The organism is Roseateles sp. GW821-FHT02E12 (assembly GCF_059421665.1).
This window is the reverse complement of sequence record NZ_JBWKVK010000004.1, coordinates 958043-1007842: the sequence shown is the minus strand read 5'-3', so window position 1 is coordinate 1007842 and position 49800 is coordinate 958043. Positions and strand designations below refer to the sequence as shown.

At 66.8% G+C, this 49800-nt stretch carries 41 protein-coding genes and 7 tRNA genes (1 of these 48 running past the window's edge); 36 read left to right on the top strand and 12 right to left on the bottom strand.

Features of this window, described 5'->3' with window-relative positions; translation table 11 throughout:
- Positions 1-4337 (bottom strand): beta strand repeat-containing protein (locus tag AC07V5_RS27400; protein ID WP_495118783.1); only part of this gene is annotated, 4337 nt, incomplete at its 3' end.
- A gap of 409 nt (positions 4338-4746) precedes the next feature.
- Positions 4747-5409: a GntR family transcriptional regulator gene (locus AC07V5_RS27395; protein WP_495118782.1), complete on the bottom strand. Its 663-nt coding sequence runs from the start codon at positions 5407-5409 to the stop codon at positions 4747-4749.
- A gap of 95 nt (positions 5410-5504) precedes the next feature.
- Here AC07V5_RS27395 and scpA point away from each other — a divergent pair, with 95 nt between their 5' ends.
- Genes scpA through AC07V5_RS27345 form a run of 10 tightly spaced genes read left to right on the top strand, consistent with a single transcriptional unit; the run spans position 5505 to position 16144 of the window.
- Positions 5505-7679, top strand: coding sequence for a methylmalonyl-CoA mutase (scpA, locus tag AC07V5_RS27390; RefSeq protein ID WP_495118781.1), 2175 nt, complete (start codon positions 5505-5507; stop codon positions 7677-7679).
- Positions 7679-8104 (top strand): GNAT family N-acetyltransferase, encoded by a 426-nt coding sequence (locus AC07V5_RS27385; protein ID WP_495118780.1) that lies wholly within the window; start codon positions 7679-7681, stop codon positions 8102-8104. Before scpA ends, AC07V5_RS27385 begins: the two co-directional genes overlap by 1 nt.
- A complete protein-coding gene (gene meaB / locus AC07V5_RS27380) occupies positions 8101-9063 on the top strand; it encodes a methylmalonyl Co-A mutase-associated GTPase MeaB (RefSeq protein WP_495118779.1) in 963 nt (320 codons plus the stop codon). The genes AC07V5_RS27385 and meaB overlap by 4 nt, the downstream gene beginning before the upstream one ends.
- Positions 9060-9455, top strand: coding sequence for a VOC family protein (locus AC07V5_RS27375; protein WP_495118778.1), 396 nt, complete (start codon positions 9060-9062; stop codon positions 9453-9455). Before meaB ends, AC07V5_RS27375 begins: the two co-directional genes overlap by 4 nt.
- 5 nt (positions 9456-9460) lie before the next feature.
- On the top strand, positions 9461-10993 hold the full coding sequence (locus tag AC07V5_RS27370) for an acyl-CoA carboxylase subunit beta (RefSeq protein WP_495118777.1): 1533 nt from the start codon (positions 9461-9463) through the stop codon (positions 10991-10993).
- The gene (locus AC07V5_RS27365) at positions 10990-12132 is read left to right on the top strand and encodes a hypothetical protein (protein WP_495118776.1); all 1143 of its coding nucleotides are present in this window, start codon (positions 10990-10992) and stop codon (positions 12130-12132) included. Before AC07V5_RS27370 ends, AC07V5_RS27365 begins: the two co-directional genes overlap by 4 nt.
- Positions 12129-12419 carry a helix-hairpin-helix domain-containing protein gene (locus tag AC07V5_RS27360; protein ID WP_495118775.1) on the top strand — a complete coding sequence of 97 codons (291 nt, stop codon included), beginning with the start codon at positions 12129-12131 and terminating at the stop codon, positions 12417-12419. The genes AC07V5_RS27365 and AC07V5_RS27360 overlap by 4 nt, the downstream gene beginning before the upstream one ends.
- Before the next feature lie 11 nt (positions 12420-12430).
- Positions 12431-14476, top strand: coding sequence for an acetyl-CoA carboxylase biotin carboxylase subunit (locus AC07V5_RS27355; RefSeq protein WP_495118774.1), 2046 nt, complete (start codon positions 12431-12433; stop codon positions 14474-14476).
- Complete coding sequence (locus tag AC07V5_RS27350) at positions 14469-15665, top strand: FAD-dependent oxidoreductase (RefSeq protein WP_495118773.1); 1197 nt, start codon at positions 14469-14471, stop codon at positions 15663-15665. The genes AC07V5_RS27355 and AC07V5_RS27350 overlap by 8 nt, the downstream gene beginning before the upstream one ends.
- An 8-nt stretch (positions 15666-15673) precedes the next feature.
- Complete coding sequence (locus AC07V5_RS27345; RefSeq protein ID WP_495118772.1) at positions 15674-16144, top strand: VOC family protein; 471 nt, start codon at positions 15674-15676, stop codon at positions 16142-16144.
- Here AC07V5_RS27345 and AC07V5_RS27340 read toward each other — a convergent pair.
- Entirely contained in the window at positions 16125-16892 is a 768-nt protein-coding gene (locus tag AC07V5_RS27340; protein ID WP_495118771.1) for a substrate-binding periplasmic protein, read from the bottom strand. The two genes, AC07V5_RS27345 and AC07V5_RS27340, sit on opposite strands and share 20 nt — an antisense overlap.
- A 306-nt stretch (positions 16893-17198) precedes the next feature.
- Here AC07V5_RS27340 and AC07V5_RS27335 point away from each other — a divergent pair, with 306 nt between their 5' ends.
- The 24 genes from AC07V5_RS27335 (at position 17199) to AC07V5_RS27220 (ending at position 38843) form a co-directional block, all read left to right on the top strand.
- Complete coding sequence (locus AC07V5_RS27335) at positions 17199-18536, top strand: hypothetical protein (protein WP_495118770.1); 1338 nt, start codon at positions 17199-17201, stop codon at positions 18534-18536.
- 81 nt (positions 18537-18617) lie between these two features.
- Entirely contained in the window at positions 18618-19511 is an 894-nt protein-coding gene (locus AC07V5_RS27330) for a LysR family transcriptional regulator (protein ID WP_495118769.1), read from the top strand.
- Entirely contained in the window at positions 19508-20920 is a 1413-nt protein-coding gene (leuC, locus tag AC07V5_RS27325) for a 3-isopropylmalate dehydratase large subunit (RefSeq protein ID WP_495118768.1), read from the top strand. Before AC07V5_RS27330 ends, leuC begins: the two co-directional genes overlap by 4 nt.
- Positions 20921-20922: 2 nt before the next feature.
- Complete coding sequence (leuD, locus tag AC07V5_RS27320; RefSeq protein WP_495118767.1) at positions 20923-21570, top strand: 3-isopropylmalate dehydratase small subunit; 648 nt, start codon at positions 20923-20925, stop codon at positions 21568-21570.
- A 2-nt stretch (positions 21571-21572) separates the two neighbouring features.
- Positions 21573-22667, top strand: coding sequence for a 3-isopropylmalate dehydrogenase (gene leuB / locus AC07V5_RS27315; protein WP_495118766.1), 1095 nt, complete (start codon positions 21573-21575; stop codon positions 22665-22667).
- An 85-nt stretch (positions 22668-22752) separates the two neighbouring features.
- Positions 22753-23865: an aspartate-semialdehyde dehydrogenase gene (gene asd, locus AC07V5_RS27310; RefSeq protein ID WP_495118765.1), complete on the top strand. Its 1113-nt coding sequence runs from the start codon at positions 22753-22755 to the stop codon at positions 23863-23865.
- A 276-nt stretch (positions 23866-24141) separates the two neighbouring features.
- Complete coding sequence (locus AC07V5_RS27305; RefSeq protein ID WP_495118764.1) at positions 24142-26658, top strand: FimV/HubP family polar landmark protein; 2517 nt, start codon at positions 24142-24144, stop codon at positions 26656-26658.
- Between the two features lie 54 nt (positions 26659-26712).
- A complete protein-coding gene (truA, locus tag AC07V5_RS27300) occupies positions 26713-27495 on the top strand; it encodes a tRNA pseudouridine(38-40) synthase TruA (RefSeq protein ID WP_495118763.1) in 783 nt (260 codons plus the stop codon).
- Positions 27492-28130: a phosphoribosylanthranilate isomerase gene (locus AC07V5_RS27295; protein WP_495118762.1), complete on the top strand. Its 639-nt coding sequence runs from the start codon at positions 27492-27494 to the stop codon at positions 28128-28130. The genes truA and AC07V5_RS27295 overlap by 4 nt, the downstream gene beginning before the upstream one ends.
- An 11-nt stretch (positions 28131-28141) precedes the next feature.
- Entirely contained in the window at positions 28142-29404 is a 1263-nt protein-coding gene (trpB, locus tag AC07V5_RS27290) for a tryptophan synthase subunit beta (protein WP_495118761.1), read from the top strand.
- A complete protein-coding gene (gene trpA / locus AC07V5_RS27285; protein WP_495118760.1) occupies positions 29401-30210 on the top strand; it encodes a tryptophan synthase subunit alpha in 810 nt (269 codons plus the stop codon). Before trpB ends, trpA begins: the two co-directional genes overlap by 4 nt.
- A 3-nt stretch (positions 30211-30213) precedes the next feature.
- A complete protein-coding gene (gene accD / locus AC07V5_RS27280) occupies positions 30214-31086 on the top strand; it encodes an acetyl-CoA carboxylase, carboxyltransferase subunit beta (protein ID WP_495118759.1) in 873 nt (290 codons plus the stop codon).
- Positions 31087-31147: 61 nt separating this feature from the next.
- Positions 31148-32458, top strand: coding sequence for a bifunctional tetrahydrofolate synthase/dihydrofolate synthase (folC, locus tag AC07V5_RS27275; protein ID WP_495118758.1), 1311 nt, complete (start codon positions 31148-31150; stop codon positions 32456-32458).
- A 15-nt stretch (positions 32459-32473) separates the two neighbouring features.
- Positions 32474-33238, top strand: a complete 765-nt coding sequence (locus AC07V5_RS27270; RefSeq protein WP_495118757.1) for an SPOR domain-containing protein — start codon at positions 32474-32476, stop codon at positions 33236-33238.
- 7 nt (positions 33239-33245) lie between these two features.
- Complete coding sequence (locus tag AC07V5_RS27265; RefSeq protein WP_495118756.1) at positions 33246-33788, top strand: CvpA family protein; 543 nt, start codon at positions 33246-33248, stop codon at positions 33786-33788.
- A 10-nt stretch (positions 33789-33798) separates the two neighbouring features.
- Entirely contained in the window at positions 33799-35310 is a 1512-nt protein-coding gene (purF, locus tag AC07V5_RS27260; RefSeq protein WP_495118755.1) for an amidophosphoribosyltransferase, read from the top strand.
- Between the two features lie 5 nt (positions 35311-35315).
- Complete coding sequence (locus tag AC07V5_RS27255) at positions 35316-36542, top strand: O-succinylhomoserine sulfhydrylase (RefSeq protein ID WP_495118754.1); 1227 nt, start codon at positions 35316-35318, stop codon at positions 36540-36542.
- Positions 36539-37942 (top strand): glutamate--tRNA ligase, encoded by a 1404-nt coding sequence (gene gltX / locus AC07V5_RS27250; protein ID WP_495118753.1) that lies wholly within the window; start codon positions 36539-36541, stop codon positions 37940-37942. The genes AC07V5_RS27255 and gltX overlap by 4 nt, the downstream gene beginning before the upstream one ends.
- 102 nt (positions 37943-38044) lie before the next feature.
- Positions 38045-38120 (top strand) — tRNA-Ala (locus AC07V5_RS27245).
- A gap of 51 nt (positions 38121-38171) precedes the next feature.
- A tRNA-Glu gene (locus AC07V5_RS27240) sits at positions 38172-38247 on the top strand.
- A 52-nt stretch (positions 38248-38299) separates the two neighbouring features.
- Positions 38300-38376 (top strand) — tRNA-Asp (locus AC07V5_RS27235).
- A 77-nt stretch (positions 38377-38453) separates the two neighbouring features.
- Positions 38454-38529: transfer RNA gene (locus AC07V5_RS27230), tRNA-Ala, on the top strand.
- 51 nt (positions 38530-38580) lie between these two features.
- Positions 38581-38656: transfer RNA gene (locus AC07V5_RS27225), tRNA-Glu, on the top strand.
- A gap of 110 nt (positions 38657-38766) precedes the next feature.
- Positions 38767-38843: transfer RNA gene (locus AC07V5_RS27220), tRNA-Asp, on the top strand.
- A gap of 69 nt (positions 38844-38912) precedes the next feature.
- On the opposite strand, the gene AC07V5_RS27215 is transcribed toward AC07V5_RS27220, so the two are convergent.
- From AC07V5_RS27215 to AC07V5_RS27205, 3 genes are all read right to left on the bottom strand, one after another.
- Positions 38913-39164, bottom strand: coding sequence for a hypothetical protein (locus AC07V5_RS27215; RefSeq protein WP_495118752.1), 252 nt, complete (start codon positions 39162-39164; stop codon positions 38913-38915).
- Positions 39165-39337: 173 nt separating this feature from the next.
- Positions 39338-39427: transfer RNA gene (locus AC07V5_RS27210), tRNA-Ser, on the bottom strand.
- Positions 39428-39459: 32 nt separating this feature from the next.
- A complete protein-coding gene (locus AC07V5_RS27205; protein WP_495118751.1) occupies positions 39460-39855 on the bottom strand; it encodes a DUF4902 domain-containing protein in 396 nt (131 codons plus the stop codon).
- A gap of 77 nt (positions 39856-39932) precedes the next feature.
- On the opposite strand from AC07V5_RS27205, the gene AC07V5_RS27200 reads away from it, so the two are divergent.
- Positions 39933-40649 carry an autoinducer binding domain-containing protein gene (locus AC07V5_RS27200; protein ID WP_495118750.1) on the top strand — a complete coding sequence of 239 codons (717 nt, stop codon included), beginning with the start codon at positions 39933-39935 and terminating at the stop codon, positions 40647-40649.
- Positions 40650-40934: 285 nt separating this feature from the next.
- Here the strand turns inward: AC07V5_RS27200 and AC07V5_RS27195 are convergent, their stop codons facing one another.
- Both AC07V5_RS27195 and AC07V5_RS27190 read right to left on the bottom strand, forming a co-directional pair.
- Complete coding sequence (locus tag AC07V5_RS27195) at positions 40935-41846, bottom strand: SPFH domain-containing protein (protein WP_495118749.1); 912 nt, start codon at positions 41844-41846, stop codon at positions 40935-40937.
- A 36-nt stretch (positions 41847-41882) separates the two neighbouring features.
- The gene (locus tag AC07V5_RS27190) at positions 41883-42311 is read right to left on the bottom strand and encodes an NfeD family protein (protein ID WP_495118748.1); all 429 of its coding nucleotides are present in this window, start codon (positions 42309-42311) and stop codon (positions 41883-41885) included.
- 130 nt (positions 42312-42441) lie between these two features.
- Here AC07V5_RS27190 and AC07V5_RS27185 point away from each other — a divergent pair, with 130 nt between their 5' ends.
- Positions 42442-44709: an Orn/Lys/Arg family decarboxylase gene (locus tag AC07V5_RS27185; RefSeq protein WP_495118747.1), complete on the top strand. Its 2268-nt coding sequence runs from the start codon at positions 42442-42444 to the stop codon at positions 44707-44709.
- Positions 44710-44715: 6 nt separating this feature from the next.
- On the opposite strand, the gene AC07V5_RS27180 is transcribed toward AC07V5_RS27185, so the two are convergent.
- The 4 genes from AC07V5_RS27180 to AC07V5_RS27165 form a co-directional block, all read right to left on the bottom strand.
- Positions 44716-47040, bottom strand: a complete 2325-nt coding sequence (locus AC07V5_RS27180; RefSeq protein ID WP_495118746.1) for a glycoside hydrolase family 88 protein — start codon at positions 47038-47040, stop codon at positions 44716-44718.
- Positions 47041-47122: 82 nt separating this feature from the next.
- Positions 47123-47941, bottom strand: coding sequence for a helix-turn-helix domain-containing protein (locus tag AC07V5_RS27175; RefSeq protein ID WP_495118745.1), 819 nt, complete (start codon positions 47939-47941; stop codon positions 47123-47125).
- Complete coding sequence (locus tag AC07V5_RS27170; RefSeq protein ID WP_495118744.1) at positions 47938-49272, bottom strand: DUF1501 domain-containing protein; 1335 nt, start codon at positions 49270-49272, stop codon at positions 47938-47940. The genes AC07V5_RS27175 and AC07V5_RS27170 overlap by 4 nt, the downstream gene beginning before the upstream one ends.
- A gap of 13 nt (positions 49273-49285) precedes the next feature.
- Positions 49286-49800, bottom strand: the 3' portion of a protein-coding gene (locus AC07V5_RS27165) for a DUF1800 domain-containing protein (protein WP_495118743.1). 1633 nt of this gene lie beyond the right edge of the window; 515 of the gene's 2148 nt are visible here — the last part of the coding sequence; the start codon falls outside the window, past its right edge; it ends in the stop codon at positions 49286-49288.

Genomic DNA, 49800 nt, shown 5'->3' with positions numbered 1-49800 from the left:
ATCTGGGCGGTGGACAGGCTGCCGACCTCGTCGGAGGTCAGCGACTGCACCTGGTCGGAACTCAGGCCACGCAGGGCGGCCGTGGTGACGGCGCGCAGGTCGGCCGTCTCCATCTTGGACAGCTGATCGGTCGTCAGCGCGCCGAACTGGCCGGAGGACAGCGTGGCGAACTGGGCCGAGCCCATCGCGTTGAGGTTGTCGGTGGTGAGGCTGCTGAGCTGCGTGCTCGTCAGCGCCTGGACTTGCGTCGTGGACAGACGGGCGATCTGGTCCGTCGTCAGCACGTTGAGGTCGTCCGTCGTGAGACCGATGACCTGCGGGTTGGTGGTCAGCGAGTTCAGCTGGGCGCTGGTGAGGGCGCGCAGCTGGTCGCTCGTCAGGCCGTCGATCTGCGTGCTGGTCAGCGCCCGCAGCGCCGCGGTGGTGAGCGACTTCATGTCGCCCGCCTCGATGGAGGAGAGCTGGTCCGTGCTCAAGGCCGCGAGTTGGGCAGAGCTCAGCACGGCCACTTGCGCGGTGGTCAGGGCCACCATGTCGGCCGTCGTCAGGCCTTGCACCTGCACGCTGGTGAGTGCAGCGATCTGGCCGGTGGACAGGCTGCCGACCTCGTCGGAGGTGAGGGTTCCGATCTGGTCGGATGTCAGGCCACGCAGCGCCGCGGTCGTGACCGAGCGCAGGTCGGCGGTCTCCAGCTTGGACAGCTGATCCGAGGTCAGCGAGCCGAACTGGGTAGACGACAGCGTCGCGAACTGGGCGGTGCCCAGCGCGTTGAGGTTGTCGGTGGCCAGGTGGCTGAGCTGATCCGTCGTCAGCGATTGGACCTGGCTGGTCGAGAGCTTGTTGAACTGGTCGGAAGCGAGGCTGTTGAGGTCGTCCGTGTTCAGCGTGCTGACCTGGCCGGTGGTCAGGGCGTTGATCTGGGTGGAGGTCAGTGCGCGCAGCTGGTCGCTGGTGAGACCGTCCAGCTGGGTGCTGGTGAGGCCGCGAATGGCCGCGGTGCCGATGAAGCGGATGTCGCCGGTCTCGATGGCGGCGAGCTGGTCGGTGTTGAAGGAGCCGACCTGGCCCGAGCTGAGCACGGCCACCTGGGCCGTGGTGAGGGCCACCATGTCGCCGGTCGTCAGGCCTTGCAGCTGGCCGGTGGACAGTGCGCCGATCTGGGCGGTGGACAGGCTGCCGACTTCGTCGGAGGTCAGCGACTGCACCTGGTCAGACGACAGGCCACGCAGCGCGGCGGTCGTGACCGAGCGCAGGTCGGCCGTCTCCATCTTGGACAGCTGGTCGGTTGTCAGCGCGCTGAACTGGCCGGAGGACAGCGTGGCGAACTGGGCCGAGCCCAGGGCGTTCAGGCTGTCGGTGCCGAGGTGGCTCAGCTGCGTCGTGGTGAGCGACTGCACCTGGGCGGTGGTGAGCTTGTTGAGCTGGTCGGAGGCGAAGCTGTTCAGGTCATCCGTGTTCAGCGTGCTGACCTGGGCGGTGGTCAGGGCGGTGACCTGGGCGGAGGTCAGGGCGCGCAGCTGGTCACTCGTCAGGCCATCCAGCTGGGTGCTGGTGAGGCCGCGCACGGCCGCGGTGCTGATGAGGCGGATGTCGCCGGTCTCGATGGCGGCAAGCTGGTCGGTGTTGAAGGCGCCAACCTGGGCAGAGCTCAGCGTGCTGATCTGCGCGGTGGACAGGGCCACCATGTCGCCGGTCGTGAAGCCCTGGACCTGGGACGTGGAGAGCGCGCCGATCTGGGCGGTCGTCAGCGAGCCGACTTCGTCGGAGCTCAGAGTCTGGATTTGGTCGGACGTGAGGCCACGCAGGGCCGCCGTCGTCACCGAGCGCAGGTCGGCCGTCTCCAGCTTGGACAGCTGGTCCGAGGTCAGCGATGCGAACTGGCCGGAGGACAGCGTGGCGAACTGGCTGGAGCCCATCGCGTTCAGGCTGTCCGTCGTCAGGTGGCTCAACTGATCCGTCGTCAGCGACTGCACCTGGGCGGTCGTGAGCTTGTTGAACTGGTCGGACGTGAGGCTGTTGAGATCGTCCGTGTTCAGCGTGCGGATCTGGTCCGTCGTGAGCGCGTTGATCTGGCTGGAGGTGAGGGCGCGCAGCTGGTCGCTGGTCAGGCTGTCCAGCTGGGTGCTGGTGAGGCCGCGCAGCGCCGCCGTCGCCAGCGACTTGATGTCGCCGGCATCGATGGCCGCGAGCTGGTCGGTGTTCAGCGCGGTGACCTGGGCGGCGTTCAGCGTGCCGATCTGGGCCGTGCCCAGCGCGACGATGTCGGCCGTGGTCAGGCCTTGCATCTGGCCGGTGGTGAGGGCGGCGATCTGGGCCGTCGACAGCGAGCTGACGGCGTCGGAGCTGAGGGACTGGATCTGGTCGGAGGACAGGCCGCGCAGCGCGCCCGTCGTGACCGCGCGCAGGTCGGCCGTCTCCAGCTTGGACAGCTGGTCACTGGTCAGCGCACCGAACTGCGTGGAGGACAGCGTGGCGAACTGGGACGAACCCATCGCGTTGAGGCTGTCGGTCGTCAGGTTGCTCAGCTGGCCGGTCGTCAGCGCCAGCACCTGGGCGGTGGACAGCTTGTTGAACTGGTCCGACGCGAGGCTGTTGAGGTCGTCCGTGTTGAGCGTGCGGATCTGGTCCGTGCTCAGCGCGTTGATCTGGCCAGAAGACAGGGCGCGCAGTTGGTCGCTGGTGAAGCCGTCCAGCTGGGTGCTGGTCAGCGCGCGCAGCGCCGTCGTGCTCAGCGAACGGATGTCGCCGGTCTCGATGGCGGCGAGCTGGTCGGTGCCCAGCCCGGCCACCTGGGCCGAACTCAGCGAGGCGACCTGGCCGGTGGACAGGGCCACCATGTCGGCCGTCGTCAGGCCCTTGACCTGGACGGTGCTGAGCGTGGCGATCTGTGCCGTGGTGAGGCTGCCGACTTCATCGGAGCTCAGCGATTGGATCTGGTCGGACGACAGGCCGCGCAGCGCGCCGGTCGTGACCGAACGCAGGTCGGCCGTCTCCAGCTTGGACAGCTGATCCGAGGTCAGCGCACCGAACTGGGTGGACGACAACGTCGCGAACTGGGCCGAGCCCATCGCGTTGAGGTTGTCGGTCGTGAGGCTGCCGAGCTGGGACGTCGTCAGCGCCTGGACCTGGCCGGTGGAGAGCTTGTTGAACTGGTCGGACGAGAGGCTGTTGAGGTCGTCCGTGTTCAGTGTGCTGACCTGGGCGGTGGTCAACGCATTGATCTGGCCGGAAGACAGGGCGCGCAACTGGTCGCTGGTGAGGCCGTCCAACTGGGTGCTGGTCAGGGTCCTCAGCGCCGTCGTGGACAGCACCTTCATGTCGGCCGCTTCAATGGCGGCGAGCTGGTCGGTGGACAGGGTGGCGACCTGGGCGGAGCTGAGCACCGCGACCTGGGCCGTGCCCAAGGCCACCATGTCGCCGGTGGTCAGGCCTTGGACCTGCACGCTGGACAGCGCGGCGATCTGGGCGGTGGACAGGCTGCCGACCTCGTCGGAGGTGAGGGTGCCGATCTGGTCAGACGTCAGGCCGCGCAATGCGGCGGTGGTGACGGCGCGCAGGTCGGCCGTCTCCAGCCTGGACAGCTGATCCGAAGTGAGCGAGCCGAACTGGGCCGAGGACAGCGTGGCGAACTGGGCCGTGCCCAAGGCGTTGAGGCTGTCGGTGCCCAGGTTGCTGAGCTGGTCGGTGCTCAGCGACTGGATTTGCCCGGTGGTGAGCTTGTTGAACTGGTCGGACGTGAGGCTGTTGAGGTCGTCCGTGTTCAGCGTGCTGACCTGGCCCGTGGTCATCGCGGTGATCTGCGAAGAGGTCAGCGCACGCAGCTGATCGCTCGTCAGGCCGTCCAGCTGGGTGCTGGTCAGGGCGCGCAGTGCTGCAGTGGTCAGGAACTTGATGTCCGCCGCTTCCAGCGCGGCGAGCTGGTCGGTCGAGAAGCTCTTGGCCTGGCCGGAGTTCAGCGCGCCGACCTGGGCGGAGGTCAGGGCCACCATGTCGGCGTTGTTCAACCCGCGCAGCTGCGTGGTGTTCAGCTGGCCGATCTGGGCCGTGCTGAAGGCCTGCACCTGCTCCGTCGTCAGGAAGCTGATCTGGTCGGAGTTGAAGCCGCCGAGCGAGGCGGTCGAGATGGCTCGCAGGTCTTCGGTCTGGAAGGCCCGGAGCTGGTCGCTGCTCAACACCGAAAGGCCACCGGAGGTGATCACGGCGGCCTGGGTGGTGGTGAGGGCAATCAGCTGGTCGGTGCTGAAGGCGACCCAATCCTCGGTCGTGAAGTCCCGAATCGTCTGCGTTGTGAGACCGGGAATCCGCGAAACCGGAATGAAGGGGACGATGCTTGCCATGGCTTTTTACCTGCTGTGCTGATGGCCAGCGTCTCGTGGGAGGCGATGGCCGTGCGTCGAATGAGTGCCCTCGACGCTGGGCGCAATCTGGTTGTTCTGGTGCGCTGCCGAACGACCCTTGGCAGCCCCCGAAGCACTCTTGATCCGGGTAAACCCGCCTTCGCCCCAGGCGCAGACGTATCCCTAGATTTCAAGTGCTTCGATCGGTTATCGGGACCCTTGGGCTTGACTTGAGGAACAAAGTCTCAAATCGGCCCGCGGAGCTCGAAATCGGGCCTGCCGCTCCCGGTCCGAACATTCAGACAGGGGGTGGTTTACCCAGTAATCGCTATGCTAGTAAGCACTTAGCGAATTCACGAGCCGATAAGGGCGGGCTTTCGGTGGCAGTTCACGGCTGCCCCGTTTGCCTTCACGGAGCTGTCTGCGTCGCGCTCAATCCGTTACAAAAATGGGCTGACACCAGCGCCCGACAGGCCGTCGCATCCCGCGACAGCAGCGCCTTGACGATGGCGCGGTGTTCCTCCAGCGATTCCGCCAGCCGTCCCTCCCGGAACAGCGAATGGTGGCGGTTGAGCTTCATCAGCCGGCGCAGGTCGCCCACGATCTGCAGCCGCCAGCGGTTGCCGTCGATCTCCAGCACGCGCAGGTGGAAGCGCTCGTTGGCGGCGAAGAAGGCGTCGCGCGACGGTGTGGGTTCCTGGAGGGCTTCCTCCAGCGCCCGGTGCAGTTCGCCCAGTTCGTTCAGCTCGGCGTCGGTCGCTCGGGTGGCGACTTCAGCGGCGGCGTCACTTTCTAGAAGGGACAGCAGTTGATAGGCTTCCCGCACATCCCGCTCGCTCATCTCGGTTACGTAGGCGCCGCGCCGCAACTTCATCGTCACCAGGCCTTCGGAGGCCAGCACCTTCAGCGCCTCGCGCATGGGGGTGCGGCTGATGCCCAGCTCGGCGCAGAGCTTGAGTTCATCGATCCAGGAGCCCGGCTCAAGCTCCCGCGCCAGGATTTGCTGGCGCAGCCGGTCCGCGACCTGTTCGTACAGGGCCGAGGAGGCGAGCGGGGCGGTCTGATCGGGCATTGGGGCGGCGGGTGTCAGGCCAGTGTAGCGATTTTGAATTCATAATTATGAATGACGTGACGACTATGATGTCGCGCAGTTACAGGAGAGTTTCGATGTCGGACGCCAGCCGCGCCGGGGACGCCCCGGAGTTCAAGACCGCCACGCTGGAGCAGTGGACCAAGGCCGCCGCCAAGTCCGCCCCAGGCGGCGATGTGGCGGCGCTTAACTGGGTCACGCCCGAGGGGCTGACGGTCAAGCCGCTCTACACCGCGGCCGACGTGGCCGACCTGCCGCACGCCGACACGCTGCCAGGCTTCGAGCCCTTCCTGCGGGGGCCGCAGGCCACGATGTACGCCGCGCGGCCCTGGACCATCCGCCAGTACGCCGGCTTCTCGACCGCTGAAGAGAGCAATGCTTTCTACCGAAAGGCACTCGCCGCCGGCGGCCAGGGCGTGTCGGTGGCTTTCGACCTAGCCACCCACCGCGGCTATGACAGCGACCACCCCCGTGTGACCGGCGACGTCGGCAAGGCCGGCGTGGCCATCGACTCGGTGGAGGACATGAAGATCCTGTTCGACGGCATCCCGCTGGACAAGGTGTCCGTCTCGATGACCATGAACGGCGCCGTGCTGCCGGTGCTGGCCGGCTACGTGGTGGCGGCGGAAGAGCAGGGCGTGTCGCAGGACAAGCTGGCCGGGACCATCCAGAACGACATCCTCAAGGAGTTCATGGTCCGCAACACCTACATCTACCCGCCCGAGCCTTCGATCCGCATCGTCGGCGACATCATCGAATACACGGCGCGGGAGATGCCCAAGTTCAATTCCATCAGCATCTCCGGCTATCACATGCAGGAGGCGGGCGCCAACCAGGCGCTGGAGCTGGCCTTCACGCTGGCTGACGGCCAGGAGTATGTGAAGACGGCCATGGCCAAGGGCCTGAGCGTCGACGACTTCGCCCCGCGGCTGAGCTTCTTCTGGGCCATCGGGATGAACTTCTATCTCGAGATCGCCAAGATGCGCGCGGCCCGCCTCTTGTGGACCCGCATCATGAAGAGCTTCGGTGCGACCAGCCCGAAGAGCCTGATGCTGCGCACCCACTGCCAGACCTCGGGATGGAGCCTGACCGCCCAGGACCCGTACAACAACGTGGTGCGCACCACCATCGAAGCCATGGCCGCCGTTTTCGGCGGCACGCAGAGCCTGCACACCAACTCGCTGGACGAAGCCATCGCCCTGCCCACGGAGTTCAGCAGCCGCATTGCGCGCAACACCCAGCTCATCATCCAGGAAGAGACCCACATCACCAGCGTCGTCGACCCCTGGGCCGGCAGCTACATGATGGAGAAGCTCACCCAGGACATGGCCGACAAGGCCTGGGAAATCATCGAAGAGGTGAATGCCCAGGGCGGCATGATCAAGTCGGTGGACTCGGGCTGGGCCAAACTGAAGATCGAGGCCAGTGCGGCCGAAAAGCAGGCGCGCATCGACTCCGGCCAGGACGTCATCGTTGGCGTCAACAAATACAAGCTGGCCAAGGAAGATCCCATCGACATCCTCGACGTCGACAACGTCAAGGTGCGCGACGGCCAAATCGCGCGCCTCCAAGCCATCAAGGCCACGCGCGACACCGCCGCCGTGCAGGCCGCGCTGGCCGCGCTGACGCAGGCCGCCGAGAGCGGCGAAGGCAATCTGCTGGACCTGAGCATCAAGGCCGTGCGCCTGCGCGCGACGGTGGGTGAGGTGTCCGACGCGTTGGAAGCCGTCTTTGGCCGCCATCGCGCCGACACCCACAAGGTCAGCGGCGTCTACGCGGCGGCCTATGACTCGGCCGAAGGCTGGGCCAAGCTGCAAGGCGAGATTGCTGCCTTCGGCGACGACCAAGGCCGCCGCCCGCGCGTGATGATCGCCAAGCTCGGCCAGGACGGCCACGACCGCGGCGCCAAGGTCGTCGCGACGGCCTTTGCCGATCTCGGCTTCGACGTCGACATCGGCCCGCTGTTCCAGACCCCCGAGGAATGCGCCCGCCAGGCCATCGAGAACGACGTGCACGCGGTGGGCATCTCCACGCTGGCCGCGGGCCACAAGACCTTGGTGCCGGCCATCATTGCCGAGCTGAAGAAGCAGGGCGCCGACGACATCATCGTTTTCGTCGGCGGCGTGATCCCGGCGCAGGACTACGACATGCTGTACGCGGCGGGCGTGAAGGGCATCTACGGCCCGGGCACGCCCATCCCGGCGAGTGCCAAGGACGTGCTGGAGCAGATCCGCCTGCAGGTGGCCGCCTGATGACGCCCACGCTGGCGCCTGTCGTTGACGCCGACTTCGAGGCCATGCTGGCCCTGCGAATCGAGGCGCTGCGCGACAGCCTGGAGCGGCTGGGCCGCTTCAACCCCGAGGTGGCGCGGGCGCGGCTGAAGAGCCAGTTCCGGCCGGAGTGGATGCAGCACCTCGTCGTGGACGGCGAGCGCGTCGGCTACTTCACCGTCGAGCCGCGCGAGAGCGAACTGCGCCTGCATCACCTCTATCTGCGGCCCGCAGCCCAAGGGCAGGGCGTCGGCGCCTGGGTGCTCGATCAGATCAAGTCGCAAGGCCTGCCCATCACGCTGGCCGCGCTGCGCGAGAGCCGCGCCAACGACTTCTATCGCCGCCACGGCTTCAAGGTGGTCGAGGAGCAGGATTTCGACATCGAATACCGCTGGGAGGCTGCTTGAGTCTTGCAGCGCTCCTCCAGGCCGGCGACCGCCGCGCACTCGCCAAGGCCATCACGCTGATCGAGTCCACCCGGGCCGATCACCGCGAGCAGGCCGACGCACTGCTGACCGGGCTGATGCCGGCCACCGGCAGCGCGCTGCGCCTGGGCATCTCCGGCGTGCCGGGCGTGGGCAAGAGCACCTTCATCGAAGCCTTTGGCATGTTCCTGCTGGAACGCGGCCACCGTGTGGCGGTGCTGACCGTGGACCCATCCAGCACCGTATCCGGCGGCGCCATCCTGGGCGACAAGACGCGCATGGAGCGGCTCTCCATGGACCTGCGCGCCTTCATCCGCCCCAGCCCCAGCAGCGGCACGCTCGGCGGCGTGGCCGAGAAGACGCGCGAGGCCATGCTCCTGTGCGAGGCCGCGGGCTATGACGTCGTCATCGTCGAGACCGTCGGTGTGGGCCAGAGCGAGACGGCGGTGGCTGGCATGACCGACCTCTACCTGCTGCTGCAGCTGCCCAATGCGGGCGACGACCTGCAGGCGATCAAGAAGGGCGTCATGGAGCTGGCCGACCTCGTCGTCATCAACAAGGCCGACCTGGACGACGTGGCCGCCACGCGCGCCCAGGCGCAGATCACATCCGCGCTGCGCCTGCTGCCCACGCATGCCCACGCCACGCAGCGCGTCATGAAGGTCAGCGCGCTGAAGGCCGATGGCATCGCGCCCGTGTGGGACGCGCTGACGGCGCTGCGCACGGCGAGTGAAGCCAGCGGTGCTTGGGCTGCCAAGCGCCGCGAGCAGTCGCTGGCCTGGATGTGGGCGCGCATCCAGTCGGGGCTGAAGCAGGCCTTCGTTGCGCATCCCGGCGTGAAGAGCCAAATCGATGCGACAACGGCGGCAGTTCGTGAAGGCCGCACGCCGGCATCCACCGCTGCGCGCCAGTTGCTGGCCACTTTTCGGAGCCCCACATGATCACCGGACTGCATCACATCAACCTGCGCGCGCCGGCCGAGCTGCTCGCCACACTGCGCGACTTCTACCGCGACGTGCTTGGCCTCGATCAAGGGCCGCGCCCCGACTTCGATACCCATGGCTACTGGCTCTATGCCAACGGCCATCCGGTGGTTCATCTGTCCACGCAGCGGGCGAACGAGGCGGTGCGCGGCCCCGTCAACCCGGCTGCGCCGACGACCTTCGACCACACGGCTTTCTACGGCACCGACCCCGTGGCAACAGCTGTCCATCTGCGCGCACTGGGCGTGCCCTTCCACGAGTCCCGCTCACCCGTGACCGGCCAGCACCAGTTCTTCTTCCAAGACCCCGCCGGCAACGGCGTGGAGATCAATTTCCCGTTTGAGGGCTGAAACCCATGCAAGACATCCTGCAAGCACTCGAAGCCAAGCGCGCCCGTGCGCGGCTCGGCGGTGGTGAGAAGCGCATTGCCGCCCAGCACGCCAAGGGCAAGCTGACCGCGCGCGAACGGCTGGAGCTGCTGTTCGACGAAGGCAGCTTCGAGGAATGGGACATGTTCGTCGAGCACCGCTGCGTGGACTTCGGCATGCAGGACAACAAGATCCCGGGCGACGGCGTCGTGACCGGCTACGGCATGATCAACGGCCGCCTGGCCTTTGCCTTCAGCCAGGACTTCACCGTCTTCGGCGGCGCGCTGTCCGAAGCCCATGCCGAGAAGATCTGCAAGGTGATGGACCAGGCCATGAAGGTCGGCGCCCCGGTCATCGGCCTGAACGACTCGGGAGGCGCGCGCATCCAGGAAGGCGTCGCATCGCTGGGCGGTTATGCCGACGTCTTCCAGCGCAACGTGATGGCCTCCGGCGTCGTGCCGCAGATCAGCATGATCATGGGCCCCTGTGCCGGTGGCGCCGTGTATTCCCCGGCGATGACCGACTTCATCTTCATGGTGAAGGACAGCTCATACATGTTCGTCACCGGCCCTGAGGTCGTGAAGACCGTGACGCACGAGGAAGTGACGGCCGAGGAACTGGGCGGCGCGACCACGCACAACAGCCGCAGCGGCGTGGCCGACCTGTCGTTCGAGAACGACGTGGAAGCGCTGCTGATGCTGCGCCGCTTCTTCAACTACCTGCCGCTGTCCAACCGCGAGAAGGCGCCTTGCCGCCCCAGTGGCGACCCCGCCAACCGGCTGGACCTGTCGCTGGACACGCTGGTGCCCGAGAACCCCAACAAGCCCTACGACATCAAGGAACTGATCCTCAAGGTCGTCGACGACGGCGACTTCTTCGAGCTGCAGCCCGACTACGCCAAGAACATCGTCACCGGCTTCGGCCGCATGGAAGGCCAGACGGTGGGCATCGTCGCCAACCAGCCGCTGGTGCTGGCCGGCTGCCTGGACATCAAGAGCAGCATCAAGGCCGCGCGCTTCGTGCGCTTCTGCGATGCCTTCAACATCCCCGTCATCACCTTCGTCGACGTCCCCGGCTTCATGCCCGGCACCTCGCAGGAGTACGGCGGCATCATCAAGCACGGCGCCAAGCTGCTCTACGCCTACGCCGAATGCACGGTGCCCAAGATCACCGTCATCACCCGCAAGGCCTACGGCGGCGCGTACGACGTGATGGCCTCCAAGCATCTGCGCGGCGACGTCAACTTCGCCTGGCCCAACGCCGAGATCGCGGTGATGGGCGCCAAGGGCGCGGTGGAGATCATCTTCCGCGAGGACAAGGGCGACCCGGCCAAGCTGGCCGCCCGCGAGGCCGAATACAAGGCCCGCTTCGCCAACCCCTTCATCGCCGGCAGCCGCGGCTTCATCGACGACGTCATCCAGCCGCACGAGACGCGCAAGCGCATCTGCCGCAGCCTGTCGATGCTGAAGGACAAGAAGCTGGAGAACCCGTGGCGCAAGCACGGGAACATTCCGCTGTGAAGCACGCCTGGTTTTTGGCGCTGGCGCTGTTGGCCTCGCACGCGCTGGCTGCGCAGCACAAGGACGCAGCCAGCGGCTGCGCGGTGTCGGCTCCGGCCTATCTGGCCAGTAGCGACTATGTGTTCAGCTACCAGGGTGCTTGCCGCGACGGCCTCGCCGAAGGCCAGGGCAAGGCCATCTGGACGCTGCGCAATTCGCCCCAGCATCGCGAGGAATGGGCAGGGCGTTTCAGCGCCGGTGTCTACCTGCCCGAGCCCTCGCAAGGCCTCAAGGCGCGCGCCCTGCGAGGTGACAACGTGCTGTTTGATCTTGGCCCCCTGCCCAAGCTGGAGGGCATGAGCCCGCGCCTGGCTGTGGAGGCCACCAGCGAGCTGGCCAAGTATCCCGACCCCTGCAAGCCCGACACCCTCTTCGTGCTGCAGGCCGACGGCCCGGCGTTGGTGTCGGACGACGTCGCCAAGCAGATGCTGCGCTCTGCGCTGGACAAGCTCAAGCTCCGCTGCGGCGACGACCGCCTGCGCGAGCGCGGCCGGCCTGGTGGCGAGCGCAGCCATGTGCGCATCCGGATGGCGCCGCAGGCTGATCTGGAGGTGGATCAATACGGCAACCCCAAGGGCATCGTGGCCGAGGCCTCGCTGCCGCTGGACGCGGGCAAGGATTTCACCCAGTACAGCAACAGCGCTGCCAGCCAGCAGCGCCAGCGCCAAGCGCGTGAAGAGAGGGACGCTCAGAAACAGGCCAATGCACAGCGCCTGCAGGCCTTTGCCAAGCCGCTGGGTGCGGGCATCTGGGTCGGCCTGAATGCGCTGGCGCAGAACCCCTTCCGCTACCAGGATCAGGTCGTGCTGACGGCCGTGAAGCTCAACGATGTGGTTGCGCCGACGCGTGCCCGCGTAACGGCTGTTGGCGGTGGCTACCAGAGCAGCTTTGCCCTGATCGAAGGCGAAGGGCTTGCCAAGTGGGAGCCCGGTGCCCGCGTCCTCGCCGTCAAGGTTCTGGGGCGCTTGCCCAACACCGATGCCGATCTGCCCGCCGGCTTGCATCTGCAGCTGGTGGGCCAGTTGACCTGTTCGCAGGGGGACTGCGGTGATCGCCTGTCCCTGCCCAACCCGCTGCGTGACGGCGAGGCGCTGCCATGAGCAAGGCCAGTTGCGCCGCCGAGGCGTTCAAGCTCACGGACATCCCCAACATCGGCAAGGCGATGGAAGCCGACCTGATCGGCCTGGGGCTGCCCACGCCCGCGCACGTGAAGGCCATGGACCCGTTCAAGACCTATGACCGCCTGCGCGACGCCCAGGGCCGGCTGCACGACCCCTGCGTGCTGGACACCTTCATGGCCGCCCACGATTTCATGAACGGCGGGCCTGCCCAGCCGTGGTGGAACTTCACCGAGCAGCGCAAGAAGCTGCTGGGCAAGACGAAATAACGAGGTACTGCATGTTCACCAAGATCCTCATTGCGAACCGCGGCGAGATTGCGTGCCGGGTTATCGCGACCGCCAAGAAGATGGGCATCGCCACCGTCGCCGTCTACTCAGAGGCCGACAAAGACGCGCGCCACGTGGAGCTGGCCGACGAAGCCGTGCTGCTCGGCCCGGCCCCGTCGCGCGAGAGCTATCTCGTCGCCGACAAGATCATTGCCGCCGCCAAAGACACGGGGGCGCAGGCCATCCACCCCGGCTACGGCTTCCTGTCCGAGAACGAGGAGTTCGCGCGCCGCGTCGAGGAGGAAGGCCTGGTCTTCATCGGCCCCAAGCACGGCTCCATCGCGGCGATGGGCGACAAGATCGCGTCCAAGAAGCTGGCCACGGCGGCGGGCGTCAACACCATCCCGGGCCACAACGAGCCCATCCTGTCGGCTGAAGAAGCCGTCGGCATCGCGGCCAAGATCGGCTACCCGGTCATGATCAAGGCCAGCGCTGGCGGTGGTGGCAAGGGCTTGCGTGTGGCCTTCAACGACAAGGAGGCCTTCGAAGGCTTCACGTCGTGCCGCAACGAGGCGCGAAACAGTTTTGGTGACGATCGCGTCTTCATCGAGAAGTTTGTCGAGGAGCCGCGCCACATCGAGATCCAGGTGCTGGGTGATTCACAGGGCAGCGTCGTCTACCTGTGGGAGCGCGAGTGCTCCATCCAGCGTCGCCACCAGAAGGTCATCGAGGAGGCGCCGTCGCCCTTCATCAGCGAGGCCACGCGCCGTGCGATGGGCGAGCAGGCGGTGGCGCTGGCCAAGGCGGTGAACTACCAGAGCGCCGGCACGGTGGAGTTCGTCGTCGGCAAGGACCAGAGCTTCTACTTCCTGGAGATGAACACGCGGCTGCAGGTGGAGCACCCGGTCACCGAATGCATCACGGGACTGGACCTGGTGGAGCAGATGATCCGCGTTGCTGCCGGCGAGCCGTTGACCTTCACGCAAGCCGAGATCAAGCGCGAGGGCTGGGCCATCGAGTGCCGCATCAACGCGGAAGACCCGTTCCGTAACTTTCTGCCCAGTACCGGCCGCCTGGTGCGCTACCAGCCGCCCGAAACGACGATGGCGCAGGCCGAGCCGCAGCGCTTCGGCGTGCGCGTGGACACCGGCGTCTACGAGGGCGGCGAGATCCCGATGTTCTACGACTCGATGATCGCCAAGCTCATCGTGCACGGCCGTGACCGGGCCGACGCCATCGCCAAGATGCGCGAAGCGCTGAACGGCTTCGTCATCCGCGGCGTGTCCAGCAACATCCCCTTCCAGGCCGCGCTGCTCGGGCATGCGGACTTCGCCACCGGCAACTTCAACACCGGCTTCATCGCCCAGCATTACGCCGGCGGCTTCAGGGCCGAGGACGTGCCGCACGACGACCCGCTCTTCCTGGTGGCGCTCGCCGGCTTCATCCGCCGCAAGGCGCGCGAGCGCGAGGCCGGCATCAGCGGGCAACTGCGCGGCCACGAGGTGCAGATCGAGCACGACTACGTGGCTGTCGTGAACCTGGGGGGTGGCCGCAGCGAGCGCCACGCGCTGCACATCAGCGAGTTCGCTGGTGCGTTGGGCGAGGCGCGCGTGCAGGTGGGCGACAAGGATTACCGCATCGTCTCCAGCTCGCGGCTGAACGACGTGCGCATCAGCGGCACCGTCAACGGCCTGGCCTTCACCGCCCAGGCCGAGCGCGGCACGGCCAAGAACCCGCTGGCCTACCGCATCCAGCACGGTGGCCGCTCCGTCGAGCTGACCGTGCTGAGCCCGCGTGCGGCCGAACTGCAGGCGCTGATGCCCTACAAGGCGCCACCAGACACGTCCAAGTTCCTGCTGTCGCCAATGCCGGGCCTGCTCGTGCACCTGGCCGCCCAGGTGGGCCAGACCGTGCAGGCGGGCGAGAGGCTCGCGGTCATCGAGGCGATGAAGATGGAGAACATCCTGACTGCCGTGCAGGATGTGCAGGTTGCCGAGATCCTGGCCAAGCCGGGCGAAAGCCTGTCGGTGGACCAGCCCATCCTGCGCTTTGCCTGATTCCGTCGCCATCGTCGGCGCGGGCGTGGCCGGCGCAGCGGCGGCCATCCGCCTGGCGGAGCGCGGTGTCGCCGTCGACCTGTACGAGGCCGTGCCCGAGCCGCAGCCCATTGGCGCCGGCCTGCTGCTGCAGCCTACGGGTCAGCGCGTGCTGGCGGCGATGGGCCTGCTGGACGAAGCGCTGGCGCTGGGCACACGCGTGGACCGGCTGTTCGGGGACACGCCCGCGGGCCGTGCGGTGCTGGACATGAGCTACCGGCGCTTTCATCCCGAGGCTTGCGGCCTGGGCATCCAGCGGGGCGCGTTGATGGGCATGTTGTGGCGGCGCGTGCGCGAACTCGGCGTCCGCTGGCATTGCGGTGTTGCGGCCGAGGGCTTCGAGCAGGATGAGGCCGGCGTCACGCTGCGCATGTCCGGCGGCGCCACGGCTCGGCATGCCGCGCTGATCCTCGCCAACGGCAGCTTCTCCAGGCTGCGCGAGGGCATGAAGGTCCAGCAGCATGCGCGCCCCTTTCCCTGGGGCGCCGTGTGGACCGTGCTGCCGGCGCCGCCGGGCTTTCCGCAGATCGAGCTGCGCCAGCGCTTCCGCTCGGCCTCGCAGATGCTGGGCCTGATGCCGGTTGGCAAGGCGCATGCCGACGACGGCGAGCGCGGCATCAATCTGTTCTGGAGCCTGCCGGTGGCTGAGCTCGAAGGCTGGCAGCAGCGCCTCGGGCTGGACAAGCTCAAGCAGCAGATGACCACGCTCTTTCCCGACGTCGCGCCGCTGCTCGACGGCCTGCGCGACTCGGCCCAATTGCGCGAGGCCCGCTACGCCGACGTCCACATGGCGCGCTGGCACGATGGCCGCGTGCTGGCCATCGGTGACTGTGCCCACGGCATGAGCCCGCAGCTGGGGCAGGGAGCCAACATGGCGCTGATCGACGCGCATGAACTCTCGGCCGAAGTCGGCGGTAGCTGGCCCGGCGTGTTCGAGCGCTACAGCCGGCGCCGCCGTGCCCACCTGCGCTTCTACGGCCAGGCCAGCAAGGGCCTCACGCCGATGTTCCAGTCTCACGCCGTCGTCGCGCCCTGGCTGCGCGACCGCTTCTTCGGCTGGGGTGGGCGGCTGCCCTACATCCATCAACAATCCATCGCCACGCTGGCCGGCGTCAAGACTGGCTGGCTGTGGGGGCGGCTCAAACTCTGATGACCCTCATGAGCAACACCACGCGACCCTTCAAAGTCCTCGGCCTGCAGCAGATCGCCATCGGCGGCCTCGACAAGTCCAAGCTGCGCCACCTGTGGGTGGACCTGCTGGGCGTGCCGGTGACCGGCAACTTCCGCAGCGAGCGCGAGAACGTCGACGAGGACATCTGCACGCTGGGGCAGGGCGCCCACGCGGTGGAGGTGGACCTGATGCAGCCGCTGGACCCCGAGAAGAAGCCGGCCGTGCATGCCACGCCGCTGAACCACGTCGGCCTGTGGGTGGACGACCTGCCGGCGGCCGTGCAGTGGCTGGAGGCTCAGGGCCTGCGTTTCGCGCCGGGCGGCATCCGCCGTGGCGCGGCGGGCCATGACATCTGCTTCGTGCACCCCAAGGGCAACGACCAGTTCCCGTTCGGCGGTGAGGGCGTGCTGATCGAACTCGTGCAGGCACCGCCCGAGGTCATCGCGGCGCTGAACTGAGTCTGCCGTCGAGGCCGTAGCGGCGCTGCAGCGCCGTGAGCGCGGCCTGCTCGTCGCGCAGGAAGCGATTGAACTGGCTGACCAGCCCGGCGTGGCGGATGCTCGAGAGGCGGTAGTGAGGGTTGTAGGCCGTTGGCGCCAGCACCCGGGAGGGTTCGAGGGCCGCGGGCTGGCCCAGTTGCTCGAGCTGGTAGAGCGCCACCGGCAGCGCAACCTGCACCCCATCGACGCGGCCGGCCAGAGCCATGCGGATCAGGCGTGACGGGTCGCCGGCTTCGGTCACGCGCAGGCTGCCGTCCTGGATTTGCGGCAGAAAGCGCTTGGGTGTGAAGCCGCGCACGATGCCCAGATTGCGCACCGGTTCGTCACGTTTGCCGGCCGGCACCATGACGACATCCTGGAAGGGCACGGCCGGCTCGGAATAAGCCAGTGGCAGGCCGCGCTTGGCCTCGGTCTCCCAGCTTGGGTTGTCGGGAAAGACGCCATCAAGCCGGCCGGCGACATGCTCGGCGGTCAGCCGCTTGGTGGGCAGGGGGATGTAGTCGAAGCGGTGTCCGTGGCGGCGGGCAAACAGGTCCAGCATCTCGCGCACATAGCCTCGGTATTCGCCATTGCCCGCCGTGCGCATGATGGGGGCGTAATCGACATCCTCGACGCCGATGACGAAATGGTCGGCTCGAGCGAGGCTGGCGGCCAGCAGCGGCAGCGCCGCGAGGCAGGTGAAGAAGCTGGCCTGGAGTCGTCGCATGAAGCCTGTGGGTCTGCGGAGGCCCGGCATCCTCGCACAGGCCTGGGCGCGGCAAGCCGAGCTTGCCTGCCGGCGAAGCGGTTCGCAGGCTGCGAAGCGGCGATTCCCGAATCACCGCTTCTGCGCCGTCGTACTCGCCCGTAACCTGCGTGCAGCAAAACTTGCATGTGTCGCGCTGGGCTGACCGGCCCGTGGCACACCGGGAGGCGAGGGGGCCACAAGCCGTTTCGCGGGTTCGGTGCAAGGCTTTGCCCAGCACGGGCCAGAATGCGCGGCTTCTCCATGCCACTGCTGCCGCTGCCGCCGATGCGCCTCCCCACCGCCCTGCTTGCCCTGCTGCTGCCCACCTTGGCGCAGGCCTGGGGCAACCACACACCCATGTGCTACCGCGCCTTCGAGCGCATGCCCGAGGTTGCGAGCGCCGCGCCGGTGAAGGCCGAGCCGCTGGTCGACTTCCTGCGCGAACAGGAGGTTGCCATCGCGCGTGCTCTCGACGCGCAAGAGGCCTGGGCCCGTGAGCATCTGAAGAACCACGCACCCCGCCCGGATTTGCTGCGCTTCGTGCCCGACGCCAAACGCAGCGACGCCGACCGCCGCACCGCTTTCCTGCGCGCGCTGCGCCTCTCGCCGCAATCCAAGCTGGCGCTGTATCTGCAGGTGGACCCGCGCGATGCGGAATCGACGCGGCCGCCCATCGAAGCCGCCCTCGTCACCGCTGTGAAGCCCGGCGCGGGTGCCACGCAGCGCTTCGTGGCGCTGCAGCCCGGCGAGGCTGTTGCGCCGCTGGCCGTGCTGGCCTCGGCCTGCGACGAACCCGACTACGGCCACGACCTCAACCTGTTCGACGACAACCCCGGCCGCCCGACGCCGGGCTACGGCTTCGGCAAGCAGCCCTTCGGCAACGCGGCAGTCGCCATCGGCTCGCAGGCGCCTTTCCATATGGGCTTCTTCCACCAGGGTGGCGTCTTCAACACGCTGGCGCCGAGCTTCGCCCGCACCTTCGCCGAACTGCGGGTGCAGCAGTATTCCGGCCTCGCCGTGCTGGCCTGGCAGACCGGCCATGCTTACTGGGGCTGGCGCTTCGCCGGCCTGGCCTTGCACCATGTCGAGGACCTGACCCAGCCCTATCACGCCAGTGCCGCACCGGGCGCGACGCTGGGCCACATGATGTGGGTCAACCTCAAGGCCCAGCTCGGCGCGCCGGCTGACCGGCAAGGCCTGGTCGTGCTGCAGGGCAATCGCCATTTCGTGCTGGAGCAGTTCCAGACGCGCTGGATCATCGACAACGCGCGCCAGCGCCGCGATGGGCCGCTGGAACTGGCTTTGCGTGACGCCGCCCGCGACGCGCGCTACCCGGCCTGGAGCGCCAGCTATGTGCGCGAAGTCGTCGCGGCCGAGGCCTTCCAGGCCGGCCCGACGACAGACGCGGCCGTCGTTGTCGGCGCGCCGGCGAAATTCGTCACTGACCCCAATTTCGACTTCGCCGCCAACGAGGCCCAGCTCGGCCCCGAGCTCGCGCGCGACTTGCAGGGCCAGCGCGACGGCCTGCATCAGACCATCGCCGAGCTGCTGGGCCACTTCGGCGCCCATAGCCGCAATGCCTTGCGCGGGATGCTGAAACAGGCGGGCCAAGCGGCGCGTTGAATTTCGTCATTGGCGAAGCGGGCGTCGCTTTTTGGCGCAGAATTGGCTTCTTCACGAAGGCTATGCTGGAGTCAAACGACCATGCGCCACGACCTCACCACCCTCAATCTCGTGCTGGCCATCGAGCAAACGCGCTCGATCACCCGCGGTGCGGCCCAGGAACATCTGGCCCTGGCTGCGGCGAGCAAGCGCCTGTCTGACCTGGAAAGCCGCCTCGGCGTGCAGCTCTTCGAGCGGCGCGCACGCGGTGTCGAACCGACCGAGGCGGGGCGGGCGCTGGTGCGCCACATCCGCTCGCTGCATGCGTCCCTCTACGCCCTCGAAACCGAGGTCATGGAGTTTTCGCGCGGCATCAAGGGCCATCTGCGCATCGCCGCCAACAGCAGCGCCATCACCGAGGCGCTGCCGCCCCATCTGGTGGGCTTCTCGCAAGCGCACTCGCAGATTCGCATCAGCCTGGAAGACTTGACCAGCGCCGAGGCCCAGGCCGCGGTAGCGGAAGGGCGCGCGGACATCGGCGTGTTCTCGCCGCCGCTGCTGGACAACCGCCTGCAGACCTGGACCTTTGCCCACGGCCGTTTGGCGGCGCTGGTGCCTTTGAAGCATCCGTTGGCCCAGCGCGAGGAAGTGAATTTCGACGATTTGCTGGCCTATGACCTCATCGGCCTGCATGCCGGCGCCAGCGCCCAGGAGCTGATGCGCGAACAGGCCGCGGCGCGCGGCAAGACGCTGAACGCTCGCTGGCAGGTGCGTGGCTTCGACGCCATCGCCCAGCTCGTCGAGGCGGGCCTGGGCGTGGCCGTGCTGCCCGAGCAGCCGGCCGAGCGCTTCACGCGCGTCTTCGGCGTGCGATGCCTGCGCCTTGAAGAGCCCTGGGCCGAGCGCGAATATGTACTGGGCGTGTTGCGCCAGCAGCGGCTGCCGACGGTCGTGCAGCGCTTTGTCGACACGCTGATTCCCCGAGACAAGCAATGACCTCACGCACTCTTTACGACAAGCTCTGGGATGAGCATGTCGTGCACTCCGAGCCGGATGGCACGGCGCTGCTCTACATCGACCGCCACCTCGTTCATGAGGTGACCAGTCCGCAGGCCTTCGAAGGCCTGGACCTGGCCAGCCGCAAGGTCTGGCGCTTGAGCGCGAACCTGGCCGTCAGCGACCACAACGTGCCGACGACGGACCGCAGCCAAGGCATTTCGGACCCGATCTCCAAGCTGCAAGTCGACACGCTGGACGCCAACTGCGACCGCGTCGGCATCACGCAGTTCAAGATGAACGACAAGCGCCAGGGCATCGTGCACGTCATCGGTCCGGAGCAGGGCGCCACGCTGCCCGGCATGACCGTCGTCTGCGGTGACAGCCACACCTCCACGCATGGCGCCTTTGGCGCGCTGGCCCATGGCATCGGTACCAGCGAGGTCGAGCATGTGCTGGCCACGCAGACCCTGTCCGCCAAGAAGGCCAAGAACCTGCTGGTCAAGGTCGAAGGCCAATGCCCCAAGGGCGTCGGCGCCAAGGACATCGTGCTGGCCATCATCGGCAAGATCGGCACGGCCGGCGGCAACGGTTCCACCATCGAATTCGCCGGCTCGGCCATCCGCGCGCTGAGCATGGAAGGCCGCATGACGGTCTGCAACATGGCCATCGAAGCCGGCGCCCGCGCTGGCCTGATCGGCGTGGACGACACGACCATTGCCTACGTCAAGGGCCGCCCCTTCTCGCCGCAGGGCGTGGAGTGGGACCAGGCCGTCGCCTACTGGCGCACGCTGCACACCGATGCCGGCGCGCATTTCGACAAGGTCGTCGAGCTGGACGCCGCGCAGATCCGCCCGCAAGTCAGCTGGGGCACCTCGCCCGAGATGGTGCTGGCTATTGACGAGCGCGTGCCCGACCCCGACAAGGAAAAGGACGCCGTCAAGCGCGGTGCCATCGAGCGCGCGCTGACCTACATGGCGCTGGAGCCCAACAAGGCCATCAGCGACATCCACGTCGACAAGGTCTTCATCGGCTCGTGCACCAACAGCCGCATCGAGGACATGCGCGAGGCCGCGGCCGTCGTGCGCCGCGTGGGTGGTCGACTGGCCAAGAACATCAAGCTGGCCCTGGTCGTGCCGGGCTCCGGTCTCGTCAAGGCGCAAGCCGAAGCCGAAGGCCTCGACCAGGTCTTCAAGGCTGCTGGCTTTGAGTGGCGCGAGCCGGGGTGCTCCATGTGCCTGGCGATGAACGCCGACCGGCTGGAGCCGGGTGAGCGCTGCGCATCCACCAGCAACCGCAACTTCGAAGGCCGCCAGGGCGCGGGTGGTCGTACCCATCTCGTCAGCCCGGCCATGGCTGCTGCAGCCGCGATGACCGGCCATTTCGTCGACGTTCGCACCCTGAGCTGACCATGGACAAGTTCACCATCCACAAGGGTCTCGTCGCGCCCATGGACCGCGACAACGTCGACACCGACGCGATCATTCCCAAGCAGTTCCTGAAGTCGATCAAGCGCAGCGGCTTCGGCCCCAACCTGTTCGATGAATGGCGCTACCTGGACCACGGCGAGCCTGGCCAGGACCCGGCCAGCCGCAAGCCCAACCCTGATTTCGTGCTGAACCAGCCGCGTTACAACGGTGCCAGCGTGTTGATCGCGCGCAGCAACTTCGGCTGCGGTTCCAGCCGCGAGCACGCACCCTGGGCGCTGCAGCAGTACGGCTTCCGCGCCATCCTGGCGCCGAGCTTCGCGGACATCTTCTTCAACAACTGCTTCAAGAACGGCCTGCTGCCCATCGTGCTGCCGGAGAGCGCCATTGCGCGCCTGTTCGACGAGGTCTACGCCTTCCCGGGCTATCAGTTGGTCGTCGACCTGCCGCGCCAGGTGGTGGTGAAGCCCGATGGCGCCGAACTGCCCTTCGACATCGAGCCCTTCCGCAAGGAATGCCTGGTGGGCGGCCTCGACGAGATTGGCCTGACGCTGCAGCACACCGACAAGATCCGCGCCTATGAAGCTGCCCGCATTGCGGCGAAGCCCTGGCTCAACAATCGAGTGATTTGAAGATGAAGAAGATTGCAGTCCTGCCGGGCGACGGTATTGGCCCGGAAATCATGGCCGAGGCCGTCAAGGTGCTGAAGGCACTGGACCTGCCTTTGCAACTTGAATGGGCCGATGTTGGCGGCAAGGCCTACGAGACCAGCGGCCACCCGCTGCCCCCCGCCACGCTGAAGCTGGCGCAGGAAGCCGACGCCGTGCTGTTCGGCGCCGTGGGCGACTGGAAGTACGACAAGCTGGAGCGCTCGTTGCGCCCCGAGCAGGCCATCCTCGGCCTGCGCAAGGCGCTGGGCCTGTTCGCCAACTTCCGCCCGGCCATCTGCTACGAGCAGCTGACGCACGCCTCGTCGCTGAAGCCGGAACTCGTGGCCGGCCTCGACATCCTGCTGATCCGCGAACTGACCGGCGACATCTACTTCGGCCAGCCGCGCGGCCGCCGCACGGCCGTGGACGGCCACTTCCCCGGTACCGACGAAGCCTTCGACACGATGCGCTACTCGCGCCCCGAGATCGAGCGCATCGCCCACGTCGCCTTCCAGGCGGCTCGCAAGCGCAACAAGCGCCTCACGAGCGTCGACAAGGCCAACGTGCTGGAGACCTCGCAGTTCTGGAAGGACATCGTCATCGAAGTCCACGCCCAGTACCCCGACGTCGAGCTGGACCACATGTACGTAGACAACGCCGCCATGCAGCTCGTCAAGGCGCCCAAGAAGTTCGACGTCGTCGTGACCGGCAACATGTTCGGCGACATCCTCTCGGATGAGGCCGCGATGCTGACTGGCTCCATCGGCATGCTGCCGTCCGCCTCGTTGGATGCCAACAACAAGGGCCTCTACGAACCCAGCCACGGCAGCGCGCCGGACATCGCGGGCAAGGGAATTGCCAACCCTCTGGCTACAATCCTCTCCGCTGCCATGATGCTCAAGTTCTCCCTCAACCAAGCCGACGCTGCCGCTCGTATCGAGATGGCCGTGCAGTCGGTGCTGGCCCAGGGCTTGCGCACCGCCGACATCTGGTCTGAAGGCACCTCGAAGGTTTCCACCATCGAGATGGGCGACGCTGTCGTCAAAGCCATTACGACCACGAAAACCATCAAGAGCTAACGCTCCGTCTCGTCTCGCCCCTCCAAACCCGGCGAACGAGCCGGGGCCCAAAGTGGATGGGGTTTGGTGAAGCAAAGGAATGATGATGACGACCTTGGTAGGCCTCGTAGGCTGGCGCGGCATGGTGGGCTCGGTGCTCATGGAGCGCATGACCACTGAACGCGATTTCGACCTGATCGAGCCGCTGTTCTTCTCGACCTCCAACGCCGGCGGCGATGCCCCGGCCCAGGCCAAGAACGAGAAGGCGCTGCAAAACGCCTTCGACATCGAACAGCTCAAGCGCTGCGACATCATCATCACCGCCCAGGGCGGCGACTACACGACCGAGGTCTACCCCAAGCTGCGCGCCGCAGGCTGGAACGGCCACTGGATCGACGCGGCCTCCACGCTGCGCATGGCCGATGACGCCGTCATCGTCCTGGACCCCGTCAACCGCCCGGTCATCGACCAGGCGCTGAGCAACGGCGGCAAGAACTGGATCGGCGGCAACTGCACCGTCAGCTGCATGCTGATGGGCGTGGGTGCGCTGTACAAGGCCGGCCTCGTCGAGTGGATGTCCACGCAGACCTACCAGGCTGCCTCCGGCGGTGGCGCCCAGCATATGCGCGAACTGCTGACGCAGTACGGCACGCTGAACGCAGCCGTCAAGCCGCTGCTGGACGACCCCAAGAGCGCCATCCTCGAGATCGACCGCCAGGTCATCGCCAAGCAGCGTTCGCTGAGCGCTGAAGAAACCGCCAACTTCGGCGTACCGCTGGGCGGCTCCTTGATCCCCTGGATCGACAAGGACCTCGGCAACGGCATGTCCAAGGAAGAGTGGAAGGGCATGGCCGAGACGAACAAGATCCTCGGCTCGGGCTCCATCCCGGTCGACGGCTTTTGCGTTCGCGTCGGCGCCATGCGCTGCCACAGCCAGGCCCTGACCTTCAAGCTGAAGAAGGACGTGCCGCTGGCCGACATCGAGGCCATGATCCGCGCCGACAACGAGTGGGTGAAGTACGTGCCCAACACGCGCGAAGACACGCTGCGCGACCTGACGCCGGTGGCCGTCACCGGCACGATGACCATCCCTGTTGGCCGCGTACGCAAGCTAGCCATGGGCCCCGAGTACCTGGGTGCCTTCACCATTGGTGATCAGCTGCTGTGGGGTGCGGCCGAACCGCTGCGTCGCATGCTGCGAATCCTGCTCGAGCGTTGACCCGCTTACACGCACTTACTCGTTGACCTAGGGTTCACCCGGGCGTCGATATTGGAGCGAAGCGACACATCAGGTACCCCTTGAGCATTTCCGCGTATATGCTTGATGCCGTTGTGTTTTTGATTCCAGACTCGACACAGGCCAGACCGTGCAGACTAGGTTCATGCAGTGCGTGCTGAAGATCGAGACAGGCGGGGCCCTCAACAGCCCCGCCTTGTTGCTTTGGGGAATGCCTTGAAAGACCACATTCGCGACGCATTCGAGGGAGTTCGACCCATGGGCTTTGCTCGCCATCACCTCGCGCTCGCCGCCGCCCTGTTTGTAGCCGGCAGCGGCGCACACGCTTTGGGCTTGGGCAAGCTGAGCGTGCAGTCGGCCCTCGGCGAGACCATGCGTGCTGAAATCGACGTCACCAGCCTGACGCCGGAAGAAGCTTCCACGCTCAAGGTGCGTGTTGCACCACCCGAGTCCTACCGCACCAGCGGCGTCGAATACAACCAGGTGCTGACCTCGGCCCAGGTTCAGGTCGTGCGCAACAACGGTCGCACCGTGCTGCGCGTCAGCAGTGAACGCTCCGTGCAGGAGCCGTTCGTCGATGTCATCCTCGAGCTGACCTGGTCCAGCGGCCGCCTGGTGCGCGAATACACGCTGCTGTTCGACCCGCCCGGCCTGTCCAGGCCCGCTCCCGTCATCACCGCGCCGCCGGCCATCGCCGCCGCGCCGGCCACCGCGGCTTCCAGCGAAGCCGTGCCCGCACCGGCACCCGCCGTGACGACGGCACTGCCGCGCAACGGCTCTGCCTCCGCGCCGGTTGCCGTGGCTCGCCCGCCTGTGCCGGCACCTGCCCCGGTGCGCCCGGCCGTCACCGGGTCCTCCGAGTACGCGGTGCGCCCGGGTGACTCGCTTTCCAAGGTTGCAGCCCGCACCCAGGTGAGCGGCATCTCGCTGGACCAGATGCTGGTCGGCCTGTTCCGCAACAACCCCGACGCCTTCATCGACGGCAACATGAACCGGCTCAAGGCCGGCTCCGTGCTGCAGGTGCCGGGCAGCGAAGCGCTGGCCTCCGTTTCCAACGGCGAGGCGCGTCAACTCATCCTGGCCCAGAGTGCTGACTTCTCGGCCTACCGCCAGCGCCTCGCTTCCGCCGCACCGACGCTGCAGAACACCGAGAGCGAGCGCCAGTCCAAGGGCCAGGTGCAGGCCGCTGTCGAAGACCGCAAGCCTGCCGCCGCGCCAACGCCCGACAAGCTGACGCTCAGCAAGGCCGGTGGCGCTGCCGCTAGCGCTGCCGAGACCAAGCTGTCCAAGGAAACCGAGAAGAAGGACGCCGCCGCCCGCGTGGCCGAGCTGACCCGCAATGTCGAGGAGCTGAAGAAGCTGTCGAGCGCGGCCAAGCCGGCTGCGACCGTGGCCTCTGCGGCGCCCGCGCCCGCGCCTGCCACGCCGGCACCGGTGCTGCCCGCTCCCGCGCCGGTTGTCGCCGCTGTCGAGGCGGCCTCGGCTGCCGCTTCCGCGCCGGTCGTTGCCGCGGCAAGTGCCGCTGCATCCAAGCCTGCGGCCCGCGCCAGCGCGCCCCTGGCCCCGCCGCCGGTGGCCGAACCACCCGGTTTCATCGAGCAGTTGCTCGACAGCCCGATCGTGCTGCCGCTGGCAGGCGTGCTCGTCGCCGTGCTGGGCGGACTGGGCCTTTACCGCCTGCGTTCGCGTCGCCCGGCCAATGCGGCCGAGACGGGTTTCCACGAAAGCCGTCTGCAGCCCGATTCGTTCTTTGGTGGCACCGGTGGCCAGCGCGTCGACACGCGTGACGCTCAGAACAGTGGCCAGTCGTCGATGAGCTACTCGCTGAGTCAGCTCGACGCGATCGGCGACGTCGATCCGGTCGCCGAGGCCGACGTCTACCTGGCCTACGGCCGCGACCTGCAGGCCGAGGAAATCCTCAAGGAAGCCCTGCGCGCCAACCCGACGCGCCTGGCCATTCGCCTGAAGCTGCTGGAGGTCTACGCCAAGCGCCGCGACACCAAGGGCTTCGAGCAACTTGCCGTGCAGCTCTATGCCGAGACCAAGGGCTCCGGCGAGGACTGGGCCAAGGCGCAAGAGCTGGGCCGTGGCATCGACCCGGACAACCCCCTCTACCAGCCTGGCGGCGCACCCGCCCACGTCGAGGATGGCCCGGAACTGCGTCCCGAGCCGATGAACGCCAGCACGCTGCCGCAGACGGCGCTGCCCCCAGGCGCCGCTGCAGCCGCCGCGGCGGCTCATATGGCGACGGATGCGATGCGCGGTGGCCCGGACACAGGCCCGGTGAGTGGCTTCGACCTGGCGCTGGACCTCGACCTCGACGCCCCCGAACCGGTTTCGCCGCACGCGATGGCCGCGACCCAGGCCATGCCTGCCTCGGTGGAGCAGGCGCCGCTGACGATGGATTTCGACATCTCCGCCCGTGGCACGCGCACCGCGCCGCCCGCGCCTGATCTGAACTTCGACCTCAGCGGCATGGGTGGCCTGCCGGTCAGTGCATCGCCTGCTGCGCCGGCGTCCGCCTCCACCGATCTGGACTTCGACCTGGGCGAACCCACCCAACCCGGCGAGACCGACCCCGACCATCTGTCCCAGGCCCTCGATGCGCTGGGCGATGACGACGGCGACCCGCTGCTGCGCCAGCTCGAACTGGCCGACGAGTTCCGCCAGATCGGCGACACCGAAGGTGCCCGCGAGGTGCTGCAGGAGCTGATCCAGCGCGCCAGCGGCTCGCTGCGTGACCGGGCTCAGGCGATGCTGAACGACCTCCGGTAAGCGCAACCGCGATACTTCGACGCCCGGCCTGGCCGGGCGTTTTCTTTGGAGCTTATGAGAGTCGCTTTAGGAGTCAGCTACCGAGGCGGCGGCTACAACGGCTGGCAGAGCCAGCCCGATGGCCGCACGGTGCAGGACGCCCTCGAAAAAGGCCTGTCCGCCTTCGCGGCACAGCCCATCCGCACGATCTGCGCCGGCCGCACGGATGCCGGTGTGCATGGCATCAACCAGGTCATCCATTTCGACACCGAGGTGGAGCGCGAGCTGTTCTCCTGGGTTCGCGGTAGCAACCGTTACCTCCCGCCCGACATCGCCATCCAATGGTGCCGCTTTCCGGGCGATACCTTCCACGCCCGCAACTCGGCACGTGGCCGGCGCTATGCCTATCTGCTGTTGGAGTCGGCCGTGCGGCCCGCCATCGAGTCCGGCCAATGCGGCTGGGTGTTCCGTCCGCTCGATCAAGTCTTGCTGGAAGCTGCCGCTGAACGCTTGATTGGCGAGCATGACTTCTCGTCCTTCCGCTCGTCCGAATGCCAGGCCGCGTCACCGGTGAAGACCTTGCGCGAGATCCGCGTGCAGCGCCGTGGCGCCTACTGGCGCTTCGAATTCGAGGCCAGCGCCTTCCTGCACCACATGGTGCGCAACCTGATGGGCTGCCTGCTGGCGGTGGGCAACGGCACGCGCTCGGCGGACTGGGTGTCCGACGTGCTCGCCGCACGCGACCGCAAGGTGGCCGCGCCGACCTTCGCCCCCGACGGCCTCTATTTCCTCGGCCCGACCTACGATGCCGAACTCGACATCCCGCGCGAGGTCGCGGCACTGAACTGGCTCCCATGACTCGAATCAAGATCTGTGGCCTGACGCGCGAGGCCGATGTAGAAGCGGCGATTGCGGCCGGCGCCGACGCCATCGGCTTTGTCTTCTACGCCAAGAGCCCGCGCGCCGTGACGCCGGAGCGGGCGAGGGCGCTTGCCAAGCTGCTGCCGCCGTTCGTGACGCCGGTGGGGCTCTTCGTCAACGCGACGGACGCCGAGCTGCAGGCGGGGTTCGATGCGCTGCCCAACATGCTCGTCCAGTTCCACGGCGATGAGACGCCCGCCGACTGCGACCGCGTGCGCCGGCCTTATCTGCGCGCCGCGCGCATGGCGCCCGGGGTCGATTTGCTAAACTTCGCCGCTCAATTTCCCAACGCCCAGGCCATCCTGCTCGACGCCCACGTCGACGGTTATGGCGGTGGCGGCAAGGTCTTCGATTGGTCACTCATTCCACCAAGCGCTGCCTCTCACCTCGTTTTGTCTGGTGGGTTGAATGCAGCAAACGTCGGCGATGGCATCGCCCGGGTACGGCCTTGGGCCGTTGATGTGAGTTCCGGCGTCGAGGTGTCCAAGGGCATCAAGAGCGCCGACCTGATCCACGAGTTCTGCCGCGCTGTTCGTCTCGCTGACGGCCGCGCCGATGCCGAACTGACCTGATAGGGAAGACCATGTTCCAGTACGACCAGCCCGATGCAACCGGGCATTTCCGCCACGCGGGTACGCCTACCTTTGGTGGCAGCTTCGTCTCCGAGACCCTCGTCCACGCGCTCGACCAGCTCAAGGACGCCTACGCCCACTACCGCAACGACGCCGAATTCGTTGCCGAGTACCAGCGTGAGCTCAAGCACTTCGTCGGCCGTCCCAGCCCGATCTATCACGCCGAGCGCCTGAGCCGCGAGCTGGGCGGTGCACAGATCTACCTGAAGCGCGAGGACCTCAACCACACCGGTGCGCACAAGATCAACAACGTCATCGGCCAGGCGCTGCTGGCCAAGCGCATGGGCAAGCCGCGTGTCATCGCCGAAACCGGCGCCGGCCAGCACGGCGTGGCCACGGCCACCATCTGCGCGCGCTACGGCCTGGAGTGCGTCGTCTACATGGGCAGCGAGGACGTCAAGCGCCAGTCGCCCAACGTCTATCGCATGAAGCTGCTTGGCGCGACGGTCGTGCCCGTCGATTCCGGCAGCAAGACCTTGAAGGACGCGCTGAACGAGGCCATGCGCGACTGGGTGACGAACGTCGAGAACACCTTCTACATCATCGGCACCGTGGCCGGCCCGCACCCTTATCCAATGATGGTGCGCGACTTCCAACGCGTCATCGGCCTGGAGTGCCTGGAGCAGATGCCCGAACTGGCCGGCCGCCAGCCGGACGCCGTCATCGCCTGCGTGGGCGGTGGGTCGAACGCCATCGGCATCTTCCACCCCTACATCCCGCACGAGAACGTGCGCCTCATCGGCGTCGAGGCCGAAGGGCAGGGCGTGGCCAGCGGCAAGCATGCCGCGACGCTGACCGCCGGTAGCCCTGGCGTGCTGCACGGCAACCGCACCTACCTGCTGCAGGACGCGGACGGGCAGATCATCGAGACGCACTCCATCTCCGCCGGCCTGGACTACCCCGGCGTCGGCCCCGAGCACGCCCACCTGAAGGACATCGGCCGCGCCGAGTACGTTGGCGTCACCGATGCCGAGGCATTGGCGGCCTTTCACCGGCTGTGCCTGACGGAAGGCATCATCCCGGCGCTCGAATCCAGCCATGCCGTCGCGCACGTGATCAAGCTGGCACCGACGCTGGGTAAGGACAAGGTGCTGCTGATCAACCTCAGCGGCCGGGGCGACAAGGACATCGGCACCGTCGCCGACCTGTCCGGCGCTTCGTACTTCGACCGCCCCTCGCAGGCCGGTGAAAAGGTGAAGGGGGGCGCGCAATGAGCCGCATCAAGACCACTTTCGACCAGCTCAAGGCCGACGGCCGCAAGGCGCTTATCCCCTTCGTCACCGCCGGTGACCCGTACCCGACCGCCACCGTCGACCTGCTGCTGGCCATGGCCGAGGCCGGCGCCGACGTCATCGAGCTGGGCGTGCCTTTCTCGGACCCCATGGCCGACGGCCCCGTCATCCAGCGCGCCGGTGAACGCGCCCTGAAGCATGGCATCGGCCTGCGCAAGGTACTGGCCTACGTGCGCGAGTTCCGCACCCGCAACAACAAGACGCCGCTGGTGCTGATGGGCTACGCCAACCCGGTCGAGCGCTACGGCTTGGACGCCTTCGTGGCGGACGCCAAGGACGCCGGTGTCGACGGCATCCTCATCGTCGACTACCCGCCCGAGGAGTGCGAAGAGTTCGCCGCCAAGCTGCGCGCGGCCGACATGGACGCGATCTTCCTGCTGGCGCCCACCTCCACCGAGGCGCGCATGGCCCAGGTCGGCAAGCTCGCCAGCGGCTACGTCTACTACGTGTCGCTGAAGGGCGTGACGGGTGCCGGCCACTTGAACACGGCCGCCGTGGCCGAGGCCGTGCCGCGCATCCGCCAGCACGTCAGCGTGCCGGTGGGCGTGGGCTTCGGCATTCGCGACGGTGCCACGGCACGGGCCGTTGCCGATGTTTCCGACGCGGTCGTCATCGGCTCCAAGCTGGTCGAATTGCTGGAGCGCCAGCCAGCCGATAATGTCGCCTTGACTGGCGCGGCCTTCATCCGTGAGATCCGCGCTGCACTCGACACAGCCCACAAGGACTGACACATGAGTTGGCTCGACAAACTGCTCCCGCCCAAGATCCAGCAAGGTGACCCGGCAGACCGCCGCACCGTCCCCGAAGGCCTGTGGATCAAGTGCCCGAGTTGCGAGACGGTGCTCTACAAGACCGACCTGGAGCAGAACATCAACGTCTGCCCCAAGTGCTCGCACCACCACCGCATCGGCGCGCGTGCCCGCCTGGACGCTTTCCTCGACGGCGAAGGCCGCTACGAGATCGGCCAGGAAGTGCTGCCGGTCGACGCGCTGAAGTTCAAGGACAGCAAGAAGTACCCCGACCGCCTGAAGGAAGCGCTGGAGAACACCGGCGAGACCGATGCGCTGATCGTCATGGGGGGTGCGGTGATGAGCGTGCCGGTCGTCGCGGCCTGCTTCGAGTTCGACTTCATGGGCGGCTCCATGGGTTCGGTCGTCGGCGAGCGCTTCGTGCGCGGCGTCGAGACGGCCATCGAGCAGAAGACGCCTTTCATCTGCTTCACCGCCACCGGTGGCGCGCGGATGCAGGAAGGCCTGCTCAGCCTGATGCAGATGGCCAAGACCAACGCGTCGCTGACGCGCCTGGCCAAGGCCAAGTTGCCTTACATCAGCGTGCTGACCGACCCGACGATGGGCGGCGTGTCGGCCAGCTTCGCCTTCGTGGGCGACATCGTGCTGGTCGAACCCAAGGCGCTGATCGGCTTTGCCGGCCCCCGCGTCATCGAGAACACCGTGCGCGAGAAGCTGCCTGCCGGCTTCCAGCGCGCCGAGTTCCTGATGGAGAAGGGCGCTGTCGACATGATCGTGGACCGCCGCCAACTGCGCGAGACCATCGCCCGCCAGCTCGCCATGCTGCAGCGCCAGAGCGCGGACGCCGTCGCCTGAACGTCGCCCGCAGAGTTCCAAGCCAGGCTCCGAGCCTGGCTTTTGTTTTTAATGACCCGCCATGACGCTTGAAGACTGGCTCGCCCACTGCGAGCGCCTGCATCCCAAGACCATCGACATGACGCTGGACCGTGTCGCGACGGTGCGCGAGCGGCTGGGCATTGCCTTCGACTGCCCGACCGTCGTCGTGGCCGGCACCAACGGCAAGGGCTCGACCTGCGCGATGCTGGAATCCATCGCGCTGCATGCGGGCTATCGCGTGGGGCTCTACATCAAGCCTCACCTGGTGCACTTCCAGGAGCGCTGCCGCGTCGGCGGGGCGCCGGTGCAGGCCGAATCGCTGGAGCCGCACTTCGAGGCTGTCGAAGCCGCGCGCGGCGACATCACGCTGACCTACTTCGAGTTCACGACGCTGGCCATCATGCGGCGCCTGCAGCATGAGCCGCTGGACTTCGTCATCCTCGAAGTCGGCCTGGGCGGCCGGCTGGACGCGGTCAACGTCATCGACGCCGACTGCGCCGTCATCACCAGCATCGACCTGGACCACACCGAGTTCCTCGGCACCGACCGCGAGAGCGTTGGCCGCGAGAAGGCCGGCATCATGCGCGCCGGCCGACCGGTGGTCATCAGCGACCCGATGCCGCCGGCGTCCCTGGCGGCACGCGCGGCCGAGCTCGGTGCTGACCTGCGCCAGCTAGGCCGAGACTTCACCTTCAGCGGCGACCGCACGCAGTGGCAATGGGCGGGGCGAGCCAAGCGCTTCTCCGGCATGGCCTACCCGGCGCTGCGCGGTGTGAACCAGCTGCTGAACGCCTCCGGCGTGCTGGCCGCCTTCGAGGCCCTGGTGGACCGCCTGCCCATCAGCGCCCAGGCCGTGCGCACGGGGCTGGCCCTGGTCGAACTGCCGGGCCGCTTCCAGGTGCTGGCCGGCCAGCCCGCCGTCGTGCTGGACGTGGCCCACAACCCGCACGCCGTCGCCGCGCTGGCCCAGAACCTGGACCAGATGGGCTTCTTCCCCCGCACCCACGCCGTCTTCGGTGCGATGGCCGACAAAGACCTGGCCGGCATCCTGGCGCGCATTGCACCGCTGGTGGACGTCTGGCATTTCACCGACCTTGCCCTGCCGCGCGCCGCCACGGCCGAGCAGCTCGAAAGCGCCTTCCTTGCCGCCGGCCTGAAAACGCCGCCCGGCGTGGCAACGCACACCCATGCCAATCCCCTGGACGCCCTGCACGCGGCGGCTGCCGGGGCGACCACGGCCGATAGAATCCTGGTCTTCGGTTCCTTCTACACCGTGGGCGGGGTGCTCCAGCAGGGCCTGCCCCGCGTGACGGCCGGCGCTGCCGAGCCACAGCCTCCCACCCTCCACTGACGTCAGACGCCGCCGATGGGCTTGTTCTCCTTTCTCAAACGCGACGCCGACGCCGGGACCGCCGCGGCGGCGCCCAAGAAGTCGGCCAAGTCCGGCGCCAAGGCCAGCGCGGCTGACGACGTGCAGGTGCTGCGCGCCCGCGCCCGCCGCCGGCTCATCGGTGCGGCCGTGCTGGTTGCTGCCGGAGTCGTCGGCTTCCCGCTGATCTTCGAAACCCAGCCGCGGCCGATTCCGGTCGATCTGCCCATCGACATCCCGCGCAAGGACACGGCGCCGCCGCTGGTCGTGCCCACGCGCGAGCCGTTGGCCCAGGTCGATCAGGCCTCGGCGCCCGAAGCGGTGCCGGCGCCCGTGGCCAGCGCGCCAGCGGTCGTGGAGCCCAAGCTCGCCGAGAAGCCGGCGGAGAAGCCCGTGGCCAAGGTGGCCGAAAAGCCCGTTGAAAAACCTGCCGACAAGCCGGCCGACAAACCCAAGGCCCATGCCAACGATGGCGCGCGTGCCCAGGCCCTGTTGGACGGCAAGCCGCCCGCTGCCAGCACACCGGCCGCCACCGCGCGCTTCATCGTGCAGGTCGGGGCCTACGGTGAGAACAAGGCTGCCCAGGAGATCAGGCTCAAGGTCGAAAAGCTGGGCCTCAAGACTTATGCCCAAGCCGTGGATACGGCCGATGGCCGCCGCGTGCGCGTGCGACTGGGCCCTTTTGCGAGCCGCGACGAGGCCGAGCGCGCTGCATCCAAGCTCAAGGGCGCGGGCCTGCCCGGCGCCATCCTGACGCTGTAAGCCTGCCATGGACATCGCGCTCAGCTGGGTCGACCTCGCGCTGGCAGCGGTGTTGTTGATCTCCATCGGCATCGGCCTGTGGCGCGGCCTGGTCTTCGAGGTCATGTCGCTGGCTGGCTGGGTGGTCGCGTATTTCGCGGCGTCGCCGCTGGCGCCGGTCGTCGAGGAAATGCTTCCCGCGTCCACGACGAGCAAGTTCGGCCCCGCCGTCCTGCACGTCGTCACGCTGGCCATCGCCTTCTTCCTTGTGCTCATCGTCTGGAGCCTGGCCTCGCGCCTCGTCAAGACGCTGATCCACGCCACGCCGCTGTCCGTGGTGGACCGCCTGGGTGGCGCCGGCTTCGGCGCGCTGCGTGGCGTGTTCATCGCGCTGCTGCTGGTGCTCGTCGTCGGCGCGTCGCCGCTGGCCGAATCGGCAACCTGGCGGGCCTCGCGTGCCGCCCCTGTGCTTGGCGGCGTGCTGCACGACCTGGCGCCCCTGCTGCCCGAACCTCTCGCCCGTTTTGTTTCCCGCTCGATGACCCCATCTGAAGCGGAATCGACTGACTAAGGACTCCGCCATGTGTGGCATCGTCGGCGCTCTTGCTGCCTCTCCCGTCAACCAACTCCTCTATGACGCGCTGCTGCTGCTGCAGCACCGCGGCCAGGACGCCGCAGGCATCGTCACGATGCAGGGCCAGAAGTGCTTCATGCACAAGGCGCGTGGCATGGTGCGGGACGTCTTCCGCACCCGCAACATGCGCGCGCTTCCGGGCCATATCGGCCTGGGCCAGACGCGTTACCCGACCGCCGGCAATGCCTACAGCGAAGAGGAAGCTCAGCCCTTCTACGTGAACGCGCCTTTCGGCATCGTGCTCGTGCACAACGGCAACCTGACGAACGCGCATGCGCTGAAGGACGAACTCTTCGACATCGATCGCCGCCACATCAACACCGAGAGCGACACCGAGGTGCTGATCAACGTGCTGGCCCACGAGCTGGAGATGGCTGCGCGCGACCTGCCGCTGACGCCCAAAGAGGTGTTCTCCGCCGTGCGCGCGGTGCAGAAGCGCATCAAGGGCAGCTACGCCGTCATCGCGCTGATCGCCGGCCAGGGCCTGCTGGCCTTCCGCGACCCCTTCGGCATCCGCCCGCTGTGCTTCGGCCGCTCGGCCAACGGCGAGTTCATGGTCGCCAGCGAAAGCGTCGCTCTCGAAGGTACGGGCCACCAGCTGGAGCGCGACGTGGCGCCCGGCGAGGCGCTCTTCATCGACATGACGGGCAAGCTGCACACCGAGCAGTGCAACGAGAACCCCACGCTCAATCCGTGCATGTTCGAGTTCGTCTACCTGGCCCGCCCGGACTCGGTGATGGACGGCATCTCGGTCTACCAGGCCCGCCTGAACATGGGCGAGACGCTGGCCCAGCGCGTCATCTCCACGATGCCGCCCAACGAGATCGACGTCGTCATTCCCATCCCCGAAAGCAGCCGCCCGTCGGCCATGCAGCTGGCCCACCGTATCGGCAAGCCCTACCGCGAGGGCTTCGTGAAGAACCGCTACGTCGGCCGTACCTTCATCATGCCGGGGCAGGGCGCGCGCAAGAAGAGCGTGCGCCAGAAGCTTAATGCCATCGGTGTGGAGTTCAAGGATCGCAACGTGCTGCTGGTGGACGACTCCATCGTGCGCGGCACCACCTCCAAGGAGATCGTGCAGATGGCCCGCGAGGCCGGCGCGCGCAAGGTCTACCTCGCATCTGCCGCGCCGCCGGTGCGCTACCCCAACGTCTACGGCATCGACATGCCGACGGCCGAGGAGCTGATCGCGCACAACCGCTCGATCGAGGAGATCCGCCAGTACATCGGCGCCGATGCGCTGATCTACCAGGACGTCGATGCGATGAAACGTGTCGTTGCCGCGCTGCGCCCGGGCCTGGCGGGCTTTGAGGCGAGTTGCTTCGACGGGCATTACGTGACCGGCGATGTCAGCCTGGAAGACTTCGCCACGCTGCGCGCGCAACGCGCCAACCAGCCCGCCGACGAGGAAGCCGACTCGCGCGGCCGCCTGGCCTTGCAACGCGGCGACGAAGGCTGAAGCACATGAGTGACTCAGCCCGCCGCCCGCTGCCCGACGGTCTGCGCCCGGAGACCTTGGCCGTCCGCACGGCGCTTGAGCCCAGCCAGCATGGCGAGAACTCGGAAGCGCTGTTCCTGACGACGGCTTACGTTCAACCCGACGCTGAAACCTCGGCACGCAAGTTCTCCAACTCCGAGGACTTCACCTACTCGCGCACCAGCAACCCGACCGTGCGCAGCTTGGAGGCGCGCCTGGCCGCCCTCGAAGGCACCGAAGCTGCGATCGCCACATCGACGGGCATGAGCGCCATCCTGCTGCTGGGCATGGGCGTGCTGAAGGCCGGCGATCACGTCATCTGCTCGCGCTCGGTGTTCGGCTCGACGATCAACCTGTTCGCCAAGGAATTCGGCAAGTTCGGCGTGGAGACGACGTTTGTCTCGCAGACCGATCTGTCCGAATGGCGTGCGGCCATCAAGCCGACGACCAAGCTCTTCTTCGCCGAGACGCCAACCAACCCGCTGACCGAGATCTGCGACATCCGCGCGCTGGCCGACATGGCTCACGATGCGGGCGCGCTGCTGGCCGTCGACAACACCTACTCGACGCCGGCGCTGCAACGGCCGGCCGAGATGGGCGCCGACATCGTCATGCACTCGGCCACCAAGTACATGGACGGCCAAGGCCGCGTGATGGCCGGCGCGCTGTGCGGGCCGAACAAGCTGATCCGCGATGTCTTCGGCCCCGTGCTGCGTACGGTGGGCATGACGTTGGCGCCGTTCAACGCCTGGGTCGTGCTGAAGGGCTTGGAGACGCTGTCCTTGCGCATGAAGGCGCAGAGCGAGCAGGCCTTTACCGTGGCTCGTTGGCTGGAGGCTCAGCCCGAAGTGGCGCGGGTCTACTACCCGTCTCTGGGGTCTCATCCGCAGCACGACCTGGCCATGCGCCAGCAGTCGGGGCAGGGTGGGGCGGTGCTGTCCTTCGAATTGAAGGCGGACTCACCTGAGGCCGCGCGCGCCGCGGCCTTCCACGTCATCGACAGCACGCGTGTCGTCTCCATCGCCACCAACCTCGGCGATACCAAGTCCATCATCACCCACCCCGCCACGACCTCCCACGGCCGCCTCAGCGAGGCGCAGCGCCAGGCCGCCGGCATCGGCCAGGGGCTGATCCGCCTGGCCGTCGGCCTCGAGCATGTCGACGACATCTGCGACGACTTGGCTCGCGGCCTCTCCACTCTGAAAACCCGATGAGCTCCAATTTCGACAAGGTCCGCACGCGCATCGCGCCGTCGCCGACCGGTTTCCTGCACCTGGGCACGGCCCGTACGGCCCTCTACTCCTGGGCCTATGCCCGCCATCACGGTGGCGAGTTCGTGCTGCGCATCGAGGACACCGACGTGGCCCGTTCCACGCAGGACTCCGTCGACCAGATCATCGCGGCGATGAACTGGCTGGGCCTGAGCTATGACGAAGGCCCGATCTACCAGATGCAGCGCCTGGACCGCTACCAGGCGGTCGTGGATCAATTGATCGCGGAGGGCAAGGCCTACCGCTGCTACGCGACGCCCGAGGATCTTGAAGCGATGCGTGAGGCTCAGCGCGCACGCGGCGAAAAGACGCTCTACGACCGTCGCTGGCGTCCCGAACCCGGCAAGACGCTGCCCACGCCGCCCGAGGGCGTGAAGCCGGTCATCCGCTTCGCCAACCCGGTGGGCGGCGACGTGACGTGGGATGACGTCGTCAAAGGCCCGATCACGATCAACAACCGCGAGATCGACGACCTGATCATTGCGCGCACGGATGGTGTGCCGACCTACAACTTCGCCGTCGTCGTCGACGACTGGGACATGCGCATCAGCCATGTCTTCCGCGGCGACGAGCACGTCAACAACACGCCCTGGCAGATCAACATCTTCAACGCGCTGGGCGCGCCGCTGCCGTCCTTTGGCCATCTGCCCATCATCCTGGGCGACGACGGCCTGAAGCTGTCCAAGCGCCGCGGCGCGGTCAGCGTGATGGACTACGCCGCGAACGGCTATCTGCCCGAGGGGATGCTGAACTACCTGGCCCGCCTGGGGTGGAGCCATGGTGACGATGAGTTGTTCTCGGCAGAGCAGATGGTGGCCTGGTTCGACGGCAGTCATCTTTCCAAGAGCCCGGCCCAGTGGGACCCGGCCAAGCTGGATTGGGTCAACGGGCACTACGTGAAGCAGGCCGACGAAGCGCGACTGGCGGGTCTGGTCGTCGCGCAGTTGGCCGCCAAGGGCATCGCCGTAACCGCGGAGCAGGTGCTGCCCAAGGTCGGCCTGTTCAAGGACCGCTGCGCCACCGCCGCGGCATTGGCGGACTGGTTGAGCATGTACTTCGCGCCAGTAACGCCCTCGGTCGAAGAACTGGCAGCGCACATCACCGACGCTGTCCGCCCGGCGCTGGCGGCTCTCGCAGATCGCTTGAATGCGCTGACCGATTGGAACAAGGCGACTATCCAGCAGGCATTGAAGGAGACACTTGCTGCGGCAGGCCTCAAGATGCCGCAACTGGCAGTTCCCGTGCGTGTTCTGGTGTGCGGCCGTGCGCAGACGCCGAGCCTGGACGCGGTGCTCGAGCACTTCGATCGGAAAAAAGTTCTCGACCGCTTGCAATCAGTCTGATTTTCGTCATATACTCTTTGTCTCGCTTGAACAGCGCCGCAAACGAAGCGATTAACGACAAGTCGATAGCCACTACGGTACCGACAAATCGAGAATCAAAACGGGGGTATAGCTCAGCTGGGAGAGCGCTTGCATGGCATGCAAGAGGTCAGCGGTTCGATCCCGCTTACCTCCACCAAAATCTTGAAAGAGGTTTTGAGTGGCGCGCGGTTCAAGTCGCGAAGGTTTAGTCCCCTTCGTCTAGAGGCCTAGGACACCACCCTTTCACGGTGATTACAGGGGTTCGAATCCCCTAGGGGACGCCAAGTTTGATGAGCTTGGGTATTGTTGAAAGACAATATCGAATTCATCCCACGCGGAGTGGTAGTTCAGTTGGTTAGAATACCGGCCTGTCACGCCGGGGGTCGCGGGTTCGAGCCCCGTCCACTCCGCCAAGGATTCCATCGGGTCCGCCCGATAAACAACGGCCAATTTATTGGCCGTTTGTTTTTGCGACCGTCATGAAATTGACGGGGGTATAGCTCAGCTGGGAGAGCGCTTGCATGGCATGCAAGAGGTCAGCGGTTCGATCCCGCTTACCTCCACCAAATTCCCTTGTGGATATTTGAGTGGCACGCAGTTTTGATTTGAAAGATTGAGTCCCCTTCGTCTAGAGGCCTAGGACACCACCCTTTCACGGTGATTACAGGGGTTCGAATCCCCTAGGGGACGCCACTATTGGCAGTCTCGTCGCAAGACGGGGTTTGTTGATAATCCTGTCGCAAGACAGGCAAGCTTGATGAGCTTGGATATTGTTGAAAGACAATATCGAATTCATCCCACGCGGAGTGGTAGTTCAGTTGGTTAGAATACCGGCCTGTCACGCCGGGGGTCGCGGGTTCGAGCCCCGTCCACTCCGCCACAAATAGCAATGCGCCGAAACCCTCGCGGGTTTCGGCGCATTTTGTTTTGGGCTGCTGTTATCTGATCGTCAGGAAACGCCGCGCGAAGGTGCCGGGGCCGTGCCGGCGTCATCGCTGCCGCCGCTGCTATGAGCCTGGGGGCTGGTGCTCGCCGGCCGGGATTCGGCCGGGGCCGTGCGGGGGGCTTCGCTGGGGCTGCGCTTGCCGCTGACGACCAGCCGTGCCAGCTTGACCACCTCGCTGGCTTCGGCAGGCAACCCACCGGCCACCAGGCCCAGCGCCAAACACAAGCTCGTCCAACCCTTAAGCATTCGCGACATCTCCGCCTCCCGCCTCGCAGACAGCAAGGCACGCGTTGCAGTGTTCAGCAAGTGCCGTGAGCAAACCAGCGTCGCGCGACGAATTGCGCTTTCCCGGGGACGAATTGCAGTTGGGTGGTTCGCACGGAGGAAGCGCAAAAAGCAAAACGGGCCCTTGCGGGCCCGATCATGCTTGGCGGAGAGGGCGGGATTCGAACCCGCGGTGGGGATAAACCCACACACGCTTTCCAGGCGTGCGACTTAAACCGCTCATCCACCTCTCCTGCAAGCCTGCCATCATAACCTATTGCGAGGGTCACGCTGCACAACTGATGCGTTGACTGGCTCGCCGCCAGTCCAGCGTGTCGCGCCAGTCAAGCTGATGGATGACGTTGTTCAGGTGCAGCATGCGCCGTGAGCGGGCCAGTGCGTGACCCTCACCGTCGATCAGCGCCACGTTGCAGAGAATGTTCATCGGGTCGAACAGCGCGACGACATCGGGTTGGATCTCCGTCCACTCCCACGCAATCTGGATCGGCTCGCCGCCGTCCGACGTGGCCCATACCTCTTGCCCGGAGCGCAGTCCGGAGCGTGCATCGTGCACCCTAACGCTGCTTCCGACTTGACGCAGTTCATGGGTCGCCAATTCGAACTCGTTTACAGTCTTGACGACCGTTTCGCAGGCCATCAGTTGCCAAGCTGCCATCTGCATGCGGTTCTCCCTTCATTTGGATGGTTTGCAGTGTGCGTTCGTCGTGAACGCGCTGCTCCTACCAACCCTAGTAGCGCATGAACCTGCAGCGGTACGAACAAGTCAGCCAAGCGGAAAACATCACGTCCTTCCGACAGGGGTTGATCGATTTCGCGAACGACCTGGACTTCGGTCTGGTCGTTGGCGTGCTTGCCATCGAACATCGCGGTCCAGGTGCGAAGACCGAGTACGTCGCGGTGGGCAATACGCCCGAGGCGTTTCTGGAGATCTCCAGAGACAACAGCTACGCGCAACGCGACCCCGTGCATCAGCGCCTGGCGCATCTGACCAAGCCGCTGATTTACGACCAGGGTTTTTATGTGGACGCCGGCGCAGGCGAGCTATGGGAGATGTATGCGCCGTTCGGCTACCGGACGGGTGTGGCTGTGGGTGTCCAAATGCCTGGCTACCGCCGACTGCTGCTTGGCGTCGATCGGGAGGCACCCTTGCCCAAGGATCCGACCAAGCTGAATCGGATGATTGCGGACCTGCAATTGCTTGCTGTTCATGCTCAAGACGCTGCGGGGCGGCTGCTCGTGTCCAAGAGATCGACGCAACCCGAGCTGCGCCTTCCGCCCCGTCAGCTTGAGATCCTGAAGCTGACGATGGACGGCAAGAGTGCCTGGGTTGTCGGGAGTCTGCTGGGCATCAGCGAGAACACGGTGAACTACCACATGAAGCAGCTTTTCAAGCTGCTCGACGTGTCGACCAAGCATCAAGCCGTGCTGAAGGCGATGGAGGTGGGGCTCCTCTGACGACGCGAGCCCCTACCAGGGTTTGTAGTTCTCCGTTTTCGACACCTCCCACACACTGAGTGCCATCTCAACGCTGCTAGCTGGATGGTGCAAATGGAACACGTTTCTTTTTGGGAAGTTGTCGCGGAACTGCTGGGCTTCCCTATCACGGGTAACTGATCTCGATCCTTGGGCGGATCTAAGGAAAAGCGACAACCTCCATCGCTTTCGTTCGGCGCCCCCCGAACGTCTTGCGCCCGCGACTGCCCTTGCTAGGGCCCTCGCGGGCTTTTTTACTTTCAAGCCTCAGGGTTTGGTGCCGCCCTTGAGCAGCGCCATGGCCGTTCCGATCAAACCGGCGACTTCGCTCATGTTGCCCGGCACGATCATCGTGTTGTTCTTCTGGGCGAGCTGGGCGTAGGCGTCGACGGCTTTCTCCGCGACCTTGAGCTGCACCGCCTGATCGCCCCCCGGCTGCTGGATGGCGGCGGCGATCTTGCGGATGGCGTCTGACGTCGCGTCGGCCACCGCCGTGATGGCTGCAGCCTGGCCCTGGGCCTGGTTGATCTCGGCCTGCTTCTCGCCTTCGGAGCGCGCAATCGCGGCTTCGCGTTCGCCGGTCGCGATGTTGATTTGCTCCTGCCGGCGGCCCTCCGAGGCCGCGATCAGCGCGCGCTTCTCGCGCTCGGCGGTGATCTGGGCCTGCATGGAATGCAGGATGGCCGGCGGCGGCGTCAGGTCCTTGATTTCATAGCGCAGCACCTTGACGCCCCAGTTCAGCGCGGCTTCATCCAGCGCCTCGACGACGGAGGTGTTGATGACGGCCCGCTCTTCGAACGTGCGATCCAGCTCCATGCGGCCGATGACGGAGCGCAGCGTGGTTTGCGCGAGCTGCGTGATGGCGATGACGTAGTTGCTCGCACCGTAGCTCGCGCGCATCGGGTCGGTGACCTGGAAGTACAGGATGCCGTCCACCGTCAGCTGCGTGTTGTCCTTGGTGATGCAGACCTGGCTGGGTACATCGAGCGGGATCTCCTTCAGCGAATGCTTGTAGGCCAGGCGGTCGACAAAGGGCACGAGGAAGTTCAGTCCGGGCGTCAAGGTCGCGTGGTATTTGCCCAGGCGTTCGACGACCCAGGCGTGTTGCTGCGGTACGACCTTGATGGAGCGAACCACGAAGATGGCGGCGATGACGAGGATGACGAGTGCGATTTCCATAAGGTCTCTCGGATGGCGTTCTTGAGCCGAAGGCGTTCAGCGGTCCAGCAGCAGGCAGCTGCCTTCGACGGCGCGGATGACATGTCGGCCGCTCTGGGCAGGCGTGCTGCCGATGAAGCGGGCCTGCCAGGCGGCGCCGCGGTACTGCACCTGCGCCAGGCCATCGACCGACCAGGCGTTGACCTGCACGCTCTGGCCGATGTCGAGGTTCACGTCAGGATTGCTGGACGCTGGCGCCGGCTTGGCGGCCTTGGCGCGCCGCAGATGCCAGCCGACGACGGCGACGCCGCCGATCAGCGCGGCCACCAGCACTTGCCCTGTCGGCCCCATGCCCAGATGCGCCGCAAGTGCGCCCCCCGCTGCTCCCACGGCCAGCATCAGCAGATAGAAGGTGCCGCTGGCCAGCTCGGCTGCTACGAGCACGCCCGCCGCGACCCACCAGACGGTGGCCCAGTTCAAATCCATGATGCCTCTCCGCGTCTTGGGTATTGAATCAGTTTAGAACGCGTGCTTGGCCCCAGGGATGGGGCTTGGACATATTGCGGCCCTACACTTCGCCGCTTCGTTTTTTGATGCCCGCCCGCTGGAGGCCGAGATGATCCGTTTTCACTTTCCCGTCGTCATCATTGACGAGGACTACCGCTCGGAGAACACCTCTGGCCTGGGCATCCGCGCGCTGGCCGAGGCCATCCAGAAGGAAGGCATGGAGGTTCTGGGCGTGACGAGCTACGGCGACCTGTCGCAGTTCGCCCAGCAACAGAGCCGCGCCTCGGCCTTCATCCTGTCCATCGACGACGAAGAGTTCACCGCCGGGCCCGAGATGGACCCCGTCGTGCTGAACCTGCGCAAGTTCATCCAGGAAATCCGCAACCGCAACCCGGACATCCCGATCTACGTCTACGGCGAGACGCGCACCAGCCAGCATCTGCCTAACGACGTATTGCGCGAGCTGCACGGCTTCATCCACATGTTCGAGGACACGCCGGAGTTCGTGGCCCGCCACATCATCCGCGAGGCCAAGAGCTACCTTGACGGCCTGGCGCCGCCGTTCTTCAAGGCGCTGATGGACTACGCCCAGGACGGCTCGTACTCCTGGCACTGCCCCGGCCACTCCGGCGGCGTGGCCTTCCTGAAGAGCCCGGTCGGCCAGATGTTCCACCAGTTCTTCGGCGAGAACATGCTGCGCGCCGACGTGTGCAACGCCGTGGAAGAGCTCGGCCAACTGCTGGACCACACCGGCCCCATCGCCCAGAGCGAGAAGAACGCCGCGCGCATCTTCAACGCCGACCACTGCTTCTTCGTCACCAACGGCACGTCCACGTCCAACAAGATGGTGTGGCACCACACGGTGGCGCCGGGCGATGTCGTCGTCATCGACCGCAACTGCCACAAGAGCAACCTGCACGCCATCATCATGTGCGGCGCCATCCCCGTCTTCATGACGCCGACGCGCAACCACTACGGCATCATCGGCCCCATCCCCGAGAGCGAGTTCAGCCCCGAGGCCATCCGCGCGAAGATCGCCGCCAACCCGCTGCTCGCGCACGTCGACCCCGACACCGTCAAGCCATCCATCGTCACGCTGACGCAGAGCACCTACGACGGCGTGCTCTACAACACCGAGACCATCAAGAAGAAGCTCGACGGCTACATCCCGACGCTGCACTTCGACGAGGCCTGGCTGCCGCACGCCGCCTTCCACGACTTCTACGGCCAGTTCCACGCGATGGGCAAGAACCGCCCGCGCCCGAAGGAAGCCATGGTCTACGCGACCCAATCCACGCACAAGCTGCTGGCGGGCATCTCGCAGGCTTCGCAGGTGCTGGTGCAGGACTCGCAGAGCGTCAAGCTCGACAAGCACCTCTTCAACGAGGCCTACCTGATGCACACGTCGACCTCACCGCAGTACTCGATCATTGCGAGCTGCGATGTGGCCGCCGCGATGATGGAGCCTCCCGGCGGCACGGCGCTGGTGGAGGAGAGCATCCGCGAGTCGCTGGACTTCCGCCGCGCGATGCGCAAGGTCGAGTCGGACTACGGCGACGACTGGTGGTTCAAGGTCTGGGGTCCGGACTTCCTGCGTGCGGATGAGGGCGGTGAGCCTGTTTCGGCAGATTGGATGCTCCATGCCGACGAGGACTGGCATGGCTTCGGCGGACTGGCCGAAGGCTTCAACATGCTGGACCCGATCAAGTCCACCATCATCACGCCCGGGCTGGACATGGAAGGCCGCTTCGCGGCAACCGGCATTCCGGCGTCGGTGGTGACGAAGTTCCTCGTCGAACACGGCGTTGTCGTCGAGAAGACGGGGCTGTACTCCTTCTTCATCATGTTCACCATCGGCATCACCAAGGGCCGCTGGAACACGCTGCTGACCGCACTGCAGCAGTTCAAGGACGACTACGACAAGAACGCGCCGCTGTGGCGCATCCTGCCGGAGTTCTGCGCCAAGTTCCCCAAGTACGAACGCATGGGCTTGCGCGACCTCTGCCAGAGCATCCACCAAGCCTATGCCGAGGGCGACATCGCGCGTCTGACGACGGACATGTACCTGTCCAACCTGCAGCCGCTGATGACGCCGACGGACGCCTATGCCCACATCGCGCAGCGCAAGACCGAGCGCGTCGGCATCGATGACCTGGAAGGCCGCATCACCACCTCGCTGCTGACGCCCTATCCCCCCGGCATTCCGCTGCTGATTCCCGGCGAAGGCTTCAACAAGAAGATCGTCGACTACCTGAAGTTCACGCGCAGCTTCAATGCCAAGTTCCCCGGCTTCGCGACGGATGTGCATGGCCTCGTCCACGAGGTGGACGAGGAGACCGGACGCGGCCGCTACTACGTGGACTGCGTGAAGGCCTGATCGGCCTTACTTCTTGCGGTCCGCGTGCAAGACGCGGACCGGGTGGTTCAAGCCGTCGAGCGTGGTGGCGATCCAGGCCTTGAAGCCGTCGAGGTCGCGCACGCCGGATGCGTCCTGCACCCAGGCCTGGGCAAAGGCGTAGCGCACCTTGGCGGCGTCCTTGAAGGTGACGAACAGCGTCTCGCCGTCGTTGTTGAAGCGCGTGGCCACCGCCTCTTCCGGGAAGAAGAGGATGAGGCCGAGATCGTCGCCCGCCAGGCTCTGCCGGCCCCAGGTGGCGATGTAGCTCCAGCCGTTGCTGGCCTTGTCTGCCTTCAGCACCGTCATGCCCTTGTGATGGACGATGCCTGCGGCGACCGGCCCGCTCATGCCGCTGCCCTTGGCGTCGACCCAGGTCAGCGCCGATCCCGCGTGGATGCGATAGCGCGTGACGAGGCTTGACGCCCCGCCGTTGAAGCCGAGGTTTTCGACCGTGGCGCTGGCGCTGACGGGTCCCTCGCTGGCGACGTGACCCACCACCTGGCCGGCGCCCACCTGCGACGCCTTGCCGTTGCGGACTTCGCCGATGCCGCCGATGCCCAGCGACCGGTCGACCTGCAGGATGTCCTGCCCCCAGTCGGCCATCGCGTGATAGTCGTCCGCGCCCTGGCCGATGGACTGCAGGACGGGGCGAGGCAGCTTCTTGCCGTAGATGTCGGTGGCGTTCCGGTCGTCGAGATAGAGGCGGTAGGCCACCTTGTCGCTTTCCCAACCCAGGCCCTCGAAGGCGATCAGCCCGTCGTGGCCCGTGTGCCCGGCCGGCACCTTGAAATCCTTGCGCAGATGGAAGACGCCGCCCTTGAAGGCCTTGTCCTGCAACGTGCCGCCCTCGCGGACGTTGAGGATGGCCTGGGTCTGCAACGGCAGCGGGGCACTCTGCGGCACAAAACGGACGACGGCCTTGGCATGCGCCTTCATCGGCAGCACGAGGCTCACGCTCGCTGGCTGGCCGTCGGCGCTCGGGTTGTACTGGGCGGCGTAGACGCGGCCATCGCTCAGCACCGACCAGTTGCCTGCGCCGGCACCAACCTGGGCGGCCAGTACTGAAACCAAGGCGCTCGGCTGGTCGTGAGACGAAGGGTTCTCCACCGTGACGGCAGCCTTCAACGGTTCGACTGGCGGCAGATTCAAGTCCGCGACGGCGGTGGCCGCCAGCAGGAAGGCGCCGACACCGTAATGCTGCGTGTCGTCGTACTCGACGGCGTCGGGGCGGTCCCCGACCGGTTGCACATAGCCCACCCGGCCGTCGGCGCGCACGGCGCGGGCCAGCGCGGCCCAGCCCTTGCGCACCACGGGCTCGTAGGCCTTGCGGTCCAGCAAGCCGGCCTTGATGCCCCAGGCGAAGCCATAGGTGTAGAAGCCCGTGCCGCTCGATTCCGGCAGCGCCGTCTCGGGGTCGCCCAGCAGCGATGGCGACCAGAACCCATCGGGCTTCTGGATGGCCTTCAGCTTCACGGCCATGTCGCGAAAGATGGCGGTGATGCGCGGGCGGTCGGGGTCGTTCCTCGGCAGCTGCTCCAGCATCCGCGCCAGGCCGGCGAAGACCCAGCCATCGCCACGCGACCAGAAGACCTTGCGGCCATTGATGTCGCGGCGCTCGAAGAAGCGGCTGTCGCGGAAGTAGAGTTGCTCCTCCTTGTCATAGAGCAGTTCGGTCGTCGCCCAGAACTCCTTCTTGGCGAAGGCGGCGTACTTGGCCTCGCCGGTCGCCTTGGCCAACTCGAGCCAGACGGGTGGCGCCATGAAGATGGCATCGCACCAGGACCAGCGGTCCACCGACGGCACGCTGCGGTCCGGCATTTCGACAAAGTGCAGGTCGACACTGCTCGGGTTCGCCAGGATCTGGTCGAAGCGTTCGCGCAGAGGCGCCATCGCCGCGGCGCCGGCGCCATGGCGTGCCGCCCACAGATAAGCCGTACCAATGGTGTGATCGTCGGCGTGATAGACGCGGCTGCCGGGCTGCCAGCCGTTGTCCTTGCCGCGCTGCATGATGGCTTGGGCAAACTCCGGCTGCTTGCTGTGGTCTGCCAGCGCCACGAGGCCGACGAACAGCGCTCCCTGTTCCCAGCCTTTGGGATCGGGCATGGACTTGACCGATCGCGGGTGTTCGCCGCGTTCGAGCGCCTTCAACTGCCAGCGGCCCGCCTTTTCAGCCAGCGCGATGACGGCCGCTGGCTTCCAGGGCACGGCGTCGGCGGCAGCTACCGACAGCGGCGGTGTCGCCGGTTCGGCCCAGGCAGTCAGCGACGACAGGGCCAGTAGGCCGGCGGCGTAGAGGATGGCCGTCTTCATCGAGTCTCCTCGTTAGAGTCGGCCGAAATGTAAGCGCTTTCAAGGCGCTACCGCATCGGGGCAGCCCTTGCTCTGTCGTCGATCAGGCGGGCGTGCTGCCCATGCGCCAGGGCAGGCCCTCGTGGCGCGTCAGGTCGCGGCGCACGCCGGCCGGGCTCAAGCCCGTCAGCGCGCGGAACTCGCGCCCCATGTGGGCCGCATGGCTGAAGCCGCAGCGCGTGGCGACGTCGGCCAGCGTCTCGCCATCGGCGACCCGCCTCAGGCCCTCCTGCAGCCGCTCGATGCGCAGCAGCGACTTGGGTGGCAGGCCCAGGGCGTCGCCAACGCGGCGCTGCAGCTGGCGCGCGCTGGACGTCGCCGCACCTGCCCAGTCACCGACACGGCCGGCGTCGGCGGGTACCTTGGGCGGCGCCTGCCAGGGCTTGCGTGCCTGCGCGCAAGAGATCCAGTCCTGCAACTGCTGCTCGATGACCCAGACCTCGGCCGCCGTGCTCGTCGCGCGGCGCAGTTGGCCCATCAGCCCCTGCGCGGTAGCGGCGCCGACGACCTGGGCAGCCGGGCGGCGCTGGTTGAGCCAGGACACGGCAGGCAGGTCGAACAGCCAGTTCAGCACGCCCGGGCGCAGCAGCACCGTCGTGATGACCGGGTCGTTGGCGTAGGCCCGCCGTGCCGGCGTCAGGCGTGGGCCGGCCAGCTCCAGCTCCGCCAGCGAGCGGTCCGTGTCGGCGTCTGTCCAGTCGCCGCGATGCAGCACCGTCAGCGCGCCCAGCACATTGGCCGGAAAGCACTGCACCGCCGGCAGCAACGGGCCCTGCAGGCTGGGCCGGCGCACGGCGATGGCCTGGACATAGGGCGCCAGCGCCTGGCTGGGCGGCAGCAACTGCGTGCGGCTGAAACTCATGCGGCCATGAATCCGAGGTCCTGTGGTGCGAAGGCGGCAAGCGCCGGGAAAGCCACGTTGAGCGCGGCGACGTCGAGGCCGAACCAGCGCGCGAGTGTCGCGCCGAACTGCTCCAGCGAGGTGGACGGGATCAGCGCGCCGCGGCTACCGGCATCGTCCGCGCCGCCCAGGGCGGGGTAGGGGAAGCGGCCGTAGACCTGGCCGCCCTTGACCGCGCCGCCGAGGATGAGGTGATGGTTGCCCCAGCCGTGGTCCGTCCCCGAGCCGCTGGGCTGCAGCGAGCGGCCGAACTCGCTCTGCGTGAAGCTGGTGACCATGGACGCCACGCCGAGCTCTGCAGTCGCGTTGTAGAAGGCGCCCATCGCGTCGCCGAGCTGGCGCAGCAGGTCCCACTGCTGCCAGCTCTGGCCGCTGTGCGTGTCGAAGCCACCGAGCTGGACGAAGAAGACCTGGCGCTTCACGCCGACGCTGCCGCGCAGCGCGATGACGCGCGCCACCTGCTGCAACTGGCGGCCGAGGTCGGTGCCAGGGAAGACCGTGTTGACGGTGCCTGCGCCGCTGCTGCGCAGCAGCGTGCCAAGGCTGAGGGCATCGCGGCGCACCTGGTTGGCGGCCTGGATCAGCTTCACGCCACCGTCCAGTGCCAGGATCTCGTTCAGGGCCTGGCTGCGCGCCGTGGTGGCCGAGGCCGGCCAAGTGCTCATGCCGCTGACGTCGAGGTTGAAGCCGGGAATGAGGCTGGCGCTGGGCACCTGGGCGCCGTTGGCAAACAGCGCGCCACCGGACATCGACACGGCGGCCGGAAAGCGCGACGTGCCATTGCGGGCAATCAACGCATCCGCCGTGCGTCCACCCCAGCCCGTGCCGCCGCCGCCGCCGTTGCCGGCCTGGGTCTGCAGCATCTGGTCGGAGTGCGAGAACAGGTTGGCCGGCAGCGTCGCCGTGCCGGATGTGATCTGGGCGCGTGTCGTCGGCGCCAGCAGCGGGCCGACGTTGGCGATCGCCGCCAGCTTGCCCTGCGCCCACAGCGGGTGGACGGTCTGCAGGCCCGAGTTCAGCGCATAGGCCACGCCATCGGTCGTCGTGATGGGCAGCAGGCTGGCGGACTGGTCGGGCAGGGCCAGGCCACCGCGCAGGCTGCGGTAGGCGGCATAGGCGGCCGCGCTCTGCGGGATCAGCACGTTGTGGCCATCGCAGCCGCCGGCCAAGAAGATGCAGACGAGGGCGCGGTAGTCCTCGGTGGTCTGCGCGAGGCTGGGCAGGGCCGGCGCGGCGGTGAGGGCGCAGGCGGCGCGCAGCAGGGCGCGGCGGGTGGTGTTGTGGGCGGTCATGGCTCGTCCCTCCTCAATGTTGGATGGCGTGCTGGCCGGACAGCAGCGTCAGGTACAGCGCCACCTGCACACGCTGGTTGGCGTCGGGCTGCGCGTTGATCGCATTCGCCAGGCTCTGGCGCATGGCGGTCGACATGCGACCCCACAGCAGGGCCTGGTCCACCGCGTTGATCAGCGCCGTGGTGTCGTTCGCCACCGCCGTGAAGGGTTGCAGGTTGACGCGCATATTCGTTCCCAGTTGGGTCAGCAGCGCCCACATGAAGTTGCCGCGCAGCGTCGCCTCGGTGGGCGTATAGATCTGGAACTCCGGCGCGTTCAGCGTCGTCTGCGGCAGGCGGAAGAGCTGCGAGTAGTGACCGAACACCGAGGGCGGCGTCAGCGGCGTCTGGCCGGTGCGGCCGATCTCCCAACCCAGCTGATTGCCAGGCTGGAAGCCGCCGTTCAGTGCGCGCAAGGTGGCGGCGATGTGTTGCATCGGATCGCGCAGGCGGCCGTCGTTGGTGCTGGTCGTGTCGTTGCGGGCCTCGG

Excerpts from the sequence above, each read along its gene's own strand:
- AC07V5_RS27395 (WP_495118782.1), bottom strand. The coding sequence starts at position 5,409 with ATGCCCGATCAGACCGCCCCGCTCGCCTCCTCGGCCCTGTACGAACAG.
- scpA (WP_495118781.1), top strand. The coding sequence starts at position 5,505 with ATGTCGGACGCCAGCCGCGCCGGGGACGCCCCGGAGTTCAAGACCGCC.
- AC07V5_RS27385 (WP_495118780.1), top strand. The coding sequence starts at position 7,679 with ATGACGCCCACGCTGGCGCCTGTCGTTGACGCCGACTTCGAGGCCATG.
- AC07V5_RS27375 (WP_495118778.1), top strand. The coding sequence starts at position 9,060 with ATGATCACCGGACTGCATCACATCAACCTGCGCGCGCCGGCCGAGCTG.
- AC07V5_RS27370 (WP_495118777.1), top strand. The coding sequence starts at position 9,461 with ATGCAAGACATCCTGCAAGCACTCGAAGCCAAGCGCGCCCGTGCGCGG.
- AC07V5_RS27360 (WP_495118775.1), top strand. The coding sequence starts at position 12,129 with ATGAGCAAGGCCAGTTGCGCCGCCGAGGCGTTCAAGCTCACGGACATC.
- AC07V5_RS27355 (WP_495118774.1), top strand. The coding sequence starts at position 12,431 with ATGTTCACCAAGATCCTCATTGCGAACCGCGGCGAGATTGCGTGCCGG.
- AC07V5_RS27345 (WP_495118772.1), top strand. The coding sequence starts at position 15,674 with ATGAGCAACACCACGCGACCCTTCAAAGTCCTCGGCCTGCAGCAGATC.
- AC07V5_RS27340 (WP_495118771.1), bottom strand. The coding sequence starts at position 16,892 with ATGCGACGACTCCAGGCCAGCTTCTTCACCTGCCTCGCGGCGCTGCCG.
- AC07V5_RS27335 (WP_495118770.1), top strand. The coding sequence starts at position 17,199 with ATGCGCCTCCCCACCGCCCTGCTTGCCCTGCTGCTGCCCACCTTGGCG.
- AC07V5_RS27330 (WP_495118769.1), top strand. The coding sequence starts at position 18,618 with ATGCGCCACGACCTCACCACCCTCAATCTCGTGCTGGCCATCGAGCAA.
- leuC (WP_495118768.1), top strand. The coding sequence starts at position 19,508 with ATGACCTCACGCACTCTTTACGACAAGCTCTGGGATGAGCATGTCGTG.
- leuD (WP_495118767.1), top strand. The coding sequence starts at position 20,923 with ATGGACAAGTTCACCATCCACAAGGGTCTCGTCGCGCCCATGGACCGC.
- leuB (WP_495118766.1), top strand. The coding sequence starts at position 21,573 with ATGAAGAAGATTGCAGTCCTGCCGGGCGACGGTATTGGCCCGGAAATC.
- asd (WP_495118765.1), top strand. The coding sequence starts at position 22,753 with ATGACGACCTTGGTAGGCCTCGTAGGCTGGCGCGGCATGGTGGGCTCG.
- AC07V5_RS27305 (WP_495118764.1), top strand. The coding sequence starts at position 24,142 with ATGGGCTTTGCTCGCCATCACCTCGCGCTCGCCGCCGCCCTGTTTGTA.
- truA (WP_495118763.1), top strand. The coding sequence starts at position 26,713 with ATGAGAGTCGCTTTAGGAGTCAGCTACCGAGGCGGCGGCTACAACGGC.
- AC07V5_RS27295 (WP_495118762.1), top strand. The coding sequence starts at position 27,492 with ATGACTCGAATCAAGATCTGTGGCCTGACGCGCGAGGCCGATGTAGAA.
- trpB (WP_495118761.1), top strand. The coding sequence starts at position 28,142 with ATGTTCCAGTACGACCAGCCCGATGCAACCGGGCATTTCCGCCACGCG.
- trpA (WP_495118760.1), top strand. The coding sequence starts at position 29,401 with ATGAGCCGCATCAAGACCACTTTCGACCAGCTCAAGGCCGACGGCCGC.
- accD (WP_495118759.1), top strand. The coding sequence starts at position 30,214 with ATGAGTTGGCTCGACAAACTGCTCCCGCCCAAGATCCAGCAAGGTGAC.
- folC (WP_495118758.1), top strand. The coding sequence starts at position 31,148 with ATGACGCTTGAAGACTGGCTCGCCCACTGCGAGCGCCTGCATCCCAAG.
- AC07V5_RS27270 (WP_495118757.1), top strand. The coding sequence starts at position 32,474 with ATGGGCTTGTTCTCCTTTCTCAAACGCGACGCCGACGCCGGGACCGCC.
- AC07V5_RS27265 (WP_495118756.1), top strand. The coding sequence starts at position 33,246 with ATGGACATCGCGCTCAGCTGGGTCGACCTCGCGCTGGCAGCGGTGTTG.
- purF (WP_495118755.1), top strand. The coding sequence starts at position 33,799 with ATGTGTGGCATCGTCGGCGCTCTTGCTGCCTCTCCCGTCAACCAACTC.
- AC07V5_RS27255 (WP_495118754.1), top strand. The coding sequence starts at position 35,316 with ATGAGTGACTCAGCCCGCCGCCCGCTGCCCGACGGTCTGCGCCCGGAG.
- gltX (WP_495118753.1), top strand. The coding sequence starts at position 36,539 with ATGAGCTCCAATTTCGACAAGGTCCGCACGCGCATCGCGCCGTCGCCG.
- AC07V5_RS27215 (WP_495118752.1), bottom strand. The coding sequence starts at position 39,164 with ATGTCGCGAATGCTTAAGGGTTGGACGAGCTTGTGTTTGGCGCTGGGC.
- AC07V5_RS27205 (WP_495118751.1), bottom strand. The coding sequence starts at position 39,855 with ATGCAGATGGCAGCTTGGCAACTGATGGCCTGCGAAACGGTCGTCAAG.
- AC07V5_RS27200 (WP_495118750.1), top strand. The coding sequence starts at position 39,933 with ATGAACCTGCAGCGGTACGAACAAGTCAGCCAAGCGGAAAACATCACG.
- AC07V5_RS27195 (WP_495118749.1), bottom strand. The coding sequence starts at position 41,846 with ATGGAAATCGCACTCGTCATCCTCGTCATCGCCGCCATCTTCGTGGTT.
- AC07V5_RS27190 (WP_495118748.1), bottom strand. The coding sequence starts at position 42,311 with ATGGATTTGAACTGGGCCACCGTCTGGTGGGTCGCGGCGGGCGTGCTC.
- AC07V5_RS27185 (WP_495118747.1), top strand. The coding sequence starts at position 42,442 with ATGATCCGTTTTCACTTTCCCGTCGTCATCATTGACGAGGACTACCGC.
- AC07V5_RS27180 (WP_495118746.1), bottom strand. The coding sequence starts at position 47,040 with ATGAAGACGGCCATCCTCTACGCCGCCGGCCTACTGGCCCTGTCGTCG.
- AC07V5_RS27175 (WP_495118745.1), bottom strand. The coding sequence starts at position 47,941 with ATGAGTTTCAGCCGCACGCAGTTGCTGCCGCCCAGCCAGGCGCTGGCG.
- AC07V5_RS27170 (WP_495118744.1), bottom strand. The coding sequence starts at position 49,272 with ATGACCGCCCACAACACCACCCGCCGCGCCCTGCTGCGCGCCGCCTGC.